The organism is Aeoliella straminimaris, from assembly GCF_024054565.1.
GTDB lineage: Bacteria > Planctomycetota > Planctomycetia > Pirellulales > Lacipirellulaceae > Aeoliella > Aeoliella straminimaris.
On the sequence record NZ_JAMXLR010000087.1, the window covers coordinates 1 to 57,671 of the forward strand.

The 57,671-nt window shown below is 61.7% G+C and carries 39 protein-coding genes (1 of these 39 running past the window's edge); 27 read left to right on the forward strand and 12 right to left on the reverse strand.

The genetic code is table 11. The features are described from left to right. Positions 1-237 precede the first annotated feature (237 nt). On the reverse strand, positions 238-1,701 hold the full coding sequence (gene ffh, locus NG895_RS24160) for a signal recognition particle protein (RefSeq protein ID WP_252855118.1): 1,464 nt from the start codon (positions 1,699-1,701) through the stop codon (positions 238-240). Positions 1,702-1,871: 170 nt separating this feature from the next. Continuing rightward, a complete protein-coding gene (locus NG895_RS24165) occupies positions 1,872-2,324 on the reverse strand; it encodes a hypothetical protein (protein ID WP_252855119.1) in 453 nt (150 codons plus the stop codon). A 220-nt stretch (positions 2,325-2,544) separates the two neighbouring features. On the opposite strand from NG895_RS24165, the gene NG895_RS24170 reads away from it, so the two are divergent. Together NG895_RS24170 and bamJ are read left to right on the forward strand one after the other, a co-directional pair. Next, entirely contained in the window at positions 2,545-3,144 is a 600-nt protein-coding gene (locus NG895_RS24170; protein WP_252855120.1) for a peroxiredoxin, read from the forward strand. Positions 3,145-3,269: 125 nt separating this feature from the next. Next, positions 3,270-4,004, forward strand: a complete 735-nt coding sequence (bamJ, locus tag NG895_RS24175) for a BamJ family beta-barrel-assembly machinery protein (protein WP_252855121.1) — start codon at positions 3,270-3,272, stop codon at positions 4,002-4,004. 44 nt (positions 4,005-4,048) lie between these two features. On the opposite strand, the gene NG895_RS24180 is transcribed toward bamJ, so the two are convergent. Both NG895_RS24180 and NG895_RS24185 read right to left on the reverse strand, forming a co-directional pair. Next, positions 4,049-4,657 carry a hypothetical protein gene (locus NG895_RS24180; RefSeq protein ID WP_252855122.1) on the reverse strand — a complete coding sequence of 203 codons (609 nt, stop codon included), beginning with the start codon at positions 4,655-4,657 and terminating at the stop codon, positions 4,049-4,051. A gap of 198 nt (positions 4,658-4,855) precedes the next feature. Next, positions 4,856-5,251: a GlsB/YeaQ/YmgE family stress response membrane protein gene (locus NG895_RS24185; protein ID WP_252855123.1), complete on the reverse strand. Its 396-nt coding sequence runs from the start codon at positions 5,249-5,251 to the stop codon at positions 4,856-4,858. Between the two features lie 183 nt (positions 5,252-5,434). On the opposite strand from NG895_RS24185, the gene NG895_RS24190 reads away from it, so the two are divergent. After that, positions 5,435-7,852: a DEAD/DEAH box helicase gene (locus NG895_RS24190; protein WP_252855124.1), complete on the forward strand. Its 2,418-nt coding sequence runs from the start codon at positions 5,435-5,437 to the stop codon at positions 7,850-7,852. Positions 7,853-7,869: 17 nt separating this feature from the next. Next, positions 7,870-8,331, forward strand: a complete 462-nt coding sequence (locus tag NG895_RS24195; RefSeq protein ID WP_252855125.1) for a hypothetical protein — start codon at positions 7,870-7,872, stop codon at positions 8,329-8,331. Here NG895_RS24195 and NG895_RS24200 read toward each other — a convergent pair. After that, positions 8,318-8,977 (reverse strand): YcxB family protein, encoded by a 660-nt coding sequence (locus tag NG895_RS24200; RefSeq protein ID WP_252855126.1) that lies wholly within the window; start codon positions 8,975-8,977, stop codon positions 8,318-8,320. The genes NG895_RS24195 and NG895_RS24200 overlap by 14 nt on opposite strands. A 105-nt stretch (positions 8,978-9,082) precedes the next feature. On the opposite strand from NG895_RS24200, the gene NG895_RS24205 reads away from it, so the two are divergent. The 4 genes from NG895_RS24205 (at position 9,083) to uvrA (ending at position 15,449) form a co-directional block, all read left to right on the forward strand. Beyond that, entirely contained in the window at positions 9,083-9,934 is an 852-nt protein-coding gene (locus NG895_RS24205; protein WP_252855127.1) for a ribonuclease H-like domain-containing protein, read from the forward strand. Positions 9,935-10,859: 925 nt separating this feature from the next. Then, complete coding sequence (locus tag NG895_RS24210; protein WP_252855128.1) at positions 10,860-11,615, forward strand: SIR2 family NAD-dependent protein deacylase; 756 nt, start codon at positions 10,860-10,862, stop codon at positions 11,613-11,615. Between the two features lie 65 nt (positions 11,616-11,680). Then, entirely contained in the window at positions 11,681-12,496 is an 816-nt protein-coding gene (modA, locus tag NG895_RS24215) for a molybdate ABC transporter substrate-binding protein (RefSeq protein ID WP_252855129.1), read from the forward strand. A 157-nt stretch (positions 12,497-12,653) separates the two neighbouring features. Beyond that, positions 12,654-15,449, forward strand: coding sequence for an excinuclease ABC subunit UvrA (gene uvrA / locus NG895_RS24220; protein ID WP_252855130.1), 2,796 nt, complete (start codon positions 12,654-12,656; stop codon positions 15,447-15,449). Positions 15,450-15,691: 242 nt separating this feature from the next. On the opposite strand, the gene NG895_RS24225 is transcribed toward uvrA, so the two are convergent. The 3 genes from NG895_RS24225 to pilM form a co-directional block, all read right to left on the reverse strand. After that, the gene (locus NG895_RS24225; RefSeq protein ID WP_252855131.1) at positions 15,692-17,779 is read right to left on the reverse strand and encodes a hypothetical protein; all 2,088 of its coding nucleotides are present in this window, start codon (positions 17,777-17,779) and stop codon (positions 15,692-15,694) included. A 129-nt stretch (positions 17,780-17,908) separates the two neighbouring features. After that, entirely contained in the window at positions 17,909-19,432 is a 1,524-nt protein-coding gene (locus tag NG895_RS24230; protein ID WP_252855132.1) for a hypothetical protein, read from the reverse strand. Positions 19,433-19,513: 81 nt separating this feature from the next. After that, positions 19,514-21,808 (reverse strand): type IV pilus assembly protein PilM, encoded by a 2,295-nt coding sequence (pilM, locus tag NG895_RS24235; protein WP_252855133.1) that lies wholly within the window; start codon positions 21,806-21,808, stop codon positions 19,514-19,516. A 323-nt stretch (positions 21,809-22,131) separates the two neighbouring features. On the opposite strand from pilM, the gene NG895_RS24240 reads away from it, so the two are divergent. From NG895_RS24240 to NG895_RS24300, 13 genes are all read left to right on the forward strand, one after another. Beyond that, positions 22,132-24,672 carry a polysaccharide deacetylase family protein gene (locus tag NG895_RS24240; protein ID WP_252855134.1) on the forward strand — a complete coding sequence of 847 codons (2,541 nt, stop codon included), beginning with the start codon at positions 22,132-22,134 and terminating at the stop codon, positions 24,670-24,672. A gap of 81 nt (positions 24,673-24,753) precedes the next feature. Next, positions 24,754-25,401 carry a (d)CMP kinase gene (gene cmk / locus NG895_RS24245; protein WP_252855135.1) on the forward strand — a complete coding sequence of 216 codons (648 nt, stop codon included), beginning with the start codon at positions 24,754-24,756 and terminating at the stop codon, positions 25,399-25,401. Between the two features lie 63 nt (positions 25,402-25,464). Continuing rightward, a complete protein-coding gene (locus NG895_RS24250) occupies positions 25,465-26,112 on the forward strand; it encodes a lysophospholipid acyltransferase family protein (RefSeq protein ID WP_252855136.1) in 648 nt (215 codons plus the stop codon). A gap of 302 nt (positions 26,113-26,414) precedes the next feature. Further along, complete coding sequence (locus NG895_RS24255; RefSeq protein WP_252855137.1) at positions 26,415-28,112, forward strand: GspE/PulE family protein; 1,698 nt, start codon at positions 26,415-26,417, stop codon at positions 28,110-28,112. Positions 28,113-28,595: 483 nt separating this feature from the next. Next, positions 28,596-29,705, forward strand: a complete 1,110-nt coding sequence (locus NG895_RS24260) for a type IV pilus twitching motility protein PilT (protein WP_261361780.1) — start codon at positions 28,596-28,598, stop codon at positions 29,703-29,705. Positions 29,706-29,799: 94 nt separating this feature from the next. Then, the gene (locus tag NG895_RS24265) at positions 29,800-31,518 is read left to right on the forward strand and encodes a GspE/PulE family protein (protein WP_252855138.1); all 1,719 of its coding nucleotides are present in this window, start codon (positions 29,800-29,802) and stop codon (positions 31,516-31,518) included. A gap of 109 nt (positions 31,519-31,627) precedes the next feature. Continuing rightward, positions 31,628-32,956, forward strand: a complete 1,329-nt coding sequence (locus NG895_RS24270) for a type II secretion system F family protein (protein ID WP_252855139.1) — start codon at positions 31,628-31,630, stop codon at positions 32,954-32,956. 69 nt (positions 32,957-33,025) lie between these two features. Then, a complete protein-coding gene (locus NG895_RS24275; protein ID WP_252855140.1) occupies positions 33,026-34,042 on the forward strand; it encodes a type II secretion system protein in 1,017 nt (338 codons plus the stop codon). Further along, positions 34,039-35,199 (forward strand): prepilin-type N-terminal cleavage/methylation domain-containing protein, encoded by a 1,161-nt coding sequence (locus tag NG895_RS24280; RefSeq protein ID WP_252855141.1) that lies wholly within the window; start codon positions 34,039-34,041, stop codon positions 35,197-35,199. The genes NG895_RS24275 and NG895_RS24280 overlap by 4 nt, the downstream gene beginning before the upstream one ends. Positions 35,200-35,218: 19 nt before the next feature. Next, entirely contained in the window at positions 35,219-36,595 is a 1,377-nt protein-coding gene (locus NG895_RS24285; RefSeq protein ID WP_252855142.1) for a pilus assembly FimT family protein, read from the forward strand. Positions 36,596-36,666: 71 nt separating this feature from the next. Further along, positions 36,667-37,920, forward strand: coding sequence for a type IV pilus modification PilV family protein (locus tag NG895_RS24290; protein WP_252855143.1), 1,254 nt, complete (start codon positions 36,667-36,669; stop codon positions 37,918-37,920). A gap of 134 nt (positions 37,921-38,054) precedes the next feature. Further along, positions 38,055-45,902 carry a hypothetical protein gene (locus NG895_RS24295; protein WP_252855144.1) on the forward strand — a complete coding sequence of 2,616 codons (7,848 nt, stop codon included), beginning with the start codon at positions 38,055-38,057 and terminating at the stop codon, positions 45,900-45,902. Positions 45,903-46,048: 146 nt separating this feature from the next. Continuing rightward, positions 46,049-46,579 carry a TlpA family protein disulfide reductase gene (locus NG895_RS24300; RefSeq protein WP_252855145.1) on the forward strand — a complete coding sequence of 177 codons (531 nt, stop codon included), beginning with the start codon at positions 46,049-46,051 and terminating at the stop codon, positions 46,577-46,579. A 67-nt stretch (positions 46,580-46,646) separates the two neighbouring features. Here NG895_RS24300 and NG895_RS24305 read toward each other — a convergent pair whose 3' ends face one another. Both NG895_RS24305 and NG895_RS24310 read right to left on the reverse strand, forming a co-directional pair. Beyond that, a complete protein-coding gene (locus NG895_RS24305; protein ID WP_252855146.1) occupies positions 46,647-47,639 on the reverse strand; it encodes a transglutaminase-like domain-containing protein in 993 nt (330 codons plus the stop codon). A 264-nt stretch (positions 47,640-47,903) separates the two neighbouring features. Beyond that, positions 47,904-48,422, reverse strand: a complete 519-nt coding sequence (locus NG895_RS24310; protein WP_252855147.1) for a hypothetical protein — start codon at positions 48,420-48,422, stop codon at positions 47,904-47,906. Between the two features lie 447 nt (positions 48,423-48,869). On the opposite strand from NG895_RS24310, the gene NG895_RS24315 reads away from it, so the two are divergent. From NG895_RS24315 to NG895_RS24330, 4 genes are all read left to right on the forward strand, one after another. Next, positions 48,870-49,841 (forward strand): hypothetical protein, encoded by a 972-nt coding sequence (locus tag NG895_RS24315; RefSeq protein ID WP_252855148.1) that lies wholly within the window; start codon positions 48,870-48,872, stop codon positions 49,839-49,841. A gap of 85 nt (positions 49,842-49,926) precedes the next feature. Beyond that, complete coding sequence (locus NG895_RS24320; RefSeq protein WP_252855149.1) at positions 49,927-50,820, forward strand: aminotransferase class IV; 894 nt, start codon at positions 49,927-49,929, stop codon at positions 50,818-50,820. A gap of 38 nt (positions 50,821-50,858) precedes the next feature. After that, positions 50,859-51,755, forward strand: a complete 897-nt coding sequence (locus tag NG895_RS24325) for an ABC transporter ATP-binding protein (protein WP_252855150.1) — start codon at positions 50,859-50,861, stop codon at positions 51,753-51,755. Next, positions 51,755-52,567, forward strand: coding sequence for an ABC transporter permease subunit (locus NG895_RS24330; protein ID WP_252855151.1), 813 nt, complete (start codon positions 51,755-51,757; stop codon positions 52,565-52,567). Before NG895_RS24325 ends, NG895_RS24330 begins: the two co-directional genes overlap by 1 nt. 3 nt (positions 52,568-52,570) lie before the next feature. Here NG895_RS24330 and NG895_RS24335 read toward each other — a convergent pair whose 3' ends face one another. Further along, a complete protein-coding gene (locus NG895_RS24335) occupies positions 52,571-53,908 on the reverse strand; it encodes an ATP-binding protein (RefSeq protein WP_252855152.1) in 1,338 nt (445 codons plus the stop codon). 222 nt (positions 53,909-54,130) lie between these two features. Continuing rightward, positions 54,131-54,997 carry a metallophosphoesterase gene (locus tag NG895_RS24340; RefSeq protein ID WP_252855153.1) on the reverse strand — a complete coding sequence of 289 codons (867 nt, stop codon included), beginning with the start codon at positions 54,995-54,997 and terminating at the stop codon, positions 54,131-54,133. Positions 54,998-55,305: 308 nt separating this feature from the next. Here NG895_RS24340 and NG895_RS24345 point away from each other — a divergent pair, with 308 nt between their 5' ends. Together NG895_RS24345 and lnt are read left to right on the forward strand one after the other, a co-directional pair. After that, positions 55,306-56,820, forward strand: a complete 1,515-nt coding sequence (locus NG895_RS24345) for a hypothetical protein (RefSeq protein ID WP_252855154.1) — start codon at positions 55,306-55,308, stop codon at positions 56,818-56,820. Between the two features lie 53 nt (positions 56,821-56,873). Then, on the forward strand, positions 56,874-57,671 hold the 5' end (the start) of the coding sequence (gene lnt, locus NG895_RS24350; RefSeq protein ID WP_252855155.1) for an apolipoprotein N-acyltransferase. 882 nt of this gene lie beyond the right edge of the window; the window shows 798 of its 1,680 coding nt (coding positions 1-798); its start codon is at positions 56,874-56,876; its stop codon lies beyond the right edge, outside the window.

The window sequence follows — 57,671 nt, forward strand, 5'->3', positions numbered from 1 at the left end:
TGGCAAACTCCTTGGCCTCCGCCTCTGAAATTGGCTCGCCGGCCGCAAAAGCTATCGAATGACAAAGAAGCAAGATCGCCGTTGTGACGGAGAGATAACAAGCGAGACGCATCGGAGTGCTCATGGGGCCAGTGCAAATACGGAAGGGTGAGGTTCCCGCCCATCTTAGACGAAACTCACCCAGCTGGCGATAATTCCGAGGAGCTGGCCCGTGCGATATGAGGTCAGGTGTGCCCCCTACCGTTTCTTCCGCTTCTTCTTCAGCGCCTCTTGCCGCGCTTTGCGCATGTTCTTCTTCTGTGCGTTTGAGAGGCGTTTGCCCGTGTGTTGCTTTTGTTTGCCGAGCGTTCCGCCTTGGGCGAGGCCACCTTGCAGTTCGCCCATCATTTTCATGCGATCCCGCATGCCCTTGCCGGCCATGGCGGTCATTACCTGGGCCATGGCGTCGTATTGCTTGATCAGCTCATTCACCTGATGCGGCTCGCAGCCGGCACCGGCGGCGATGCGGCGGCGGCGGCTTTGGTCGATGAGCTTGGTGTTGGCCTTTTCGGCCGGGGTCATCGAGTCGATGATGCCGAACAGGCCTTTCATCTCCGATTCATCGAAGTCGTTCATCGCCTCACGCATCTGCCCCATGCCCGGCATCATGCCCATCATCTTCTGCATCAGGCCGGGCTTGGCGATCATCGACATCTGCTTACGGAAGTCGTCGAGCGTGAACTCGCCCTTCTTCAGCTTCTCCTCCTGGGCGAGCATCTGCTCCTGGTCGAATTCCTTCTGCGCCGTTTCGAATAGCGTGAGGATGTCGCCCTGACCCAGGATGCGCTGGGCCATGCGGTCGGGGTGGAACGGCTCCAGAGCCTCGAGCTTCTCGCCGGTGCCCATGAACTTGATTGGCACGCCAGTCACATGCTTTACCGATAGCGCCGCACCACCGCGGGCGTCACCGTCCAGCTTGGTCATGATCACGCCATCGATTTCCAGGGCATCGTTAAACGCCTTGGCGCTGTTCACGGCGTCCTGGCCGGTCATGGCGTCGACGGTCAGGTAGATCTGCTCGGGACTGCATTGCTTGTCGATTCGCTCGAGCTGGCCCATCAACTCTTCGTCGATGTGCAGCCGGCCAGCGGTGTCGAGGATCACGACATCCGCACCCAGCTTTTTGGCTTCCTTTATGGCCGCGTTGCAGACCTTCACCGGGTCTTTCTCTTCGCGGTCGCTATAGACGGGCAGACCAAGCTGTTCGCCCAACACGTGCAATTGGTCGATAGCCGCGGGACGCTGCAAGTCGGCCGCCACGAGCAACGGATTCCGCTGGCCTGCCTTGAGCATCTTGCCGAGCTTGCCGACGGTGGTAGTCTTGCCGGCACCCTGCAGGCCGCAGAGCATCAACACGGTGACGTCGTTCTTGCCCTTGAGGTGCAACGAGTGATCGACCGGGCCCATGAGGTCGCACAGTTCCTGGTAGACGATGCCCACCACCTGCTGCTGCGGCTTGAGCGACTTGAGCACCGTCTCGCCGACCGCCTTCTCGGTGACGTTCTTCATGAAGTAGCGAGCTACTTCGAAGCTGACATCGGCTTCGAGCAGGGACCGCTCGACGAGCTTCAGCCCCTCGCGCATATTCGCCTCGGTCAGCTTGCCCTGGCCGCTGAGCGATTTTAGGGCGCTGGAAAGTCCGTCCTGGAGCGATTCGAACATGGATACGATTGAGGGGGTTAGGGGCGTTGGTTCTGGGGCCGGATTTGCCAAAACCCGTATTTTAGCGGACTGGCGACCATCGGGCGAGGCGGCAACACGGCTGAAAACCGCTCCAATCGCCGTGGAGCTGTGCCGTCACGAAAACTCCTGGCGGGTAGACACACCTGCTGCTAGGCGGGCATCGGTGACCACGGATTGTCCGGCGGCGGATCGTCCCCTTCGTCATCGGGTGGGAAGGGTGGCCGCCTCCAATCGTAAGATTCGCGGCGCTCTCGCCGCTCCTTGGGAGCGACGAACTGCTGATCGGCCGATTCTCCTGCCACCTTGGCCATCGCTTGGTACCACCGCACGAGATCGACGACTTCTTGCAATGTGCAGCCGGAGCCTGCTGCAATCCGCTCTCTACGCGAGTTGTCCAGCAAATCACTTTCCGCCCGCTCAGCCGCTGTCATGGCGTCGAGGATGCCAATGGTGGCCTTGAAGTTGACGGCCTGCAACTCGTCGACCGCATTGCACAAAAGCCCCGATCGAGGCACAAACTTTCGTACCTTCTTCCACAGGCTACCATCGGCCAACATGGCCATCTGGCTGCGAAACTTGTCCAATGTGTAGGGTTCGTCCACGGTGTGAAATCGGTGGTGGAATGGAGGGGAAAGCCACAGTCCAATTATGCGGTTTTTCGCCACTGGGGGCCAATATCGTCGGACACCCGCGTGGTAGCTGATGTGGCTGAAGGGTGTTCGTCGAGGAGACCGCTGTCTTGAGGCCCAAAATCCAAAGGCCTAGAATGACGGGTCCTACCGAGACATTCTCACCCAACCTTCCTGATAAGCGAGCAAAACCATGGCCCACCTTGTTCAGACCGAAGCCCCCGATTTCGCCGCCCAGGCCGTGATGGCCGATGGCAGTTTCAAGGAAGTCAAACTGTCGGACTACCGCGGCAAGTACGTCGTGCTGTTCTTCTACCCGCTGGACTTCACGTTCGTCTGCCCGACCGAGATCATTGCCTTCAGTGAAGCGGTGGAGGAGTTCGAGAAGCGGAATGTGCAGTTGTTGGGCTGCAGCATCGACAGCCAATATTCGCACTTCGCCTGGCGGAATACCCCGCGCGAGGCGGGTGGCATCGGTGCCATCAAGTATCCGCTGATCGCCGACCTGGACAAGAAGATTGCCGACTCGTTCGGCGTGCTGCTCGCCGGTGGCGTGGCGCTGCGTGGCCTGTTCCTGATCGACAAGGATGGCGTTGTCCGCCACGAGCTGATTAACGATCTGCCGCTGGGCCGCAACGTGGACGAAGCCATTCGCGTGGTCGACGCCCTGCAGTTCCACGAAGAGCACGGCGAAGTCTGCCCTGCCAACTGGAAGGCCGGCAGCAAGAGCATGAAGGCCGACCCCGAGGGAAGCAAGGAATTCTTCAACTCGACCTACGGCAGTGGCGCCTAAGCTCACCAGCCATTGCTGACGTTGCAAGGATCGACACAACTCTCGCAATGGGCCATGGCGGCGCGAACATTCGCCTGCCATGGCCTGTTGTTTGATTATCCGCCCCCCGCTCCATGGAGTTCTCGATGTTCACCCGCTTGATGTTGTTTGCTGCGCTATTCGCCTCGGCACCCCTGTCCGCTGTGGCGCAAGACACCCTGCCCGCCGGTCAGCCTGCTGCCCAACAGCCCCCACAGATGAGCCCCGAAAAGTTCAACCAGATGGTGAGCTACGCCCTCGGCCGATCGATTGCCGAAGACTGCAAAATGGGCGGGGTAAAGCTCGACTTTCGCGCTCTGCAAACCGGCATGACCGAAGTGCAGGAAGGCCGTGAGTCGCAGTGGAGCGACGAAGAGATGAATCAGGCCATGCAGATGTTCGCCATGAAGATCCAGCAAAGCGTGGCGGCGAACAACAAGAAGCAGGGGGAAGAATTCCTGGCGAAGAACGCCAAGCAACCGGGCGTGCAGGTAACGCCCAGCGGTCTACAGTACAAGGTGCTGAAGCAGGGCAACGGAGCCTCGCCCACCGCCAATAGCATGGTGGTGTGCCATTACCGTGGTACTTTCATCAACGGCCAGGAGTTCGACAGTTCTTACCGTCGGGGCCAGCCTATCCAGTTTCCAATGCAGGGTGGCGTGATCGACGGATGGGTCGAAGCGGTAAAGATGATGAAGGTCGGCGACAAGTGGCAGTTGTTTATCCCTTCGGAACTGGCCTACGGCGAAGAGGGCAAAGGCCCCATCGGCCCGAATGAAGCGCTCGTGTTCGAAGTAGAGCTACTGCAAGTCGGCCAGGCACCACCTCAGCCCCGTCAATAAATGGCGAAAGGGCTCGCCTGCCCGCTGTCGAGAATGCTACAGGCTCACCTGCGGCGACGTTGGGATTTGGCAGGATAGAACCGCGAGTAGTTTTGGAACGTGGCCGAGTGACCAGTGGGCGCAACCTGCTGGTTGCCCGTCACATTGTAGGCGTTGCGAGCAGACAGTGCGGTGAGCTCCTGGTTCACCTGCATTTCTTGCCGCCGAACCTGGCTGTTGAATCGCTCTTGCTGCAATTGCGGTCGGACGATGGTTTGGTAGTTCAAATCGTCTTCGCCGTTGAGAGTCTCTCGAAACAGGTTGAGGTACGGGCTGACCGTTGGCGACGGAGAGAAGCCGGCGAACGGCTTGGCTCCGGAAGCGCCGGCCGTGCCGACGCCGAAGCTTGCCGACTGGGCACGGGGAGGCTGGGCAGGTGAACTGCCGACGTTGACACCCGGATCCGATACTCGCGGTGCGCCAAAGCCACTATTCACCGTGCGATCGCGTTGAATCACTCTCTTGGTATAAGCATCAACACTGCCCTGTGCTTGAAAGCGATTGAGCTGGCGCGTGGCTTCGCTCTGGCCACCGTAATCGAACATCTGCGCGAAGCAGTGGACGGGCAGCAGCATTGTGGCCAACAGGGCGAGTAACGAGAGCTTTGCAGACATGAGTCGCTGACCTGCTTGTACGGGTCTGATTCGGAAGGACTGTCAGTCTTCATTTTAGACAGTCGCCGCTAGTGCGGCAAACTTCGTCACCCGTGCGATTCTCGCAGAATCCCCGATTCGATACCGATTGCGCCAGTTGTGCAGCCACCGCACAGGATATTCCCCCCTGGCGAGGCATCTAAGAACCAGGCCGACAATTCAGTCTTCGTAATCCGCCGAGCCGTATCGGCGGCGATAAGGCTCGTAAGCTCGCTGAGTGGCAGAGGATTGCGCGTGGGGATCGGGCAGCTTCCAGGGCAGCAGGTCGCCGTACAATCGATAGAATCCTAGCAAAGCGAACGCACCCGCCACGGCCACGATCATTCCCATCGGACTGGTGGGGGTAAGCCGCTCGGCATCGTAGAAGAATCCCACGCAGCCGCACCCTAGCACCGAACCGGCCACGCCCAGCACCAGGGTGGTGATCGCCCCGGCGGGATCGCGCCCCGGCATCAAACCTCGGGCCAGTAACCCTACCACGGTGCCGAAACCAATCCACACCAGGATGTCGTTCACCAGTTGGTGCACCTCGGGGGAGAGTTGAAGCGAGCTCATGGATACTAATCCGTGCAGAGATATAGGGCGTACAATCGACGGCGCTCGTCGCTTGTAGCTTTCCGGCGTGGCGGCCGCAATACGGTTCCACGACTGCTGGCCGATCTTGCCAGCACGAGGCAGCTCGTGGTAACGTAAACGTCTGTGCAGTAAATCAACGGAAGTGACCACGGAGATGTCGCCATGGATGTTGCCCAGTTGCTGTCTCGCATCACTTCGCTGCCCGAGTACGCCGGGCAGCTTGAACATCTGGAGGAACTGCCGGAGCGTCCCGCCCAGTACGCCTCGCCCGCGGCGGCGCTACCCACGGACATCGCTCGGCTGCTAGCATCGCACGGCATCGAATCACTTTACTCACACCAGGTCGCAGCACTCTCGGCCGCCCGCGAGGGTCGTGATGCGGTGGTGGTGACCGGTACGGCCAGTGGCAAAACGCTATGCTATAACCTGCCGATCCTGGAAAGCGTCGTCTCCGATTCTGAGTCGCGGGCCCTGTATCTGTTCCCCACCAAGGCGCTGGCCCAGGATCAGCTCAAAGGGCTGCTCGGCTTGGTCGCGGACGATGCCGAGATGGCCAAACGAGTCCGTCCCGGCGTGTACGATGGCGATACGCCCACCGCCCAGCGGCGGCGCATCCGCAACGAAGCCAACTTAGTGCTCACGAACCCCGACATGCTGCATGCGGGCATCTTGCCATATCATCCCAAGTGGTCCACGCTGTTTGCCGACTTGCGCTACATCGTGGTCGACGAAGTGCATACCTATCGTGGTATCCTTGGTGCCCATGTGGCAGCCGTACTGCGGCGGCTCGATCGTGTGTGTCGGCACTATGGTTCGAATCCCGTCTATCTGGCGGCGAGCGCCACGATTGCCAATCCCGGCGAGTTGGTCAGCAGCCTGCTGGGGCGCGACGTTGAAGTGATCGACAACGATGGCTCGCCGCGGGGCCGGAAGTACTTTGCCCTGTGGAATCCCATGCCGCTGGGTTCCGATGCCCTGGCGCGACGCAGCGCCAATGACGACGCGGTCACTTGGCTAACCGAAGCCATGGAAGCGGGTGGGCAGGCCCTGGCGTTCACGCGGACTCGTCAGGCGGCCGAGTTGGTGCATCGCTACAGTCGCCAGCGGCTCACCGAGCGACACTCGCCGCTTGCCGACAATGTGCGGGCGTACCGAGGCGGCTATCTACCGAACGAGCGGCGCGAAATGGAGCAAGACCTGTTCGCCGGCCGCCTGCGTGGCGTTGCAACCACCAACGCCCTGGAACTGGGCATCGATATCGGCTCGCTCGACGTTGCCATCCTGGTGGGCTATCCCGGCACGATCGCCAGTTGCTGGCAGCAGGCAGGCCGCAGCGGCCGTCGCACGGACGACAGCCTGGCCGTGCTGCTGGCGGGCAACGAGCCGGTCGATCAGTACCTGCTGCGACATCCCGAGTACTTCTTTGCCCAGTCTCCCGAGCACGCGGTGGTCGATCCTAACAACCCGTACGTGCTGGCCAAGCACCTGAAGGCCGCGGCGTTCGAGCTTCCGCTTACCGCGGCCGATCTCGAACAGTTTGGCCCGCTGGCTGAGCCGATCGCCGGTGTGCTGGCCGACGAGCGGCAACTGGCCAAGGTCGATCAGCAGTACTTCTGCCCTGGTGGTCAGAATCCCGCGGTGGGCGTGAGCCTCCGGCACATGAGCGACAATACCTTCAGCATCGTGCTGTTGAAGCACACCCGCATCTCCCGCGACCTGTACACTTCGGGTTCGCCGCCGCTGGTGGACGATTCGCACGAGGTGATCGCCAACGTCGATTCGATCAGCGCGCCGGAGCTCGTCTATCCCGAGGCGGTTTACCTGCATGCTGGCGAGACCTACCTGGTTCGCGAGCTCGACCTCAACGGCAAGGTGGCTTACGTCGAGCGGCGCGAGACCGACTACTACACGCAGGCCGTGCTCGAAAGCAATGTGCTCGTGACCAAGCCCCGCGACGAGAGCAGCGCGCTGCCAACCGCGGAAGTTGGCTATGGCGAGCTCGATGTTTCCTGGCAGACCGTGGCGTTCAAGAAGATCAAGTTCGACACCCGCGAGAACATTGGCCTGGGACCCGTCGACATTCCGGCGCAGAACCTGGCCACCACCGGGGCGTGGGTCGCACCGCGGGACGAAATTCGCACCGCCCTGAAGGCCGAGGGACTTCGTACCAGCGAGGGCATCTGCGGTATGCGGAACCTGGCCGTAGTGGCGTTGCCGTTTGTGGCGATGTGCGATAGCCGCGACATCGGCGGAGTGGTCGACGCCAAAAACCTGGGCCGCTCGACTATGATTCTCTACGACCGCTATCCCGGCGGTCTTGGTTATTGCCAAAAGGGCTTCGAACACATCGAGCAACTGCTCGCCATTTGCCTCGAGATGGTGGCCGATTGCCCTTGCGAAGATGGTTGCCCCAGTTGTGTGGGACTGCCCAACCTGCGGCCCGCCATCCATAGCGACCCCGACCTCACGCGGGGCCATCCCATTCCCAACAAGCGGGCGACGCAGCGACTACTCGAGTTGCTGTTGGGTCGTCCCGCTTCCGTAACCGACGCTTCGCAAACCACTTCAGCCGCTACGTAGCTTTGAAGGTTAGATCGATGTCCAACGAACCCGACGACTCCTTGATCGTGCAAGTGCGAACGATGCAGATCATAGTGTTTGCCATGGCTACCGGGTGCGTGATGTTCGCCATCATTGCACTGGTAATCGTCGACCCTCAGCCACCGAACGGACCACCCATGATCTCCTGGATTGCCGCGGCAATGGGACTGGTGGGGCTGATCGCCGGCACCATAGTTCCGCGGTTGCTGGCCGTCTCGCAGCCAGCCACCGGAGCCGGATATCAAACCCTGCTGATCGTTGGCCTCGCGCTCTATGAGGGGGCCGCATTCTTTAACCTGGTTGCGTTCCTTGTCGAAGGGCAAATGTTCTCGCTGGCCGTGGCGGTGGTGCTCATCGCGGCGATCGTCATGGCATTGCCCACCGTAGGCCGCGTGCAAGACTGGATCGATGCTCGCCAGCGCCGCGCGGAGGAAGCCGAGGCGTTCAGCCGGCGTTAGTTGTTTCCATGTCGTCCAAGGCTTCTGGGTGAGCCTCGCGCCACAGTCGCTCGGCAAGATTGCAGTAGCCTTCGAACGCGGGGTCGTCGAAGAACGCCCGACTGGGGATGCAATGCGCCGCCGAAGCAACCACGTAGATGAGCAGCAGTTGTTCGATTCGTTCGACCTTGGCGACCGACGACCATTTGCGAAACGAATGTCCATCCTGATCGGCTAACTCGAAACCTTCGTCGAACAGCGTCGCCCGGTTCTTCCGATCCAGTATTCCCCCTGCTTCATTCTCCAGCATTTCTCTTCCGATCCTGTTGTTCGCTCGCTGCACATTCCTGCGCAAGCGGAACGCACCGATTCCCAGGCCAACCGCCAATGCTAAATTTATCCACACGAATGGACTGTAAATCGAATCGATGACAGCCAAGCCCAAGGCGATGGCTGCTACTACGAACGCGACCATCAGAAGTCCGCGTTGCCGCCGGCGTACAAATCGCTGCAAGACGATATTGGAGTTGTTGATATGATTGGCTGTCGCCAGCAATTCCTCTTCGGTAAGCTGAAAACTCACCGACTGGGGCGGCTCGAGACGCGGCACTTCGCGGCTTGCCGATGCTGGCAGAGCGGGGGATGCGTAGGGATTTTCGGAGTCCATCGATATCTTCTCGGCGGGTGCACAGGATGCTATCACTCTATCAGAACCGCTGCGGCGGCTGATAGCTGTTCCCCTCAAGGGGGCCAATTCGCTAGAATTCAAACCATGCTCGACGAATCCCTCCGCCAGCGACTCGAGGCCTTGAATCGCGAACGCATCCCTGCGCCGGCAGTGCGTACCCGACCGACCGCGCCGCCGCAGGTGCCCAAGCTCCGACGCGTTGATCCGCCGCACACCAAGAAGCAGCAAGCGCTGTTCGAACGTGGCGAGGTTGTCAGCAACGAGCGCGGGACGCACCTGGCGGTCCGTGTGCCGATCGCCGAACTCTGGCCCGAGGGCGATGGACTTCTGCACGCCAGGCACGAACAGCTCGCGCAAGCCGTCGACTTCGAATCGGCCGACGTGCGGCAAAGCTTTGTGCAATCGTTCCCTTCGCGTTTTCTGGGTCTCGACCTCGAAACCTGTGGACTCAGCGGTTCGGCGTTGTTCCTCGTTGGGTTGGTTCGCTCGTGCGACGATCAGTTTGTCGTCGAACTGCTGTTCGCCCGCAACTACGCCGAAGAGGCCGCGGTGCTCTGTTCGCTCGGCGAGCGACTTTCGGCCACCGACACGCTGGTTACGTTCAACGGCAAGAGCTTCGACTGGCCCATGGTTTCCGATCGGTGGCGGCGGTACCTGCTCGATCGGCAGTCGCCACTGCCGGACCTGGTGCACTACGATGTGCTGCACCACGCCCGACGAAAGTGGCGGACCACGCTGCCCGACTGCAAGTTGCAGACCATCGAACGGATGATCTGCCGCCGCAGCCGCACCGGCGACATCGCCGGCCATCTGATCCCGGGCGCGTACGACCACTACGTGCAGACCGGCAAAACCACCGAGATGGAACAGGTGCTCTATCACAACGCCATCGACCTGGTAACGCTGCTCGACGTGGCCATGCGGCTGGCCGGTTGAATTGTCGAAGTTTTGTCGCAGTAATGTCGCAGCGCTGCGGCAAATCGATTCCCTGCGGCAAAACTCCCCGCACGTTGAATCCTTCGATCTGCGTAAGTGCTTTCATGCTCGCCGGTTACAAATTTCACTCAGGTAAAGGCTCGGGGAGTTGTTGCGCGCGTTTTGCCGCAGGTGCGACAAAACCCTTGATTGTGGCCACTTGCTCCGCCAATGAGCGAAACGCTTCTGGTGCTCGTTTGGGGAGCAAACGGCCACAAACACTCTCCATTTACAACACGCCGCACTACTATTGGACCATTTGCAGAGCTGGTTTCAACCTCGATTTCTTTACACCCCCGTAGGCCGCGAATAAGCTGGCGCAGTTACGGCGATGTAGAGTTCTCTCGCAGAGACGCGGAGACGCAAAGGGCCAAAAGAACAAAGTATCGCGGTGGTTGGAGTCCCCTCTTCCCCGTTTCCCTGGCGCGCGGTTCTTGCTGTGCGAGACGGTACCCCGTGTTATTCAAAAGGTACCATCTCATTCTCGGTGTCGTCTGCCAGTGCGGCCTCATACTTGTTGAATATGGACCGCCAAACTGGTGACCAGCGTGTTTGATACCACTCTTCATAGACGCGAAATCCAACGACTACCAGAAACCCGATCACTACCATCGGGATACTGTCGTTTAGCGCGCCGTAACCTGCCACTACGCATGCTACAACAACATACCCGAGACTGTATCCACGCGATCGTCCGGCTGCATCTGCGTACCTCATGTAGTTGATTAAGTACTGCTCCTGGGCAGTGAATTTAGGGCGTTTCATCAGAAGGTCCCATCGTTGCTTACGCAGGCCAGCGGCCCTGGAATGTTGCCGGAGTCGTCGTGCCGTCGCGGTTATTGTAAGCTACAGCTGCAGCGCATTGTAGAATCGGGATCGACCAACCATGAACCGCATCGACTATCAACAGATTGCCCAGTGGCTTCGCGACGCCGAGCGGGCCGTGGTGTTTACCGGGGCCGGCATCAGCACCGAGAGTGGCATTCCCGATTTCCGTTCGCCCGGTGGAATTTGGACCAAGTTCCGCACCGTGTATTACGACGAGTTCATGGCCAGCCCCGATGCGCGGCATGAGTACTGGTTTCAGAAGGCGCAGGGGCATCGCGAGTTTGCCGACGCCCAGCCCAACGCCGGACACAAGGCCATCGCCAAGTGGGAGGGGCAGGGCAGGGTGCGGGGTGTCATTACACAGAACATCGATGGACTGCATCAGCTGGCCGGCAACCAACACGTGCTCGAGCTGCATGGCACGGCGCGTGAAATCGAATGCCAGGATTGCCACGAGCGGTACGATGCCGACTCGCTGGTGGCCGAATTCCTCGAGACGGATCAGGTGCCCAAGTGCCAGAAGTGCCAGCGCGGGCGGCTGAAGCACGCCACGGTGTCGTTTGGCCAGTCGCTGCCGACTGAAGTGCTCGAAAGGGCCGTTGAGTGGAGCCAGCAGGCCGATTTGTTCCTGGCCATCGGCTCGTCGCTGGTCGTCACTCCGGCGGCCGACTTGCCGGTGATCGCCCAACGCTCGGGCAGCCGCCTGGTGATTGTGAATCGCGACCCCACGCCGCTCGACGAGTTGGCCGATGCGCTGGTGCCCGGCTCCATCGGCGAGGCGCTGGGCCAGATCGACGAGCACCTCGCCGACTAGTCTGTCCCCGCTCTCGGACGCCCACCCGAGAGAGGAGACGTGCAGGAAACCATTCACAGCATCGCATGAACCGATTGTCTCTGACCACCAAACTGTTACTCTCCGGCGGCGCCGCTTTGGTGGTGCTTTGTTTGCTGCTGCCTGGATCGCCACTGTTTGGCGAGCGGCAGGCGAGTTCGCAGCTCACGCTGTACAGCGCTGCGTCAACGCGAAAGCCGATGGAGCAGATCGTCGAGATGTACCGCACGGAGTGTGGCGTCAGCGTGCAGACACAGTATGGCGGTTCGAACACGCTGCTCAGCCAGTTGGAGATAGCTCGCCAGGGCGATTTGTACCTGGCGGCCGACGCTTCGTACGTGGCATTCGCTACCGAAAAAGGGCTCGTCGAGCAGGTGGTGCCGCTGGCGCGAATGACCCCGGTGGTAGCCGTGCCCAAAGGCAACCCGCTGGGCATCCGGAGCTTCGACGATTTGCTCGAACATCGGGTGGCGTTGGCCAATCCCGACCAGGCGGCCATCGGTCGCGTGACCCGCGAGGTGCTCGAGGCGGCCGGCAAATGGAAGACGCTCGACGGGCAGATCCGCAATCACGGAGTCTACAAGCCAACGGTCAACGACACCGCGATGGATGCCTCGCTGGGCAGCGTGGATGCGGCCATTGTGTGGGACTCCGTCGCGCGGCAGTACGACAACCTGGAGATTGTCCGCCTGGATGAACTCTCCGCCGGCGAAGGGCTGATCGCCGTGGGGGTGCTAAAGTTCTCCAAAGATCCAGCCGCCGCCCGCCATTTCGCCCGTTATCTGGCAGCCTCTGACCGCGGACTGGCGGTGTTCGCTCGGGAAGGCTACGCGGTCGTCGAGGGGGAAGCCTGGGGGGAATGAGTACCGCTTCGCCTTTCCCAGGCCCTCAACTGGGCGAGGCCCGGGAACGGGGGGGCGACATGCAAGCTGCTAGCTGCTTTACGACCCCCGTGAGCATTGGGTATACTGCGGGATTCGCCCAGCGTGCGCATCGTCAACTAGGGAAATCCTATTCTCCATGCCTCCCATTGCCGACAGTCCGAACGGCCATATTCGCATTCGCGGGGCACGGACGCACAACCTGGCGAACGTCGACGTCGACATCCCCCGGAATCAGTTGGTGGTGATCACCGGCGTGAGCGGTAGCGGCAAGAGCTCGCTGGCGTTCGACACCCTGCTGGCCGAAGGGCAGCGGCAGTACATCGACTCGCTGAGTGTCTACACCCGGCAGTTCTTCGATCAGATGGAACGCCCCGACGTGGAGTCGATCGAGGGTCTGCAGCCGGCCGTGGCGGTGGATCAGAACACTGGCAGCCACAACGCCCGCAGCACGGTAGGCACCGTGACCGAGGTGTACGATCACCTTCGCGTGCTGTTTAGCCGCGCCGGTTCGCTGGCTTGCCCCGACTGCGATACGGTGATCGAACAGCAGAGCCCCGACGAGATCGAACAAGCCATCGCCGCAATGCCCAACGAGTCGCGAGTGATGATCGTCTCGCCACTGGTTCGCGGCCGGAAGGGGAAACACAGCGACGTATTGGACTCGGCCCGCAAGGCGGGCTTCGCCCGGGTGCGAATCGATGGCACGACGTACCCCATCGACGAAGTGCCCGAGCTCGGTGCGCGGAAGACGCACGACATTTCGGCGGTGGTCGATCGCATCGTGATTCGCGAAGGCATCGAAAAACGGCTGACCGAGTCGGTTCGCCTGGCGCTGAAGCATGGCGAAGGCGTGATGGAGATCGTCTATCAGATTCGCGAAGATGGCCAGAAGTCGGACGAGTGGCACGAGCGGGTGTTCAGCACGCAGTTCGCCTGCCCCCGTTGCGGCGCCAGCGTGGCGGAGGTCGAGCCGCGGACTTTCAGCTTCAACAGCCCATACGGCGCGTGTCCCGAGTGCAGCGGCCTGGGCATCAGCGAAGGTTTCGACCCCGAGCTGGTGCTGCCCGATCTATCGAAGTCGATTGCCGGTGGAGCGATTGCTCCCTGGCGAGGCGAAGCGAAGACCCGTGCCGAGAAGCATCGCAAGCTGCTGGCCGGCTTCGATACCGAGACGCCGCTGGAAAGTTGGACCGAGAAGCGACTGCAGGAGCTGTTGACCGGCGACGGCAAGAAGTTCCGCGGCCTGTTGCTCGAGCTGGAAATCGAATACGCCGGTGCCAAACGCGAAAAGCTCCGCGAGCAACTCGCCACGTTCCGCGGCGAGGTCACGTGCGCCGATTGCCGTGGGTCGCGACTCGGCCGCGCGTCGCGGACCAGTCGCGTGGGGGGGAAGACGATCGACCAGGTGACAGCCCTGACGATCTCGGCGGCACGAGAATTCTTTTCCACCGTCGAGTTCGACGCCGAGCGGGCCCCCATCGCGCAGCCGCTGGTGCGCGAGATTCAACATCGGCTGGCCTACCTGGCCAAGGCGGGCGTCGGCTACCTGGCCCTCGACCGGCGGGCCGACACCCTTAGCGGCGGCGAATTGCAGCGGGTCCGCCTGGCCACCGCCATTGGCTCGGGACTAGTCGGCGTGATGTACCTGCTCGACGAACCCTCTATTGGGCTGCATCCCAGAGACAACGGCCGGCTGATCGAAACCTTGCGCGAACTGCAGCAGCAGGGCAATTCGGTGATTGTGGTCGAGCACGAAGAAGCGTTCATGCGGGCGGCCGACTACCTGATCGACTGCGGCCCCGGGGCGGGGCGGAATGGTGGGCACGTCGTGGCCACTGGCACCCCCGACGAAGTGGCCGCCAGCGAGCAGTCGCTCACCGGGCGGTATTTGTCGAACCATGCTGGCAACGGATACCGCGAGCCCCGCAAACCACGCAAGACCAAGCGATTGGTGCTGGAAGGCGCCACGCTGCACAACCTGCAGGACGTGACACTCGACATTCCGCTCGGATTGATGACCTGCGTCACCGGTGTGAGCGGCAGTGGCAAGAGTTCGCTGGTCATCGAAACACTGGCCCGGCAGCTTGCCCGCCAGTTGCATAACGCGATCGCCAAACCTGGCCCATTTCGCTCGCTGCGAGGCACCGCGGCGCTGGACCGCGCGGTGCTGGTCGATCAATCGCCCATCGGCCGCACGCCACGCAGCAACGCGGCTACTTACACGGGCATCTTCGATGACATTCGTAAGATCTTCGCTGGCACGAAGCTCGCCCGGCAGCGAGGGTGGAAGATCGGCCGCTTCAGCTTCAACGTCAGTGGTGGTCGCTGCGAGGAGTGCCAGGGCCAAGGTCTCAAGAAGATCGAGATGAACTTCCTGCCCGACCTGTTCATCGAGTGCCCCACCTGCCACGGCGCGCGGTTCAATCGCGAGACGCTCCGCGTGACCTATCGCGGCAAGTCGATAGCCGACGTGCTCGATCTGTCGATCGCCGATGCGGTGGAGTTCTTCGAGAACTTCGCCAACGTGAGACGATTGCTCCAGGCGCTGGTGGACGTGGGGCTGGGCTATTTGCCGCTGGGGCAGCCATCGACCACGCTCTCTGGTGGCGAAGCGCAGCGGATCAAGCTCGCTACGGAACTCGGCCGGCCCGCCAGTGGGCACACACTTTACATTCTGGACGAACCGACCACTGGACTGCATCCGCACAATGTCGAGCAGTTGCTCTCGGTGCTGCACCAGTTGGTCGACGCTGGCAACACGGTCGTAGTGATCGAACACCAGACATCGGTCATGCGATCGGCCGACTGGCTGGTGGACCTGGGGCCCGAAGGGGGCGCGGATGGCGGTCGGCTGGTATTCGCCGGCCCGCCGGCCGACATCGCCGAGTGCCAGGAAAGCCACACGGGCAGCTGGCTGCGCGAGCACCTCTAAAGCGCAGGGCGCACAATGATCTAAGGCCGGCTCGCCCGGTGTCGAGCTTCGTTGCGACAAGACCCTTGTCCGGTGAGCAGCCGGAGCTAGAGCGCTTTCATCTTTGGTGTTCCGGTTTGGCTTGTTGTGTCGGCCCGCTGCTTTGTCGGCCTGCATCGACGGATAGCAATTCGCCTGCTTCGGCCTTCGCGCATCGGACCAACACCACGGCGCCAAACCAGCACACCAATTCTGAAATCGCTCTAGAAGCCGAACTCGCCGCCGAATTCGCCACGACCACCACCGCGACCACCGGCAGGGCCAAAGCCACCGCGGCCGCCGGCTTCGGTCTCTTCGAAGACCGCTCGATGGATGGCGACTTCCATTTCGTCGTCCAGCTCGTCGCGCAGGTACATGCGACCCGACGAGTCCATCATCAAGGCGTGCGTCGGTTCGGGCATGTCCCGCGAGAAGCCTTCGTTGATTTTGCCACCTTCCAGGTCGAGAACCATCACGCCGGTATCCAGCGTAAAGTCCTCGACGGTCTCGATGAACCGGCCCTGATCCACCAGCATTTCCACTTCGCCCTGGTAGTTCATGACGGACCCTCGAACAACGCCTTCGAGTTCCTTGTAGATCTGCATGGCGTTGTTCTTTTCATCCAGACCGAACGACTCGACCAGCATCGTGGCGGCCGGTTCGCTGTAGGAACCGCCGCGAGGCGATTGCGACTCGGCCACGCGGATGATGCCGGCTCGGGGAATCACCACGGTGGGGCTCGGCTCGCTCCAGTCGCCGCGGATATCGGGGCGACTGCGATCGCGATTGGACACCTCGGTTTCCAGCATGGTCGTCGGCATTTTGTGGTTAGGATCTCGCAAGATGAGTTGCACGCGATACTTGTATTGCTTGCCGGGTTGGACCGTCATATCGAAGAAGCGGAGCATCAGGAACGGCACTTCGACGATCATCTCGCCGTTTTCGTCGAATTGGGCTTCGCCGCCACCGCGGTAGCCGCCACCCATTCCGCCGCCGCGGCCACCACCACCATCGAATTCACCTCGGCCACCCATGCCCGGACGCCGACCGCCCATGCCGCCCATGCCGGGACGTCGGCCGCCGCCGCGACCAAATTCGCCGCCCATGGCACCGCCGCGACCGCCACCACGACCGCCCAAGGCGTCGGTAAAGTCCAGTGGGTCGTTGCCTTCGCCTTCGCCGGTGGCTGCCGGGGTGTCTTCAAAGGATTCTTCCATGTCCGCTTCTACTTCCGAGGCCAAGGGCACCTCGGACATGTAGGCCATCTCACCCCAGTTGCGGCCGACCAGCGGCGCAGGTGGAACCGTGAGCGAGGGGTGGTAGTAACGAGGATCGTACACATCTTCCAGTCCCCGGGCCCAGTTGTAGGTCATCTTGTCGATGAACTCGAGGCCGGGGGCGTTGGTGATTGCCGACAGATAGCGTTGTTTGTCGCCTTCGACTCCAACGTGGCCATTCGGGAAGCGGAGCAGCTTCCAGTCGAGCTCGGCATCGTCGTCGGTGACGACTGTTCGCTGGACGATGTAGCCCAGGTACTGGGGGAAATCGCGATCGGATCGGTACCCCTTGGCGTCGGCCAGGGCGTTCTTGTACTCCTTGAGCTGCTCGGGCAGCGGCACCTTGGCCATGACCACAGCGCACGACAGTTGGCGAATCAACTCGGTGCCGTCCAGTTCCACGCCGGCTCTGGGCAACTGCATTGCCACGGGGCGACGGTTCTCGTCCATGCCCTCCATACCGCCAGGACCGAAACCGCCTTCGAAGCCGCCGTCACGTCCGCGACCAGGGCCTCCACGCTCCGCTTCTCTGGCGGCGCGTTCGCGTTCCAGCTCGCGTTCCCGTTCCAACTCCGCGGCATTACGTTGCTCTTCCAGGGCCCTGCGCCGCATCTCTGCTTCGTCGATGAAACCAAACACACCCGTCACGGCATGCACTTCGTAGTCGGCCACGGGCAGCAGCTTGGGATCCTTGCGCAGTTCGGTTGCAGGGACCACTTGGGGGTCGATACTGCTGAGGGCGTAGGGATCGGCTTCGACCTCGATCGAGGCGGATTTCACCGGCTCGAAAATGCGGATCTCTTCAGGTGCCTGTTCGACGGCCTCGTCCCACTTATAGGTCTCTTGCGAGTTCCTCACCTGCTGCGCCTGCGTCTCCAGGTTGTCAGGCCGGTGTTTGTCTGGGAGCGGTTCGTGGCTCAATGTGGCGTACACCAACCAGCCACCCATCAGCACCACCAGCAGCATGACTACCTTTTCGCCGTGCTTGAGGGCCAGGTCCTTGATGGCCGCCAGTCCGTTGCCTTTGCCTTTCATCGTCGCTCTCCTGGAGGGGGTGCTCGCCTAGCGCACCCATAGGTTTATGAAAGTTTTCGTTTCGGGAAAGTCCGCTTTTATTTGGTATTCAGCGAGGTCAGCCAAGTCGCCGATTGCGACCCAGCGGACCTACCTGATGTTTGCAGTAATGGTCTCGGGGGCAATGTCCGATCCGTCGCCTTTGTTCAGGATGTCCTGGTTGGGACGGTTGAAGATCAGCACCACGCCCTGGATGACGACGGGCTTCATGAACGGCTTGCGGTCGAACACCTGCACTTCCGTGTTGCCGAATCCGCCGCCAAAGCCGCCGCCAAACTCACCGCGTCCTCCGCCGCCGCCGAAGCTGCGACCTCTTCCGCCGCCACCGCCGAACTCGCCGCCGCCGCCACCGCCGGAGGATTCGGGGTCGACTCCTACGCGGACCTCCGTGACCTTGATCTGCAAATCGGCGTTGGCTAACTCCGATATCAGCTTGGGCAACCAGCGGGCGTCCATCTGCAGGACCATGCGCACCGGCAGCCGCTTGATCTCCTGGCCGAACGTGGTTGGGTCGAGTGGCATTTCGTCCGGCGAAACGGAGATGGGCAGTCCCTGGTCGTCGATGTAGCGTCGCGACAACCAGCGGGCCTTTTCCTGCGCGGGATCGAGTTGATCGCCTTCGCCGCCGCCGCCAAACTCGCCCTCACGACCTCCTCCTCCGAATTGCGCTGACTCGTCGAACTCGCCCGGACCGCCGGCCCCACGATCCATGGGGTCGCCCATCATTTCATCACCACCGGTCAGCGAGTTGGCTCCCTGCAGACGCTTGATGCGCCCCGAAGTACGGCTTTCCTGGGCGGCATCACGGCCGACTTGCAGGTAGTTGATCACGGTAATCGCGGCATTGCTCTGCCGAGTGGCGCCCTTGGCCTCGTTCGTGGCGGCAATCGCCCGCAGCATGGTCTCGTACACCCAAAGGTCTTCCTGGGTGACCCAGATCCGCCAGTGCGACTGCCGGGTGGGCCAGTCGAGATCCGACTTGATTCGCAGTTGATCTTCATCCGACCAGTACACGGTGTAGTCGGGTTCGATCAGGTTGCCCTGTTCGTCTTCCATACCACCAGCAGCGTTGTCACCAAATGCGCCATAGCCACCGAACTCGCCTCCTGCACGGCCGCCGCCGCGACCGCCGAATCCGCCCCCGGTCGCGTCCTCATCGACCTCGTTGGCGTTGATCAGCTTCGGCAGGTCGGCGAAGCGCCCGCGGATGTAGTCGCCGTACTGGTCCCGGCGAGTGATGCTGATGTCGTCGCCGAACTGCTTGCTCTCGATTTCGTTCAGGAACCCCTTGGGCAACTGTTGCGGCCACTTCAGCACGTCCTGCCGCTGACGATCGTACAGTTCCTGCCAGATCCTCTCGGTCTCCGCCGCAATGGCTTTGATCTGATCGCTTTGCTGGTTGAGCACTTCGTCGCTGGGCTTGGGTTGCTTGGCCGCCAACTGTTGCTGCTTGTCAAACGCCTGCTTGATGGTTTGCAGGTTGGCTTTCTTCCGCTCTGCCAGGTCGCTGGCTGCGAGATACCACACCACAAAGGCCAGCAGCACAGCAACCCCCGACAGGAGCCAGAAGTGATGCTTTCCCATCCACGCCAGTACCATTCGTACTTGTTCCATAACGCTTATTCTCTTGCTCTGGTTTTACCGCTCGTAAGGCGAGTTTCGGTGTCCGCAGTAGATTATTACAGGTTCGACTTCCTAGAACGCACCGGCTCCCGTGTCGTCGAAGCCATCGGTTGCTGAAGGGGGATTGTCACGCAGCGTACGAGGTTGGGGCTGCCAGATGAATTGCACCTGGAACTCGTAACGCTTCAACTTCCAATGTTCAGGTTTGGGTGCGGTCGGTCCGTCCGGCTTGCGTTGGGCGGGGCCGCCCCAACCACCACCCATCTCGTCCTGAGAGGCTCGGTAGTCACTCATGGACTTCGAGGCTTCCTCGGGGGTCGCCGCGTTGGGATCGAACGTCACCGTTACGGGCCGGAAGTAGCTGACCATCACCGGCTTGGAGATGCCCAGTTCCTTCATCGTGTACTCCTTCATTTCGCCTTTGGAGCTGGGGAGCTGCACGGTTCCGTTCTTCAGGTTTTCGATCAGCGTGCGGTAGACGAACTTGCCCGCTTCGTCTTCGCGATCGAACTCGCCGGGATTCTCCGGATCGCTGTTGTGGTAGTGGTAGCCGGTCAGTTGGATGATCCAACCTTCGCCGCTGGGCGGAACCGGTTCGGCCTCGCCGCCCATGCCGTCGTCCGAGAACTCATCGGCCATGTCGCCGGCGAGTTCGCCAACGGCCTCGGCATCCTCGGCAGCCGTCTCGGGATCGACTTCTGCGGTCGCTTCGCCAGCTGCTTCGCCTTCGGCATCCTCAGCGGGAGCTTCGGCCGGTGTTTCCTGGGCCACCACCACACCGGCGGCTTCTTTGATGGCTTGCTCTACTTCGGTGTACCAAATGGAAACGTCGGGGAAGAACTCGCAGTCCATCGATTCGATGTGCAGTTCCTCGCGATTGCGGACGTCGTCGGCTGTCAGCTCGCGTTCGCCAATCGGTCGGGGGTCTTTTGGCAACGCGGTGTCGATGGCCTTCAGCAGTTCGAGCCATAGCAGCCGGCCATCATCGTTGCTCCGCAGGTTGGTGCGGATGGTTGCCAGTTCGTCGAACTCGGTTACCTTCTGCTGCAGCTCTCCTTCACCACTCTGGAATCCGCTGGCGACGCCGCTGGCGGTACTCAGCGCTTTGGACATGGTGTCGCTTTCGACATCCGCGCTGCTGTATGTGCTGGAGTGACTGATGTAGTTGACGGTCAGACCCAGCATCAGCACGGCGGCGGCGGCCACGGTCCACGGCTTCTTGCCCTGCACCAGGCGCTCGGTGACGATTTCATGCGGCAGCAGGTTGGTCTCCAGCTTGCCCATCCCCAGCCCCTGCACGCACAGGCCATACGCCTCGGCGAAGCTCAGGTGGTTGGCCTGGAATTGCGGGGCGGCCGTGACACTGCCGCCGACCAAGCCGGGGAACTCTTCCAGCAACAACACCTTTTGATCCAGGTTCTGCGACAGGTATCGCTGCAGACCAGGCAGTCGCATCGGATTGCCCAGGGCGACGATGTCGCCGATCTCGGCCTTCTTGTTGTTGTTCATGAAGAAGCCGATGGACCGCTGGATCTCGGCCACCAGGTCGCTGAACACCGGCCGCATCGCCTGGAACAGAGCCTTGGGGTCTTCGGCTTTCGTGGCGTTCCGCTTCAGGTGCTCGGCCTTGGTAAAGGTGAGCTGCATGTCCTTGGTGAGCGCCCGCGTGAAGTGGCTGCCACCGATGGGGATGTTGCGCTGCCACACGCGGTAGCCGTTGGTGATCACCAGGTCGGTGGTCTCGGTGCCGAACGACAGGACCAGCAGGCTCTTCGGCGGATTGTCCGGATCGAACGGCGGGGCGTCCTCCAGGTTGTTCATCCGGTCGAAGCAGGCGTAGTTGTAGATGGCCAGCGGCGCGAGCTGGATGTAGTCGACCTCGATGCCGGCGTCGGTCAGCGGGCGAATGGCCCGGTGCACCTGATCGCGCTTCATGGCGAACAGGCCCACTTCGGGATCGATGGCATAGCCATCTTCCTGATTGCCGCCAGACAGTTGCTGGTAGTCCCATACCACGTCTTCCAGCGCGAAGGGAATCTGCTGCTTCGCTTCGTACTTGACGATGTCGGGAATCTTCTTCGCTTCGACCGGCGGCAGCTTGATGAATCGCGACAAGCCGCTCTGTCCGGGGACGGAGACCGCCACGCGATCGCCCTTCAGCTCGTTGCGCGATACGAACGTGGCCACCGCTTCGGCGATCAGCGCTTCGCGATCCGCTTCGGGCTGGGTGAGAATCTTGGAGTACTCGACGAAGTCGAATGCCTCGACCACGATGCGGTTGGTGTCTTTCTCATGACGCCGACACTGCAACGCTTTGAGCGCACAGTTGCCAATGTCGATACCCCAAACAGCGCCACTCTTGGCCATGTGATTAGTTCCTCTGTTCCGTATTCCGATCCCTGCAAAACCCTCCAGCGACGAACCCGTTCCCGGAATCGGGTGGGCCCCACAACCGGGTCGACGCTAAGTGGTCTGCGTGTGTACAACTGGGGAGGAGAGCCAGGGCGCACAAATATTGTGCGACCAGCCGCCCGACCTACGGTCCGGCAGCTGCCCCTCGGCTGTAACTTCCATTGTAATCGATCCTTACAAACTGTGTACCAAGTTTTCGGGGGCTAAGCCGCGAGTGGCTCCCGGGGCGACTGGCCTACGGTGCGGGATATACCGAGTTTTCTGCCTCAATTGCCGTTTTGCCTGCTATGCACCCCAGTCAGACCACGCTGGCCCTGCCGGGCGACACGCTGGGCGATCTCTCGCCCAATTGGGACACCGCCGCCAGCGGGAACTTCCTGGCCCTGTGGACCTCGCTCTGGCATCCCCGCCTGCTGGCGGCCACTGGTCGTCTGCCGGACACCGTGCCGGTGGACACTCTGGTCCACGAGCCGTTGGCCCCGGGCCACCTGATGTTGGTGCCCGATATTTCCCAAACGCACCTGGGCGAGCCGGTGTTGGCCGACGAGGCCATGGCGCCCCGCGTCCAACAATTCGCTTCCCGCGGGCAGGTTATTTCGCACCTGGCCGAGCTGCTGGAGCTGCCGCTGGAGCAGGATAGCCAGCTGACGGCCGATTTTTACGCCCTTGGTTTCGCTTACCTGCAGATCGAGCTGCTTACCCGCTCGATGCGGTATGATCGCGAGGTCACCCAGGAGTCGCTCCGCACCGCGGTGGTGGGGGCAGCCGCAGCCGCGCTGGCGGGCGATCAGACCGCGCTCGACACTCACCTGAGCGACGCGTACGACCAATTGATGCAGAGTCGCAACCACTACTACCCAATCGACTTCTACCTGATCGACCTGTCGCTGACCGCTGCGACGACCGTGGGCGAGGCCTTTCGCCAGGAGTGCCAACAGGCCAGCCAATTGAACGTGCTGGTCACCAGCGAGGTGCTCGATCACATGGCCGCGCAGGAGCCCGAGTCGCTGGTCGCTCTCCGCACAGCGATCGACGAGAAGCGGGTGACCGTGTGTGGCAGCACCCGCAGCGGCGCCCCGCTCGCCGAACTGGCCCCTGAAACGCTGTTGGCGGAACTCAAGGCGGCCCGCTCCGCCACCGAGCAACACCTGGGCCACCCACCGCGCGTGTTTGCCAACCACGCTGGGCCGATGGCGCCGCTGGTGCCGGGCGTGTTGAACCGATTGGGGTACCACGCGGCCGTGATGAGCAACTTCGCAGGCTATCCGCTCCCGGCTGGGGTCTCGAGCCGCACCACTTGGACCGGGCTCGACAACATGTCGATCGAAGCGCTGGCCGCCGAACCCATCGACGTGGGCAGCGCCACGGCCATGCTGGGCCTGTCGCAGCAGATGCAGCACACGATGAACTACGACCTGGCCGCCTCGCTGCTGTTGGTCGGTTGGCCCGGGCACCGCACCGAGTGGCACGCCGATCTGATGCAGGTGACCCGGCGCTCGACGTTGCTGGGACGCCCCATCACGCTGGGCGATTACTTCGATCAAACCAGCTCGCACGACTACTCCGGCATTACTCCGGCGAGCGACTATCCCAGCACCTCGCGGGTGATCGACAGCGTCAGTTCCGCCAGCCAACAGGTGGCGGCCCTGGCTCAACTGGCCGGTGCAACCGGCGAGCCCCCCGCCGCGTTTCGCAATCTGCTTGGTGCAAGTGAGTCGGCCGAGACACCTGGCACGCTATGGATCAACGCCTCGTCGCTCGATTGCCCCATGGCCGGTGGATCGCTGCCTGGCTGTGGTTGGCGATGGTTACCGGCCATCGACACGAAAGCGCAGCCGCCGCGGTGCGAGCCGGGCGTGTTGCGAAACGAGCACCTGGAAGTGGTATTCGATCCCACTTCGGGCGGCATCTCAGCCACTCGGTTCCACGACCGTCGGGGCAACCACCTTTCGCAGCAACTGGCCGTGGCACCGCTCGGACCACCAGGCATCGCCGCCGGTTTGCAGCTCGCGCCCGATGGCTGGGAGGTCGCCGAGTCGAGCGACACACGTGGCACGCTGGTGAGCCGCTATCGTGTGGTTGACCGCGATGGCAAGTCGCTAGCCGCCATTCGCCAGCGCACCACGCTGCAGGCTCACTCGCGCAACATCGATATCGAGGTCTCGTTCGAGCCGCTGGCCGATCGCGCCAAGCACTGCGCGGTTGCCAGTCGGATCGCGGTTCGCGACGAAGACTTCGTCCTTTCCCGGGGCCTGCAGGGCATTGATCTGCCGACCGGCGCCTCCCGGGTGCGCTCGGCCTGCGTGGGCTTGGCCAGCGAGATTTCGCCCATGGCCGTGCTGTGCGACCAGGTGCGACTCCATTACCGTCATTCGGGCCGCATGCTCGACACCACGCTGTTCGAGGCGGCTGGCGAAAACACCACTGCTGCGCTAAGCTACGTGCTCGATGGTCGCTATCCGGCGCAGGCCTATAGCGTCTGGCGGCAGGCCGAGTCGGTGGTGGCCCTGCCTGCCGCAACGCCTCGGCAGCCAAGTGGCTGGTGGTTCCGCGTGGGGGCCGCCAACGTGATGGTCACCCATCTGGAGGTGGAAGACCATGGCGCCGAGGGCCGGCTGTTGCGAGTGCGGCTGCTGGAAACGGCAGGCCGCGCGGTGCATACCACGCTCGCCACCTGGCAAACCATCGAAGAGGCCCAGCAAGTGAACTTTCTGGGCGAACCAGATCAACTGCTGCGCGTGGAGGAGGGCCGGGTGCCAGTGAGCCTGGCGGCGTACGAATTTGTCGAAGTGCTGCTCGCGATCGGCGATGGGCAGTAGAGTGAAAAGCTGCGTGATATTATGGTTCAGGCCCGCACCGGCAACTCCCCGTTTCCAGGCCCCAGTCCCCATCCCCCTGTCATGATCGTCACCATCGATGGACCTGCCGGAGCCGGCAAGAGCAGCGCGGCCAAGGCGCTGGCCAAGCGACTGGGCTTCCATTTTCTCGACACGGGGGCCATGTACCGGGCGGTGGTCCATGCGGCGCTCGAGCGGGGCGTCGACCTTGACGATGCCGAGGCCCTCGAACAAGTGGCGGCCAGCCTCGACATCCAGCTAACCGACGACGCCGTGCTGGTCGACGGTCAGGACGTCACCCGCGTCATTCGTACCCAGGACATCACCACCGCCACGCGATACGCCGCGGATCACCCAGGAATTCGGGCCCGGCTGGTCGAATTGCAGCGTGCCGCCGCCGAAGGACAGAACTTCGTCACCGAAGGACGCGATCAGGGGTCTATCGTTTTCCCCCACGCTGAGTGCAAGATATTCCTCACAGCCAGCGAGCGGGTGCGTGCCGAACGGCGCTACCACGACCTGACCGCGCGAGGCGAGCAACTGACGTTCGAGGAGGTGCTCGAAAAGCAGCAGCAGCGCGACCAGCGCGATGCCTCGCGGCCCGTCGGAGCGCTCATCAAGGCCCGCGACGCCGTGGTGCTCGACACCGATGGCATGTCGGCCGAAGAAGTGGTGGACCGCCTGCATGAGATCGTCATGCAGCACCAGTGACGCGTTCAGCGCAACTATTTGATTCTTGTTCACTCTTCATTCGTCACTGGTCATTCGCCCCGCATGTATCGTCGCTCGTTCCCCAAGCTCCTCTGGTATCGCCTCACACAGTGGGTCGTGGGCGGCGTGGCGCGGGTCTATTTCCGCTTGCGACGGCGGGGTATGCGGAATATGCCGGCCGAGGGACCAGTTGTGCTGCTGGCCAATCATCAGAGCCACCTCGATCCGCTGCTCATCGGCTGCTTCATGCCGCGGCCGCTGGGCTATCTGGCTCGCGATACCCTGTTCAAAGGCATCCTGGGACCGATGATCCGCGCCTACGACGCCATTCCCATCGATCGCGATGGAGGCGGGCTGGCGGGCATTCGGGCGACCCTCAAACGCATCAAGCAGGGCGATGCCGTGCTGATGTTTCCCGAAGGAACCCGCTCGCAGGATGGCAAGCTCCAGCCGCTCAAGCCGGGCTTCATTGCCCTGGTGCGGCGGGGCAAAGCGAGCATCGTCCCGCTGGGAATCGCTGGCAGTTTCGAAGCCTATCCCCGGGGAAAGACCTTTCCGTCGCCGCGGCCGGTTGCGTTGGTCTGCGGCAAAGCGATTCCTCCCGAAGATCTCGCCAATCTGGACGACGAGGCCCTGCTGGATCTGGTGGCCGAGCGAATGGCCGATTGCTACGCCCAGGCACGTCATGTGGCGGGCTACGGACTCACCTGATTGGGTGGCTATTTGACTGGCTTTTCGTCCCGCGATGGGGGGCTCTCCGCCCTCGGGCCGCTCCAGCGGTTTGGTTGACACCCCCTGCAAGCGACATTAGTCTAGGTGACATAGGGAGTTAGCGTCGAAGTCCGGGCCTTCTGCGTGAACATCTTATACTCCCCTTCAGGCGGCCACTCGATCGGGAGCAATACGCTTTCTCCCGGCTGACGAATGTCAGAAGGCGAGTGAGATGTACACTCAGCTCGCGACGCGTTGTCCCTTCACCTAATCGCACCCTCCGATCCCCATAAGTAATTTCCATGGACCTGGGCCAATACCTCGTTAAGCAGGGCCTCATCAGCCAAGAGCAGTGGGCGGAGGCCAAGCAACTGGCCACCTCACAGCATATGAAACCTCAGGATGCCTTGGTGCAACTGGGGTACTCGTCGAGCGAACAGATTATGCAGGCCCTGGCGGCCCGCGACGGTTTCGAATACTACGACCTCCGCGACGTCGCCATCCCGCCCGCCGTGGTGGAGTTGGTGCCCGAGTCGGTGGCCCGAGAAAACGCGGTGATTCCGCTATCCGAGGAGGATGGCGTGCTTCGCGTGCTGGTGAGCGATCCGCAGGACTTCGACACCATCGATAAGCTGCAGTTCATCCTGAACCGCAAAATCGAAATTGCCCTGGCTACCCGCGAGAGCATCCTCGAAGCCATCAACCGCAACTATGGCCAGATTGGCGACGAGTCGGCCGACTCAATGCTGCAGGAATTCACCGACACGGCCATCGACTTCACCGAGACCGAAGAGGGCGACGGTGCCGACGAGGATGATTTGGTCGACGAGGCCAGTGCCCCCATCGTCCGCCTGGTGCAGTTGATGATCGGCGAGGCCGTGCAACTGCGGGCCAGCGATATCCACGTCGAGCCGTTCGAAGATCGGGTCCGCATCCGCTACCGCATCGACGGCGTGCTGGTCGAACGCGACAGCCCGCCCCGTCGTCTGCTAGGTGCACTGCTCTCGCGTATCAAGATTCTCGCCCGCATGGATATTGCGGAACGCCGCAGGACGCAGGACGGCCGCATCAAGATCACGGCCGGCGGCAAGGAACTGGACCTCCGCGTCAGCATGCTGCCTACCAACCATGGCCAGTCGTGCGTGATGCGACTTTTGGACAAGGACAACATCAAGGTTGGCGTCCGCCAGCTTGGTCTCTCGGATCGCGACTTCAAGGTTTTCCGCAACCTGATCCGTCGGCCGAATGGAATCCTTTTGGTGACAGGTCCGACGGGTTCCGGAAAGACCACCACCCTGTACGCGGCCATGAACGAGCTGAACCGGCCGGACCGCAAAATCATCACCGCCGAGGACCCGGTGGAATACTACCTGCCGGGCATCAATCAGGTGGAAGTGCGGCACTCGATCGGGCTCGACTTCGCGTTGATCATTCGGGCGATGCTGCGTCAGGCCCCGAACGTGATCCTGGTGGGCGAGATGCGGGATTACGAGACTGCCAGCATGGGAATCCAGGCTAGTTTAACGGGACACTTGGTATTTAGTACGCTACACACGAACGATGCGCCCGGTGCCGTTACACGTATGGTCGATATGGGTGTCCCCTCTTATCTGGTGGCGGGAAGTGTCATTGGAATTCTCGCCCAACGTTTGGTCCGCGTGATTTGCAGTAAGTGTAAACAACCGTACACGCCTCGCGATACCGAATTGGAGGCCGCTGGCATCCCGCCCGAGATGGCGGCCGAGGCCAATTTCATGAAGGGCCGCGGCTGCAGCCACTGCGGCAACAGCGGCTATCGTGGCCGCTTGGGTGTATTCGAATTGATGACAATGAATTCCCGCATTCGTGAGCTCACTTTCCAGGGGGCTTCGACCCAGGAGATTCGAAAGGAGGCCGTAAGCCTTGGCATGACAACGCTTTACGACGACGCCATCCTCAAAGTGTGCAAAGGCATTACCACGCTGGACGAGGTGTTCCGAGTCGCCAAGAAGGTCACCTAACCCGCTGGACGCTCGGGCTGCCGGTTCGACATGCGAGACCATGCGGTGCATGACGAGTGACCACTGCGTTGCGGCCAGCCGCTTGCCGAGAAGCCCATCATCGCCAACTGCCAACGGCGACCAACAAGCCACTACAACCGCCTTGATGGCGCTAACTAGATGTAAAATCGAGACTTGAGTCGTCCTGTGCGAGGGCGAATAATCCTGTACCGGCCGCTCGTCACCTTACGCGATTGGCGGCTGCCAACGTGTTGAAGATTCGCTACCGGGCCAGGAAGCGGATGAGGCAACCCAACACGCCGGGCAGACGCGGTTCGCCAGGTCGGAAACATCACTACCAGGCAAGTCCGCTTCAGGGGCGCGACCGGCGATGAGTGGTGAGCGAGATCGGAACAGGGAAATCTTCCTCGCGCAGAAGAGAATGCCCGGCTGCCACTGGCGGTCGCGGCACCGCTTAAACCCGCGCGCCAGGAAGTAATCGTCATGGGCACTATTCTTATCGACAAACTGCTGTCCGCTGCCATCAAGCAGGGTGCTAGCGACTTACACATCACATGCGGTCAACCGCCGGTGCTGCGTTTGCACGGCCGGATGCAGAAGCTGAAGACCAAGGTGCTCGAGCCCGAGGACACCATGGGCTTGATGAAGAGCATCACGCCCGACCGCTGTCAGCAGGAGTTCCAGGAGACAGGTAGTACCGACTTTGGTTTCGCCTTCGGCGAGCAAGCCCGTTTCCGTGTGTCGGTGTTCCGGCAACGGGGCAAGGTGGCCATGGTGCTGCGGCAGATTCCGGTCGAGCTGTGGACCATGGACGAGCTGAAGCTGCCGCAGGTGTTTAAGAAAATGATCCTGCGACCGCGTGGCCTGGTGTTAGTTACCGGGCCAACGGGTTCAGGTAAGAGTACCTCGCTGGCGGCGATGGTCGACTACATCAACGAGAACGTCGACCACCACATTATCACGATCGAAGACCCGATCGAGTTCCAGCACAACCACAAGAAGTCGACCATCAACCAGCGTGAAGTCGGCGTGGACGTCACCAGCTTCGCCGAGGCCATTCGCCGGGCGTTACGTCAGGACCCCGACGTCATCCTGGTGGGCGAACTTCGCGACCTGGAAACTATCGAAGCGGCCATCACCGCGGCCGAAACGGGCCACGTGGTGTTCGGCACGCTGCATACCTCGAGCGCCGCCGGCACGATCAACCGTATCATCGACGTGTTCCCCACCAACCAGCAGGATCAGATTCGTACGCAGCTCGCCAGCTCCATCATCGGCATCCTTTCGCAGCAGTTGCTCAAGAAGGTGGGTGGCGGTCGTGTAGCGGCGTTCGAAGTGTTGGTGGTGAACTCCGGTATCGCCAACCTGATTCGCGAGAACAAGATTTTCCGTATCACTTCGCAGATTCAAACCGGCTCGAAGTACGGCATGCAGCTGCTGGACGACCACGTCTTCAAACTGTGGCAGGAAGGCCTGGTTTCGAAGGAGGATGCCTTGGCCAAGTGCAACACGCCGGACGACTTGGCTGCTCGCTTCGCGGCCGCCGAACGTGGCATGTTCGACGACGAACCAGGCGAGGACGATGCGGCATAGCACCGTGGAACGGAATTCGTTCCGTTGCAGAGAACACCAACGACCTAACTAGAAATCAGACCGAAACCAACGGAATAAACTCCGTTTCACTACCATGGCAATGCGTCGCATAGGACAGATTCTGGTCGACATGGGCTACTTGTCCGATGAGCAGCTCGAGCTGCTCATCGACGAGCAAAAACAGCAGCCCGGTCAGTTATTCGGCCGCGTTGCCATGGACATGGGCCTGGTATCCGAGGAGCAGGTGGCCCAGGCCTTGGGCGAACAGATGGGTTTGAAGGTCGTGACCGTGTCGGACCTGACGATCGACAAGGACGTGCTGGCCATGGTCACCGAGCCAATGGCCCAGATGTATCGCATCGTGCCAACCGAATTCGAAGGCGACACGCTGACCGTGGCGATGTGCGATCCGCAGAACTTGGCGGTGCAGGACGAACTGCGAACGTTCCTGGGATACAACATTCGCGTGGCGGTCACTACGGCCAGCAGCATGAATGCGGCCCTCGAGCGTTACTACGGCGAGAATACCGAGAGCGTCGAGAGTCTGGTGGGCGATCTGGAGAACGACGCCGAACTGGCCAGAGCCGCCGCCGAAGTGTCGAGCGACGGCCCCATCGACCTGACCAGCGTCGAAGCATTGGCCGATAGCGCGCCGGTGCGAAAGCTGCTAAACATGGTGCTGCTGCTGGCGATTAAGGACCATGCCAGCGACTTGCACTTCGAACCGTTCGAGGACGAGTTCCGCATTCGCATCAAGGCCGACGGCGTACTGTACGAAATGGTGCCGCCGCCACGCCACCTGGCGTTCGCCATTACCACCCGTATCAAGGTGATGGCCGAACTCGACATCGCCGAGCGGCGGATGCCGCAGGACGGACGTATCGAACTGACCGTCGGTGGCCACCCGGTCGACCTCCGCGTGAGCGTGCTGCCCACCATGTTCGGCGAGAGCGTGGTGATGCGAGTGCTCGACCGATCGGTGGTGTCGCTCGACCTGAACAAAGTCGGCATGAACGAGGAGACAATGATCGGCTTCCGCAATGCCATTAAGCGACCCAACGGCATTGTGTTGGTGACCGGTCCGACGGGATCGGGCAAGACGACCACACTGTACTCGGCGCTGAACGAGCTGAACTCCGTCGAGGACAAACTGATTACCACCGAGGAGCCGGTGGAGTACGACATGGACGGCATTGTCCAAGTACCGATCGACGCCTCGATTGGCAATACGTTCGCCCAGTGCCTGCGAGCCATCCTGCGGCAAGACCCAGACAAGATCCTGGTGGGCGAGATTCGCGACCTCGAGACGGCTGAAATCGCGGTGCAGGCATCGCTCACCGGTCACTTGGTGTTCAGCACACTTCATACAAATGACGCGCCCAGCACCATTACGCGACTCAAGGACATGGGCGTGCCGACATTCCTGATCACCGCCACAATCGAAGCGATCCTCGCCCAGCGGTTGGTGCGCCGGGTGTGCAAGAACTGCCGCGAGGAATACCACCCCACGCAGGAAGTGCTGGACGACCTGGAGATCACCGCCGAGGAGATGAAGGGGCACAAGTTCTACCGTGGTAGCGGCTGCGAGGTCTGCAACAACACGGGCTACAAAGGCCGCGTCGGGTTGTTCGAGTTGATGATCATGAACAACGACCTGCGCGACATGATTATGGAGAACTGCCAAACGGAAGAGCTTCGTAAGGCGGCCGAAAAGCATGGAATGGTCACCCTTCGCACGGCCGGCATGCAAGCCGCTTTGGAAGGGACAACCACCCCCGAAGAAGTCATCCGCGAGACGATTATGGAAGCGTAAATGGCTACTGGCTTTCGGCTGTCGGCCAATGCAACCCATCACCGGACCAGTTTGAAAGAGCTGATAGCCAATAGCTGACAGCGAATAGCCGTTTCCGAAGGAAACCGAAATGCCTACTTTTCAATTTGAAGCGATGGACGCCACGGGTGCTGAGATCAAAGACGTGATCGAAGCGACCACCGAGGAAGAAGCGCAAGCGACAATACGCCAGATGGGCTACTTCGTGACGAAGATTTCCGTCAAGAAGAGCCGTAAGAAGGAAGAGACTGGCACCGCGGCCAAGAAGAAGCGGGGCTTGGTGATCGGGGGCGTGAAGAGCAAGGACCTCACCACCTTCACGCGTCAGCTCTCCATCTTGCAGGACGCGGGCTTGCCGATTCTGCGCTCGCTCCGAATTCTCGCCACGCAGGCCAAGCCGGGGCGGCTCAAGTACTCGCTCGAGGATACCTGCGACGAGATCGAAGCTGGCGCCACCCTCAGCGAAGCGATGGCCAAGAGCCCCAAGTGCTTCAACCGCCTGTACGTCAACATGATCAAGGCGGGCGAAGCCGGTGGTGCCCTCGAACTGATTCTGCAGCGTCTGGCCGACTTCCAGGAACGGGCCGAATCGCTGAAGCGAAAAGTCAAAGGTGCGATGATCTACCCCGTCTTCGTGGTGGGTATCGCCGTGATCATTTTGACATTGATCATGATCTTCATCGTGCCGCAGTTCCGTCAAATCTTCACCGAGTTCGACCTCGAACTGCCTCCCATGACCGAGGCCCTGGTGTCCCTTTCGGACTGGACCGTGAGCTACTGGTACCTGATTCCGCTGATTCCCACCAGCGTCTGGTTGTTCATCAAGCTGGTGCGGAAGTTCAAGGAAGGACGCATGGGCTGGGATCAGTACATCATCAAGGTGCCGATTTTTGGCCAGTTGTTCGAGAAGAACACCATGGCCCGCACCGCCCGAACGCTCGGTACGCTGGTGGCCAGCGGTGTGCCGATTCTCGAAGCCCTGAACATTACCCGCGACACGTCGGGCAACGCCGTGTTCGAGCGGATGTATAGCCGTATCTCCGAAGCCATTCGCGAGGGCGAATCGATCGCCAAGCCGATGAAGGAGCACAGCATGCCCGGTTTCCACCCGGTGGCGCTGTTCTTCTGGATCACTTCGATCCCCGTCATCGGTGGCTTGCTGTACCTGTTGAAGTACAACCAACGAATCGTCGACGACATCGTGGTCAACATGGTGGACGTCGGTGAGGAGACAGGTGAGCTCGACACGATGCTTTATAAAGTGGCCGACGTGTACGACGAAGAAGTGGCCGTGCTGACCGACAGTCTGACGAAGCTGATGGAGCCAATCCTGATTATCGTCCTGGGCGGTATGGTCGGCTTTATCGTCGTCGCGCTGTTCATCCCGCTCGTGAAGCTGATCGAAGGCCTCAGCGGCTAGTGCCGAGTAACGCGTAACCAATTCCGTATGACCAACCAGCCGAATCACTGCTCATTGAGGAGCGCTCGAATGACTCCCCGTCACAAATCAGAAACTGGAAAACTGAATTCAGGTTTTACCCTGGTGGAACTGCTGGTGGTGATCGGCATCATCGCGGCGCTGGCGTCGCTGTTGTTGGTGGCCGGCGGTGCTGCAATTAATGCCGCTCGCGAAGCGGCGATCAAGACCGAGGCCACGCAGCTCTCGGATGGATTTCAGTCGTACACCAACGACATCTCGGGTGGGGCGTATCCTCCGAATTTTTGCCTGCCCAACGCAACGCCAGAAGCGAAGCTCAGCCTGTTCAAACGCCACTTCAATAAGGCGTTCCCCAAGCAACGCGAGCCGGATGCATTGCTGGCCGTGCTTGCCACTGGAGTGAGCAGCGGTAACTACCAGATGAACGTCGACCCCACCTATGGAATGTCTCCCTACGAAAGCATCGTGTTCTGGCTGGGTGGCTTTAGCGACGACTCTAAGTATCCGATCAGCGGGCCGAAAGGGCCATCGTTTGTTACCAACTCGGCGGGAACCGATCAAACCCAGGAAGATGTTGGGGCTCGTGGCGGGTTTGCCTTTGACGAAGCGCGTTTGGGCCCGCGGAGCGACGACAACTTCTTCAGCGGGCGGTACATCACCTATCCCGACCCGCGCGACGCCAACACCACTCGCCGTATCAACTTGTGGTGGTACACACCGAATAACGTTACGGTGCCATACGCCTACTTCGATGCGTCGACCAAGCCAAAGACGTTGATCAGGCACGATGGGATGGGACCTATCGTGACGCTGAAAACGGGAAGTGGCAACAACTACACGCTGAACAATCTTCGCTTGGCAAACGACGGTAAGTGCCAGATCTTGTCTGCTGGTCTGGACGATGCTTGGGGCGACTTCGCCAACGAACAACTGCTGGTCGATTGGTCGCTGGACCCCACGACCCAGTTCAATGGTCTGGTGTATCCCGATGGTCCCTGGACCGGAGAGATTGCCGACACGATCTCCAACTTCTCGACGGATCGAACGCTCGAGGACTCGCAACCATGATCTTGAATTCGGAATGCACAACCCGGTGTGCGGAATCACGCGGCAGCGTTATCGACGCAGTGCGCGCGGCGAGGTCGCTTTCTGCACCCCGCACTCCGAACTCCGATCTTAGCCTGACGCGACGGGCGGGGCGGCAAGGCGGTTTCACCTTGGTGGAACTGCTGGTGGCCATTGCCATCATCGCCATTCTGGCCGGATTGCTGTTGGGCGTGGCGGCCAGGGCCGCCGAACACGGACGCGAAGCCCGCACCAAGGCGATGATCGCCCGCATCCACACCCTGGTGATGCAGCACTACGATACTTACAAAGACCGCCGGGCGCCGGTGAACGACAACAATCCAGCACTCAGGGCACTCAAAGGACAGGATCGGGCACTGGCTCGCCTGTTCGCGCTCCGCGAGCTGATGCTGGCGGAGATGCCCGATCGTTGGAGCGACGTCCTCTTCAAGGTGCCAGCCGATGTAAGCAGCGTGAGTGACCTGACCAACACTGGTCCCGTGTACCTCAAACCGCCAACCGCCTTGACCTCCTCCACGTACGGTGGCGTCACGCCCCTGAACGAGGCCTACCGGCGGCAGTACTTTTCGATGCTGGATGCCGGCGTACCGAAGAGCGATATCCTGAGCAATCAGGGCGCCGAGTGCTTGTACATGTTCGTGATGACCGCCACGGCCGACGGCGAGGCCCGCTCGTTGTTCAACGAGAGCAGCATCGGCGACACCGATCGCGATGGCGCGTACGAGTTCCTTGATGGTTGGGGACGTCCGATCAGTTGGATTCGCTGGCCGGTGGGGTACGAATCGGACCTGCAGATGAACGCTCGCGAGCTGGGTGGCGATCCAACCGTCCAGGCCTGGGTGAGTGCAGCGGCTACCGATCACGATCCGTTTGACCCGTTCCTTGTCGATCCACCCGCCTTCCGTACGGTACCGCTGATTTTCTCGCCCGGTGCCGATGGGGTCTATCAACTGTACACGGCCCGGGATTCCATCGTTTGGCGTTTGCCTGGTTCTAATCCCCGATTGCTACCCTACGCATTGATCAATTCCGCAGACGGCGATTTCTACTTGGGGTCGCCCATGAACGACAACCTGGACGCCGTTGACGTCAACGGCGGCGCCGACAACATCACCAACCACAACATTACGGCCGAGTAACATGCAAGTGGATATGCGAATGCCGAATAGGGAAAGGACGATGGTTCCCGTGGCGCCGCTGCGCCCGCAGGTTCTGCGTCGTTCGCCATTCGTTGTTCGTCGCTGTCGCTCGGCGATGACACTCATCGAGCTGTTGATCGTCATCGTCATTCTGGCCACGCTCACCGCGGCGGCGCTGCCAATCCTGACGCCTACCACTTCCGGGCGGCGACTGCGGGAGACATCGCGGAGCTTGAACACGTACCTGACCCAGCAGCAATCACAGGCTATCTCCACCCGCCGACCGGTGGGCGTGGCGCTCAAACGCCTGTCCAGCGAGACCGGCCGAGCAGCCGACCGCGGGGTGTGCCTGGAGGTGGTGCCTGTGGAAGTGCCCGTGCCGTACGCAGGGTTCGACGAGAACTCGCGGATGCGTGTGGCGCTGAATCCGAATGTTCCAGGGCAGGTGGTGTTGGACTTCATTACACGTGGTAACACCCACCAGCCGAACAGCGACAATCTACCGCTGGGGTGGGACGCCGATCTGGTGGCGCCCATTCTGTTGCGGCTCGGCGATGTGGTGGAAGTGCTTGGCAATCAGTACCGCATTGTGGACTCCGGGACGATGGCTATCAGTAACAGCTACCTGGAAGGTCATTTGGGGGCCTCGTCGTCTGCCACTCCGGCGCAGATCGGCGCTGTGCCGATCAACAACACGGGGCAGCTGATCGAGCCAGTGTACGATGCAGCGGGACAGCGGTTGTCGACGGCGAGTATCCGGACCGGCAATAGTGCCTCGCCGTTCTGGTCGGAACCGTGCCCCTACAAGATTCACCGCCAGCCGGTAACCACTTCGTCCGACCCGTTCCAGTTGCCCGAGGGTACGGCCATCGACCTCGAGGCATCGGGCATCGTGGGCGAAGTGCCGTTCCACTACGAGGACGGCGACAACACGGCTGAATTAATGGAGAACGTGTCGGATGGCCCCGTGTTCATCATGTTCAGCCCCGAAGGCAATGTCGAACGGGTGCAGTATCGGCGAGTGCAGTACAACCAAGATGGCAATCTGGTTTCCAGCACGTTGCTGGGCATCCCTGCGACCAACATCTCGCTGCTGGTTGGCAGCCGCGAATTGATCCCAGCCGATACCACGCTCGACCTGGTAGGTGGCACCGAGACCGAGCGGGAAACAGAAAAAGCAAAACTCAACTGGCTGAACCTCGAAAGCCGGTGGGTCACCATTGGTTCGCAAAACGGCAACATCGTGACCACCGAAAACGCGTTCGTGAACGTCGCGACGCTGCCCCCGGTCGACTTCGACCAGGATGGAAGCATGAGCCCGCTGGACATTCGTCGCACACAAATCCAAGCCGCCCAAGAGTTCGCCCGCGAGATGCGGCGCACCACCGGCGGATAGTAGTTCCCCACGATGTGTGGAACGGTACAGGACATTTTTCTCAGGGGCAAACTGAGAAACGAGTAAGAACCATGTTACGAAAACAACCCTACAGTTGCTTACGGCCTCGCTCGCTACGCGTCGGTGTGACCCTCACCGAAGTGCTGATTTCCATCGGCATCCTGGCGGTAGGCTTGTTGGGCGCGGCGGCCATGTTTCCCGTGGGTGGCTACTTCATGCAAAAAGGCGAAGTGGCCGACCGCGGGGCAGCCATTGCCCAAGCGGCCTTCGCCGATCTGGTCGCCCGCGGTGCGCTCGACCCCCAGAATTGGAGAGTCTGGCATGGCGGTGCGTATGCAACGATGGATCAATTCATGCAGACCGGAATGGCTGACAATCGCGATCAATTCGGAATCCTGGATCAGATCGGTATGAACAGTGACACAGGGTTCATTTATATCATCGATCCGTTGGGCACTGCAGGAGCTTTACGGGGGGGAGCAGGTGCGCTCCAACTCAGCCGAGCGCCGGCCGTGATTCCAGTCAACTGGGCGGCTTCCACCGGCAATCGTTGGGACCAGTTCAATGGTGCCTGGCCAATCCGCCGGCTCTGCACCGATTCGATGATGTTGGGTAGTTCACTCCCCAGTGAATCGCTGGCTCAGAGTCTCTACTCCAGCAGCGACGACCTGGCCATTCAGACGGACGACGATGAGTCGCTTCCCCGCCGCCAGCGGATGGTGGGGGCCGACACCAATGGCGACCAGACCGTCGACGTGGCCTATCGCCGCGAATCGCGGGGCGACTACTCCTGGATGGCGATGGTCGCGCCTACCCAGAGCGAGGCCCGCCTGGCATTGGCGCTCGACCCGTCGGCCTATTACTTCGACGTGTCGGTCGTTGTGTTTTACAAACGCCCGATCAGCAGCATTGGTACCAGCGAAGTGTTAGTTGAGGGGGCCATTGTTTCCACGGGCACTGGGGGAGGTGAGATCTTACTGGACGCCAGCGACCTGCCCGGTACCGGTAGTGAAACGGCGTACGATGAGTTCCGCCAGGGTCAATGGGTCATGGTTTGCGGCCCTCACCCTTCCAGCACACCCGCCCAACCGCTGTTCTTTTCGCAGTGGTACCGGGTGCTGACCATTGATGACGAGCCAGATGGCTTGAATGTGGGCAACGCAACTTTCGACAACGATAAGACGCAGCGGCGCGTTGGTTTGCGAGGTCCCGATTGGCCGTGGAAGAAGTCCGGCAGCCGCGTCTGCGTTGGATTGTTTCCTGGTGCGGTAGCCGTGCACACCAAAACGATGCGGCTGGAATCGTCGGGCGCGTACGAACTGTAAACAACGATATTGAGAGAGTCAGCGTCTGTGGCCGCTTTAGGGCACGCAGGCTGCCGACTCGGCTGAGTTCAATACCCTCTTCATCGCTTGGTCGCTGGCAAGTCGACCGCGGCGAAAACCTACGGAACTGAGAGATGAGTCAAGCCCAACAACGCCAGTTGAAAGTTCGCCGCGCGAAGAGGCTTCTCCGCACGCGCCGCCGCGACCGTCGCGGTGTGCTGCTGATGGTGGTGCTGAGCATGCTGGCCCTGTTCCTGCTGCTTGGAACGGCCTTCCTGGTGAGTAGCCAGTTCTATGCCAAGAGTGCACGGTCCGCCGCCAAGGAGAATCGCACCGAGAACAACCCGTACGACCTGATGGAACGGGCGATGATGCAGGTGCTGCGCGACACGAACAATCCGTCGAGCGCGATCCGCTTCCACAGCCTGCTGCGCGACATGTACGGCACCGATGGGTTCGTGGCCGAAGTGTACCCTGACAGCACCATCTATCCGTGCGAGTACTCTGGCACCGCCCAGTTCGCTTCGTCTCCTAACGCGACCAAATTCGGCCCCACGAACGGGCAGTTCATCGACCTGTACGTTCGCGACTTGCCCGTCACCAGCATGCTTCCGCTGCCGGAGAACGTGATCAAGCTGGATCGCCATCCCAATGGCACGACCATCGACCACAGTTTGTCCGCCGCCACGGGGTACTACAACGGTTGCCTGCTGACGATGCTCGACGGCGCGGCCGCCGGGCAGACAACGCGGATTCTCGACTACCGCTACATGGGACTCGATGGCGCCGGTGCGCCGGTGTTTCGCCTTCGCGTGATGGCCTTCGGTCGGGCCGATGGTGGTGAGCTCACGCCCGACGATCTGGCCGGCATGCAGCGGGCCCGCTTCATGGTGAACGGCCGGCCCCACAATGGAACCGGCGCCGGTTACAACCGCTTTGCCAAGCGAGGCCAGCCGCGACTGAGCACCGTGGAGGTCCTGCTCGATCAAGGCGGTTCCGGTACGCCGATCGACGCGTTGGAACTGGCCCTGACACCCAACGGTCGGTACATGGACCCGTTCTGGTATGCCGATAGCAATATCGGCGACACGGTCTCGAGCCTGGGCTCGATTCTCAACGGTACTTATCAGCCGTTTGGCTATCGTGCCGCAGGCGACCAGGTGCTGTACACCAGCTTCGATGGCCCCGGTGGCAGCGATGAATCTTACGACGCCGTGGACTACCAGAACATGTTTCTGGCGCACATGCCGCTGTCGCCTTTGTCGCAGGCGGGAGTACTCGTCAACAGCACGACCGGTGGCGGCCCGATGCGTGTGGATCTGGCCGCATTCGACAGCCAGAACAACTCCAATCCTCCCTCCGGCGGCATGCGGCTGGACATGGAAAACACGATCATTCCGTCGTTCCATCGTCCCGCGCTGCTGAACTATTGGAACCATCGTCTGTTGAACGCTTCGTGGATGCAAAGCATCGACGTCGGCCGGCGTGCTGAATTGATTTCGATGCCGTATGGTGTAGACGCTGCGACACGACCATCGGACGCTGCAGAAGCTGCTGCAGCGGATATGATTGTCGGAGTCAAACGCAGGGTGTCGCTTCGTCCGTTGCGCGAAGATCATCCCAACTTCGACGGTACCAATCCGTCAACGTCTTTCGTCGGTACGATACCGGGCACAGACAACTTCTTTGGTTGGGACGTGGTGGGTCCGTGGGACGTCGATAACGACAACGATGGCATCAACGACAGCATCTGGGTCGACCTTGGCGATCCGGTGCAGGAGACCGAAAACGGCACGCTGTTCAAGGCGATGTACGCCTTCCTGGTTGTCGATCTCGACAACCGCCTGAACGTCAACGCCCACGGCTCGCCCGATCACCTCGCGGCGACGAATTGCGATCCGCTCATGAACGTGACCGGCAACCTGGGCAACATGGCGGGAGGGGATCAATCGCGACTGGGCAACACGCCGATCGTGTGGACCTCGAACATCATGCCCGTCGGCATGGGCTGGGGCCCTGGCGATGTTTCGCTGCGGTCGATCCTGTCGCCACTGACGCAGGCGTACACCGGTGGTTATCCATTCGCGAGTATTGGAAATCCAGCCATGGACGATTACGCCCGGCTATTGTTCGGTCGTTTGCCTGCCGATCCGAATTCGGATGCCATCTGGGGACGATTGGGAACCACCGTCGGTTTGGGGGTGAACTCGCGGCCTGGCATGGTGCTCGATTCCACGAACCTCAGCACCGTGGCAGCTACGCGTGAGCCGATGGTGCCCTACGATTTCTTCCAGTACCCCATGGCCGATCGCATGCGATCGGAGCGGTTGGGCGTAACGCTGTTCTCGCAGCCCTCGTCGTTCGCCACTTCGCCCGACCTGCGTGGACGCTACTCCACGGGCCTCGACTATCTGGGGCAGCCGGTCTACGAACCCGCTTGGGATCTCGTGAATCCGGCCAGCATGACCAGCGGACAGGCCCTGGTTCCGCTGCTGGACGATTCCCCGTACGAAATCGACCTGGCAAGTAACGCTCGTCGCGGGCTGCCTGGGGCGGTTACTCCGCAGGACGATGCCCTGTTTGCCACGAGCGAGCTGGAACGGATCTTGCGCGCGTACGATCCGGAAATCGGCACCGCGCCGAGTCGCCTGTACGAAATCGTCGACGCGTTCGACCCGAACAAGTACGCCCTGACGGTGGCCTCGAACTCAGCGAACATCACGCCCGAAGAGTTGGCGCTCGCCCAGCTGGCGACGGCCGAGAACCGTCGTCAGGTGACCACCGACAGCTACGAGGTGCCGGTGCCGGCCGAAGTGGTGCCGAGCTACATCACCGAGCTGGGTCCCGACGGCGCACCTGGTATTGCCGGTGTGGACGACGATGGCAACGGCGCCACGGACGATCCAACGCCGTTTAACGTCAGGACTAATGTTGGTGAGATTGGCTGGTACCAGGTGCAAGATCCGGCTCAGCCGAGCGTGGGCCTGTACTTTACCGCCTGGTCGGACGACTTTGCGTCGTATACCGGCAAGAGTGTTGCCGATGCGCGGTTGGTGGACGTGCTGTGGTATCGCATTCAGCGCGACCGCGAGCGTCGTGGACTGCCGATCTACAACTGGAACAATGTGCAGGCAGTCTCCATTCTCGACAACATCGCCAAACAACTGTTGCCACCCGAAGTACTGGCGGGCTACAAGATGGACGTCAATCGTCCGTTTGGCGACGGCGTCGACAACAACGGCAACGGCATCGTCGACGAGCCGCTCGAAGCTGGCGAACCCTTCAACGACTCGAATCAAAATGGTGTGTGGGACAATGGCGAGCAGTTCGTCGACCTCGATGGCAATGGTCTCTATAGTCCGCCGGTCGACAACCTGTGGGCCGCACAGCTGGGTGTCGGCGTTCGCCTCGACAGCACCATGAGCCAGGACGTGGCACAGGCTCCCTTTACCGATGTCAATGGCAACGGTCGCCGGGATCTCGTGGCCGCTGAACTGCAAGTCGATGTCGATGGCGATGGCAGCCCAGACGTGAATGTGCCCCCCACCGTGCGCAACGACGCGCACCTCGCGCGGCAGCTATACGCCCGCCATCTTTACATGCTGATGCTGATTTTGATGGACGAGGACTACGTGATGCCGTACGACCCGTCCGATCCTTCGGTCCGCGCCTATCTGCGGGTAAAGGCCATCCAGCTCAAGTCTTCGTCCATCAACGGCATGACGGATGCCCAGGCGAAGCTTGAAGCCCAGCGCCGCTACACCTATCGCCAGATCGCCCAATGGGCGGTGAACTGCGTCGACTTTCGCGACTCGGACGCCATCAATACCCCGTTCGAGTTCGACGAGAATCCCTGGGACGGCTGGGGCACCATCAACGACAACGGCACGCCAGACGATCCGACGGATGATACTTACTTCCCGCTCGACGGCGATGCGACCACCAACGAGAACTTCCAGCAGGTCATCGATTGGGAAAACATGTCCAACGACGGCATCAAGATCGTCACCAACCCGATCCCCACCTACGGCCCTGGCAGCAATCAACAACGCGACGAACTGGCCACCCACAACATCGTGTGGGGCGCGGAACGACCGGAGCTGTTGATCAGCGAAACGGCCGCCTTCCACGACCTGCGTTTGGAAGACCTGGCGACCAGCGAGTCCAAGGGCGACAACACGACCACCGACAACGACCAGAATCGGCCCCAAGATGACGATCTGGATCAACGTCTGGAACCACGCGGCTCGCTGTACGTCGAACTCTACAATCCTAACTCTCCCGATTCTCCCAAGCCAGTAGAGCTCTATCGACACGGGGATTACCGTAGACATCCTGTCGATCGCAATGGTGATGGTGACATCAATGATTTAGACGAGTACCACTGGGTCGACCTGAATGAAAACAATAGATTCGATCCGGGTGAGCAGATCGAAGGCGTTCTGCTGAACCGTCTTTCGGACGTGGGGCGTCTGGAGCGGGCCAATGGCAAGCTGCAACGCTCGCCGGTCTGGCGGTTGATCGTCGTGGAGGAGCACCCCGGCTATCACGACTTCACGGGCCAGGATAAGGCCTACGTCACCCGGGACGACAATAAGTCGAGTGTTGGCAACCTGCAAACCGGTTCGCCGAACCGCCCCGAATCGGTGGCCGACTACTGGCAAGCCATGCGAGCCGCCGGCACCGAGCGCGACCAGATTCCATACCTCGCGCCGATGAATATGGACTGGGAAGAGATGTTCTTCATCCCGCCATTGCTCAAGGGAGGTTTCACGCCAGGGCAGGCCACGGTTCGCTGGCCGATGTCGTGCTGGCAGCAGGAACGCACCAGCGAAGAGAATGTGAACGCCAACAACCCCGAAAATCAACAGGCCAGTTTCGACCGCCAGTTGTTTGCGAAGCCCTACCCGTACATTGAAAGAGAGTTCTACTTCACCTCGAACAACACTCCTTACTTTGGCCAGAACCGCAAGCCGGGTGGTGGCAACCCGACCAAGATGGTGGGTACCGCCCGTACGTACCACGACATCGACAAGGGACAATTGAAGGACTTCTACCTGGATATGGGTGTCCGCATCCCGTTCAATTCGATAGAGCTCGGTAACCAGTTGGTATCGCTACCGTTCCGCTTTGTGTCGACGGAACTGAAGACGGGGCGGCCCGACATGCCGATTGCCCCCGTGATGCCGGGCCGCTACGCGGTGATCGGCTCGGCTGGCACCGCTTACACTGGTTTGCGACAAGTCGATCCCGACAACGGCGACGATCGCTGGCGGTTTGTTACCACGTTGGGTCGCAACGTGATGGGGGGCGCCGGTACTCCCAAGGCGCGTACCGAAGACCTGCAGCACAAAAACGCCCTGCCTGGGACTCGACGCTTCGAGATGCACCCCTCGTCGAACCCCTACCTGCAGCAGTGGGTGGTTGGCGCCAATGGTGGTGTCTTCCCCAACGGTACCGCAATCACCCGGCGATCGAACGAGTTGATGTACGTTGCCGCCAACAACGATCCCACCAATCCGGCTCCTCCCGAGAACATGACCGGCGAACCGAGTGGTAAGCTGCTGGCCAGTACTTCCAACATCGCGGCCCCCGCCGTGGTGGTGCCGGTGGACGACATGAACATCAGCGAACCGGCTTACGGTTATGGGGTAAGGACGCGAGAGCTGTTCGAGTTGGAGGTAAACTCGGGCGATGAAGGCCAGCAGTGGAGTCCCCAAGCGGCCGAAGGCGAAGGCGCCTTCGTCAACGCAGCCGGGGAGGAAGCCCACTTCGACACTCCCTTCGACGTCGACCCCGAATTTACCGCGGCTGTCGACTCGCCCAAGACCTACAAGAAGTACCGCGTGGTCCACCTGCAGCGGCTGGCCGATCCCACGATGCCGTGGAATCCTCCGCCAGGCTACAACGAAATCGATCAACAACGAGCTGAGTATGGCCGCCATGATGCTTCGCTGCCAGTGAATCCCTACCTGACGGTCGATTCGGCCTCGGTCGATCTGACCATCTTCAACGGTACTTGCAGCGTGAATATTCAGACCTCGGCGAACCGGATGTTCGGTTCGAGTGAGCGGATGCACGAATCGCAACGCTCGGCACAGGAGGCCGGTGGCAGCTTCGCCGTCCAGCAACGGGCCATCTTCGATCAGGACTTTTTCATGGCCCCTGAACAGTTGCTGCCGAATGAATCGACCACGGCCCTCTCGACGCAGCGTCGTAACATGCCGGAGAGTGTCGAGAAGGAGCATCGCATTCGCGAGAACCACAACGATTACTTCTTCAAGCACTCGCTCGGCCTGCCGAACGAGGCGATGGGAGAATTCTATATCCGGCCAGAGGCCAATCTGGCAGCCGCTGTTACCGATCCGACCGATTTGGCGGGCAACGATGGCAATCAACAAACCATGGGCACCGCCTTGGGCGCCCCGCGTCCCGACACCACCACGGGTGTGGCTTCGACCTATCCCTGGCTGAATTGGACCAACCGGCCGTTCGTGAGCGAAAGCGAATTGCTGCAGGTGCCGGCCTGGGGGACGATGGAACTGCTGCGAAAGTTCTCGGTAATGAATCCCATCGCGCAAAGCGATCCCTACACCAATGAGGGCGCGCGAAATGCGTCGAACACCCGGGTCCGCGCGGCCGATATTGAAGCCGACTTTGCCGACGACGGCATGCAGAGTCTCACGGTGGATGCCGAGAAGACGAACGCCGCGCGGTACAAATCGCACGTGGCCGGCTTTGGCGCATTGCTGAACATGATGCAAACGTCGAGGTATCCCGCACGAATCCTGCAGGATACCAACGGGAATCCCGTTCCCGTCGGCGCGCCGAACTTCCACCGCATCCTGGACTACGTCCACACGCCGAGCCGCTTCGTAGCGACCGACACGCTGCTGACTCCCACCACGTTCAACCTGGCCAACGTCAACAGCGAAGACGATCCGCGCGTGGGCTACCTGGCCCCGTTCAACCGGGTGCCCAACTATCGTGAGCCGGGCAAGGTGAACCTGAACACGGTTGTCAGCCAGCGATTGGCCGCCAGCACTTCCTCGAGCGGTCCCGCTCGCTTCGTGGATGGCACGACGAACCTGTCCGTGTGGTCCAGCGTGTTCGATGGTTTGATGCATCGCGTGCAGGATCTCGATCCTGTGCAATACACCAACGGCAACGCCCCGTCGTATGGTCACTTTGGACCCGCCTGGCGCGACGTGGTGCTGAGCCGCCGCGGCTACGCCGACTCGGTTTACCCCAATGGCATCTCTCCGGGCGGTGTCGACCGCGTGGATCTGGTGCTGCACAGCAACAGCCCCACCTTCTTTGGCAATCCATTCCGCAGTGGTGAAGCAGGCGACCTGGTACCGCTGTCGGCAATGATTCAAGGCGGTTCCGAGGCCTCGATGTACCGCTCGCACCCCTACCAGCCGGGAGCCGGTCTAGCGTGGGGCGGTGGAGACAGTAACGGCAACGGTCTGGTGGGGGATGCTCGCGAAGCGGGCAACAACGATGGCAACCCCTTTGTCAAAGTGACCGCTGGAGGAAGAACTTCGGATCAGGCCTCCGTGCCGCTGTTCAGCGAGTTGTGCTCGACGACGGCCATCGATGCCACCCGCAATAGCGCGATGCATTACGGTCCGCTCACGCGAATCGATAACATGACCACCAACCGCAGTGGCGTGTTCGCCATCTGGGTAACGGTAGGGTACTTCGAAGTCACAGCCGCACCCAACTGGGAAGACGATGAGAATTCGGTGCGGACCAAGTTCATGAACCAGGCCGGGCGAGACGCAGATCGTGCTCGCGCCCTGTACAACAAGGTCTACCCACAGGGTTACCAGTTGGGCAAGGAACTGGGCAGCGAGATCGGCAACGTCGATCGGCATCGGGCGTTCTACATCGTCGACCGCACCCGTCCGGTGGCCTTCAAGCCGGGCGACGACGTCAATGTCGAGGACGCCATCCTGTTGAGGCGGAGAATCGAATAGCGAGCTTCCCAGGTGCGTGGCGCGAGGTCCGAGTAGCGAGCACGCTGCGGCGCTGCTAGGCTGAATGGCATCGTGGCTGGTTTTCGCCGTGTGTACGTTGCGGAAACCACCAACTCCGACCGAACGCCTAACCACTCGCTAACTCCATGTCCAAACCACCTGTCACATCCGGCACCTTGTTTGTTGTCGCGTTGGTCGCCATAGCGGCCCTGGCGCTCGTCGTCCAGTGGCGAGGGCGGCCGCAAGAACCATTGCCGGCGCCGTTGCCGACGGTGCTGGTGGGAGGGTGGCTGAATACCGACCAACCGCCCACGACCAAAGATCTCAATGGCAAGTGGGTCGTAGTAGACTGCTGGGCCACGTGGTGTGGGCCCTGCATTGCCTCGATGCCGGAGCTGGCTGAGTTCCGCCGACAATGGCCCGAGGACGAAGTGGCGATGATCGGCCTGGCCGACGACGACGCCACGGCCATGGAGGATTTGGAAGGAGTCATCGAATCGGTGCCCGGTTTCACCTGGCCCGTGGCCTACGGTGGCAGTCACGCCTTGACGCAGATGGCCGTCCGGGCCTTTCCGACGCTGATTCTGTACGGCCCCGATGGCAAAGAAGTCACCCGTGTGGCCGGGATGGGGGCCATCGAGGAAATCGAAGCACTGATCGTGGCCGGCAGCCAGTAGCGAGCGGCGGGCCAGGGGTAGAGTCAACGCGACGCCCGCTCCCAAGCCGCGCCACCTACTCACCTACTCATTCCACTACTTCCCGAATGTACTTCACCTTCGGCTTGCCACTTTTGCCTACAGGCAGGGCCATCAGGTAGTCGGAGGCGTAGAACAGTCGCTCGCCACGGCGTTCGGGCACGCGGAAGTTGTCGCCCTTCTGCAGGATGGTGCGGGCGATGGGCATGCCACCGAACGAGCGGGTGCCGGCCGACTCGATGGGGAACCATTGCCCCTCGCCCTCGGCGTCCTCCATGTAAAACTCGGCATAACAGTGCTGGTCGACCCACACCACGCGAGCCGGCACCTTGTTGGCCCGGCAGAGCGCTATAAACAACGCGCTGCGGCCGAAGCAGTCGGCCTTGCCATCGCGCAAGGTGTTCAGGGCGCTTTTATCGGTGCCCTCGGAGTACTGGATGTGGTCGAGCATGTAGTCGTACAGGAACTCGATCTTCTGCCAGTCGGTGGGGTCGCCGTCTTCGCTGGCTTCGGTCTCGGCGTCGCGCCACAAATCGCGGGCGAGCGAGACGATACTGCCGTTGCGACTTTCGATCATCGGGCTCTCGGACAGGTACTTTCGCACCTGGCGTTCGGGTCGGCTGGGAACCACCAGGTCGACGGTGTCCTCTTCTTCGGGAGGATTAATCACGTCGGTGGTCACTTCGAAGGTGGCCACCGCGCGGGCGGTTTGGCCCGAAGTGAGCATGGGCACCGTGATGAGCATCTGCGTGGCCCCGCCATCCAGATCGCGATAGCGTACCTTGTCGACGTGGCGGCTGAACTCCTCGTCGATCCGGCGGACCTTCTGTTCGTCGCACGCAAAGGGGATAGCGACCATCGCGCGGATGTCGCGGCACGAGCCACGCGCGGCGGTGATCTCGGCCCCGACGCGAAACGTGAACACCTCTTGCTTGGCGACGCGGGATGGATCGGTCTTGCCGGCAGACTCGTCCAGCAATTGCGCCATCGCGGCGGTGGTCATCGAGCAGGCGAACAGCAAGGTGGCGGCGCGAACAAACATGGGTCTCCCAGGTGGTGCGAGGCGCGAGGTAGAGCGGGGGCGGACGGGTGCCGATGGAGGCAGCCGGCCCGTTTTCCATTGTACCTTGCAGCCTGTCGCGGGGCGCGTAAAAGCAGCCACCCCGCTCGACTTCAGACGTTCAGGATTGCGTCTGAAGGGCGGGGTGGCCTGATCGGCGGAATGTCGTACGGGGGGACGAAGCATTCCGCGTGAGCCACCTGGAGTGGGAGAGAGGTGGTGGCCCGGACTGTGCGAGGGAGGTTGTTATTCTGCAGGGCCAGGGTCAGGTCCAGCGTCGGTGGGGGCTCGAGAGCCTTGCCATTCGCCACCAGCGTCCTGGACACCACCGAAGTACTCGCCCGGACCCACCTGGATGCCAAACGGGGCGTTGCAACCGCAATCGTTGTCGCAGACGTTACAACCCGAATCGCAGCACGTACTGCCGTAGCCGGTGCAGCATTCGTTGGCAGGGGGACAGCAGGGGTCGCACACCGTGGGGCAGGGGCAAGGGCAGCAAGGCACGCACTGCGGGGCAACCATCTGAGGACGGATTACCCGCGGTTGGACATATTGCGGCGCTTGCACCACGGGCGGCGCCGTCACCACCTGTGGAGGCATCACAATGGGCGCCGGTGCCGGGGCCCGAACGGAACCCATCACGGGCGCACGCGATCCGCAAAAGGCTCCCGGACAAATGGCTCCCCGGATGCGACGGCAACAGCCGCAGCCAGTAAAGCTGGTGACAATCAGTCCGACGGCCAGCAACAGGGCGATACGTTTCATAGTATTGGTAGCTCCTTGCCTCGACCAAGGGTTCCGTGTGGTGCAGGGGAACTTGCCGGTGGTCGGCTTGGTAAGGCGAGAGGTGGGAGTCCGCCAAGGCGAACTATAGGGAGGGGCTTAGGGCGGGCGGCGACTCCCGCAGCGGCCGTGGTGAGTTCCATGGCGGGCGAGATGTCGCGTCAGGGAAACGTACCTCATGGCTTGTGAGGTGCAAATGCAACCGGTGATTTTTTTCAACACGCGGCGCCCGGTGTTGCCTTGCTTGGCCCCCAAGATTGGGCTAACCGTTACAAGTCCTACCAACGGTTCCAAAATGGCGCTGCTAGCACATTGCGCACAGGCGGAAGTTCCTATTCCATCAGACCTTGCGGCACTTGGGGTGGCGAGCAGCGTGCGGTAAATCCGATGGATAATCCGTCTGCCCCTGCCACACCTGCCCCGCCCACCATGCGTGTTCTCCCCGCCCATCGCCTGGCCGCACTGGCCACTGCCACGTGCTTGTCGTTGGTGTTCTGCGCGCCAGTGGTTGCTGGATGCTATGGCGTCCGCCCCACCGACGAAGTCATCGAGGTCAACGTCCGCCCCGCCTGCTGCAGCACCGACGCGGCGACGCTTGCCGCGAAGATGATCGTTCGCGAGTACGTGGTAAGCGACGAAGAAGGCAATCGCCAGTGGGTCGACTCGGACCTGTCTCGCCTCACCACGGCGCCGGGCGAGGACATGGTTACCGTGTTCCATGTGCACGGTAACAAGGTCGACCCAGGCATGGCCCGCGATCGGGCGCTGCGAGTGTATCGCCAGCTGATTCATCGCGCGACGGACGATCGCCCCATGCGGTTCGTGATCTTCTCCTGGCCGGCAACGGAGATTGACGGACTGCTGTACGACTTCCGCGTGAAGGCAGCCCGAACTCAGCCTGTCGGTTGGCAGTTGGCCTGGATTCTGAATCAGATGCCGCCCGAAGTTCCCATCAGCCTGATCGGCTACAGCTACGGCGCTCGCATCGTGGGCGGGGCCCTGCATGTGCGGGCAGGCGGCGATCTGAGTGGGAGGTCGCTGCCCGATGCCGCGCCTGACAAGCATCGTCCGCTGCGGGTGTTGTTTATCGCTGCGGCCACGCACTCCTGCTGGTTTGGGCCGCACGGCTATCACCGCCTGGCGATGAGCCAGATCGAGCACCTGGTGATGCTGAACAACCACCTCGATCCGGCCATGCGGTTCTACGCTCTGGTGCCGAAAAACTGCAATCCTCAGGCGATGGGACTCCGTGGCCCCACATCGCTAGCACGCGGGGATCGCAAGAAAATCGAGTGCTACGACTGTGCCAACTGCGTGGGGCGCTCGCACGACCTCTTCAAGTACACGGCCACAGGGCGTACGATGAGCAGGGCGTGGCAACACTTGATGTACGCGGATTGATCGCTGCGACCGGCGAGCGGCCCACGACGTTGCCTTGCTGTAATGCTGTAGCCCCTGCACGCCTCGTAGCCGGATTGCCGCCTCGATGTCTCAGCGCACTGCGTACTTCTGTGGAAAGTGGATCGACGAAGGGGAGATGAAAATCCCCATTGGCGATCTGGGGTTCAGCATGGGGGTCACCGTTACCGAGCGACTGCGAACCTTCGGCGGCCGCTTGTTTCGCAAGTCCGAACATCTCTCGCGGATGCGACACTCGCTCGAGATCGTGGGAATGGATGCCGATGGGATCGTCGACGAAATCGACCACGCTCTCGATGAGTACATGGAGCGCCATCAGGAGATGTTCGCGCCCGGCGACGACTGGGCTGTGATCACGTTCGCCACGCCTGGCAGCGGCAATGGCCCCACCGTGGCGGTGCACGGAGCGCCATTGGCGTTTGCGGAATGGGCGGCCCAATTTCGTACGGGTGTCGTCACCTACGTCAGCCGGCATCGGCAGGTACCGCCCGACTGCTGGCCGCCGCAACTGAAGTGCCGCAGCCGGATGCATTACTACCTGGCGGACGCCGAAGCCCGCGGGCAGAACCCAGCCGCCCGCGCCGTGTTGCTCGATCAGGAAGGCTTCGTGGGCGAAGGCTCGACCGCCAACCTGGTGGTGTACGATCGGGCGACGGGACTGGCGACCCCCAAAAGTTCGAAGGTGCTGCCGGGGGTAAGTGTGGCCGTGATTGCCGAGTTGTCCCAAGAATTGGGGGCCCCGCTCGAACAGCGAGATATCACGCTCGACGAGTTGCGCGCCGCCGACGAGGTTTGGCTCACCAGCACCTCGATCTGCATGCTGCCCGTGGTGTCGCTCGACGAGCAACCCGTGGGTGAGGGGAAGCCTGGGCCTATGTACGACAAGTTTCTGGCCGCGTGGAATTCGCACGTGGGGATCGACATCGCCCGGCAAGCCGAACAATTCGCCACCCGAGCTTAACGACACCTGCCGCACGACCAAGCCGAACGATTTGCCCTATGGCGATGCTCCGCACCACCAATTTGACTCGCCGCTACGGCGCACGCCTGGGCGTGGACCGTGTGAACTTGGCGGTGGATGCCGGCGAGGTGTTTGGGTTTCTGGGGCCCAACGGGGCAGGGAAGACCACGACCATTCGCCTGTTGATGGGGTTCTTGAGACCTCACGCTGGTCAGGCGGAAATTGGCGGACTCGATTGCTGGAGGCACAGCGCCCGCCTCAAGCGGGACGTCGGCTACCTGCCCGGCGACTTGCGACTGTATCCATGGCTGACGCTGACAACGGCCACGTCGATTGTCTCGCAAACTCGGGGCATGAACATTTCGGCTCGCGCCAGTGAATTGGCCGAGCGGTTCGAACTGGAGCCGACGTTGCCGGTTCGCAAGATGTCGCGTGGTACCCGGCAGAAGTTGGGGCTGGTGCTGGCCATGGCGCACCGGCCGCGGCTGCTGATCCTGGACGAACCGACTTCGGGGCTCGACCCGTTGATGCAATCGCGGCTGGCCGATCTGGTCCGCGAAGCGGCCGCAGCAGGGGCGGCCGTGTTCTTTTCGAGTCATACGCTTAGCGAAGTCGAAAGTTTGTGCGACCGCGTGGCGATTGTTCGCCGTGGCAAGGTGATTGTCGATGAGTCGCTCGACGCGCTTCGCCACCGGGCGCCACGAGTGGTAGAGTTGCAGTACGGCGACGAGCACGCGGCGAGCGCCGCTGTGCTGCCCGACTTCTTGCAGGTGGTCGAACGCCGGGGCGCGGTTTGCCGCTGCGAGTTGGAGGGAACCACTCCTCCCTTGGTTACCTGGGCCTATCAGCAGCCGCTGGTCGACATTCGCATCGGGCGTCCCGATCTCGAGTCGGTGTTCCATCGACTGTACCACGTGGGGGAAGAGGGCACCTGATGCGTGGATTGCTGCAAAAGACGCTCCGCGAACTGTGGGTCAGTACGCTGCTGATCGGCCTGGGCCTGGCCGGGGCCAACATGCTGCTTACCTTTCTCATTCCCAAGGTGCAGATGCAGCTTGGCGACGTGTTCGAGCGTTTGCCCTTTGCCCAAACGATGATGAGCGCGCTACTCGGCACCGAGGTGGGAAAGGAACTGACGGCCCGCGCCATGGCGTCGGTGCTGTGGGTTCATCCAATCGTGCTGGCGCTGGTGTGGACGCAGGCCATCAACCTGTCCACGCGTGTGCCGGCCGGCGAGGTCGACCGGGGGACGATCGATTTCCTGCTGGGGCTGCCGGTCTCGCGACGACTCGTCTATGCCTGCGAAGTCGTGATGCTGCTGGCCACCGGAGTATTGGTCATTGCCATGGGATTTGCCGGGCACCGCGCGATGGCGCCAGTCATGCCAGCGGACATGCGGCCCGACCTGCAATCGTCGCTCATCATCATGGCGAACTTCTACTGCCTGTACCTGGCAGTGGGGGGAGTCGGTTTTCTGGTTTCGGCGTTGTGCAGCCATCGCGGCCGTGCGGTGGCCATCGTGTTGGCCCTGGTGCTGGGGTCGTTTCTGCTCAACTTCGCCGCACAGCTTTGGCCGCCCGCGCAACGCGTGGCGTTTCTCGGCGTCCTGGAATACTACCGTCCCGCCTTGGTGCTACAATCGGGCGAAGTGCCGTGGAGCGACATGTTGGTGCTGCTGGCCATCGCGGCCTTCGCGCTGATCGCTGGCGGCGAAGTAATGGCCCGCCGTAGCTTGTGCACGACTTGAAGGCTACAGCGTGGCGAAGTAGTTCTCCACCGCCACGTCGATGCAGTCGGTGTCGATCTCCAGCGGCAGCTCATGCACTTCGCAGTAGTTCTTGATCTGGCGCAGCAGATCCCGCGGCTGGCAGAATCGCAGCGGACGTTGCGGCCGTTGGTAGTGCTGTTCGATCAGGTAATCGATGGCCCCGGCGGGGCAGAGGAATCCGCCTTTCTGCGCGAGCACGGCAATCAGCGAGCGGAACTCTTCTTCGGTGGGATCGTCCACTTCGATCTTGTAGGGAATCCGCCGCAGGAACGCTTCGTCCACCAGTTCGCGTGGTTCGAGGTTCGTGGAGAGTGCAAACAGCATGTCGAACGGAATCTGAAGCTGGCGGCCACTGGCCAGGTTCAGAAAGTCGAACTGCTTTTCCAGCGGGACGATCAAGCGATTGAGTATGTCGGTGCTGCTGACACGTTGGCGGCCAAAGTCGTCGATCACCAGCGCGCCGCCATTGGCCTTCATCTGCACGGGGGCCTCGCTGATGCCCGAGGCCGCGTTGTAGCTGGCGTCGAGCTGCTCGAGGGTTAGTTCGCCACCCACTACAACCGTGGGGCGGCGGATCAGCACCCACCGGCGGTCGTACGCAACGCCCTCCAGGTGCGAAAGGTCCACGGGGTGATGGCAGTTGGGGTCGAACAAGCGAATCAGGTCGCCCCCCTCGTACACCATCCGCGGAATCCACAGATATTCGCCAAAGGCGTCGCAGATTCGCTCGGCAATGGTGGTCTTGCCATTGCCTGGATTGCCGAACAGAAACATGCCGCGGCCGTCGTTGATCGCCTGGGCGATGCGGCTGAGGATCTTGGGCGACAGTCGCAGGTCGGCAAACGCGGCCGTGAGTTGGTCGAGGCTCAGCTTTGTGTTCTGAATCGACTGGTGCCGAATCGCGGCTTCATACGAAGCCAACGGCACCGGCGCCGTGCCCACATAGGTGGAGCGTGCCAGGTGTTGATTGGCGCGGGCGAAGCCGGCTTCGCTCAGCTGGTACAGGTAGTCGCCCATCCCGGCTGCATTCTTGATGCCTACCAGCAACTCGTCGCGCAGCCGCTCGAGCGCTTGGTCCACCAACAATCGCGTGAGTCCCAGGTTGGTAGCCGTTTGAGTGCCGGTGGAGTTGCCGTGGTGCAGCAGGTGCTTGAGCACCAGGGCCTCGAGCTGCGATTCGCCCAATCCCGCCTCGGCCAGCGTGCGTGGTTCGCGCGGCGCAGGTGGTAGCTTCGGCACCGGCGTGGCCGTGGAAGCCGCCACGGTGGCAGCCATTTCGGGATCGGCCGCTGTCGACAGCGACGATGGCAAGGCACTCATAAGTTCTCTTCCGCCAGACTCGATTCGTTGCAGTGGAGGCGCGCAGTTCTCCCCCCACTGAAATACATGTCTTGCGGCACCCCTGGTGTCCAACCGCGGCGTCGAGCCAGTTGCGAAAAGAAGGCGATCCACCAGTTGCCGCTGCGGATCAGCTCACGGTACGACGGTTGTTACCGTAAATCGTAAGACTCGGATGGAAGCGGTTGTAGCGGCCCGCCTCGACTAGACCGCAGCCGTCAGGTCGAACTGCGTGATTTCGGGCGAGCACATGAATCGCACGCGATGGGTGTAGCCCAGCCCGCGATTAACGTACAGCCGCCGCACGGAGTCGACTTCCACCTCGCCCGCTTCGTAGCGTCGATTCTGGATGGGTAGGATGGGGGCCCCAAAGTAGGGCAGTCGACACTGTCCTCCGTGGGTGTGGCCCGCCAGAACCCAACCCTCAAATCCATCCCAACCCGGCATGTCGAGCGTATCGGGATTGTGTGTCAGGGCGATGCCGGGGCGAGACACATCGAACTGAGCGAATGCCTTCTGTGGGTGGAATCGCCGCGCCATCCACTCGTCGCAACCCACGATCTGCAGGCCCTGGTAGTCGATTTGCTCATTTCGCAAGCCATGAATGCCAACCTTGCGAAGCTCGTCGAACAGCATCGTGACAACCTGATCTTGCGCCACGTGAAGGCCATAGTCGTGGTTGCCCGGCGTGACGAAAATGGCGCAGTTATCTGGATTCAAGCGTTTGAGCAAACGTACGGCCGGTTCGATGCACTCGGTGTGGTGGGCCGTCATCAAGTCGCCGGTAACCATCACCAGGTCAGGCTGCAGTTCGGCCGTTTGATCGATGGCCCGCTGCAGATAGTCGTATTCCACCACGTGGCCGACGTGCAAATCGGTGATATGCACCAGCCGCTTCCCCACCAGCGAATCGGGCAGGTTAGCCAGCGGCATCTGCCGCTGCACCACATCCACCCAGTGCGGTTCCACCCTCCAGGTGTAAAAACCGGCAACTCCGGCTGCCCCCAGGCTACAGAGACTGGCCGATCGGATAAACTGTCTGCGGTTGACTTTCATACCAAGGAGCGGCATTTTGGAGATAGCGGCAGCGTGGTTGGCAGCGAAGTGAGCGCGATTATGGGCCGAATGGAGTGCAGGGGCAAAAACTTAGTGCTTTGAAACGGAGTGACGTCTGGATGCGATTCGACGCATCCCGAAATGTGCGAACAGGTTACGTTTCCTCGCACGCAAACAATTCAATCTGGCAAAGCACTCGTGCTGCGAATATGCAAGAACCCCAATTTCACAGAGCACCGGCGAAAACACTCTCCGTCCTACGTAGTGTAGGCCGATCGGTTCGCCCGCCGGCCAAATTAAAGCTGGTTTTGGCCCTGATTGTGATGATGCTTGTTTCGCCCGGGTGCTGGTCGGATATTCGATACGACCCCGCCGCCGAGGGGCAATCTGCCGCGACCAGCGAGCAGCCATCTCCGCCAGCCGACAGCGACCCGCCGGAAGCGGCGCCGGAGTTTTCCCTGTTTGACGAGTCCACCACCCCAGAGCCGGAGCCGGACCCCGCCATCGATTCGACCGATGACGCTGCGGTGTCGGCCGACTCGGAGCCGCCCGACCTGTTTGCGGATGTGAACGATGGCCCCCAGGAGCCCGTTGCCGAGGAGACGGACCCGCAGCCCTTCGGCACCACCGTGACAGATACAACGGTAGTCGAGGAAGCCGACACTCCGCCCAACGACACTTTAGCGGATGCGGAGGAGCCGGACGCCGAGGACGATTTATTCGAGTCCATCATCATGGGCTCCGACACCCCGGCTGCAGAGCCCGAGGAACCGGCAGAACCGGAAACCACCGAGCCGGCGCCCGAGCCCGAGACGTTGGCCGATACACCGCCGGCGAACCTGGACCCGATGGTGGGTTCGCGGCGCTTGACGGACGTAGTGCCGAGCGCGGAGGAAACGCCCCGCGTTGAAGCGGTTACGCCTGCCCCGCTGGCCGACATGACGCCGCCCAGGCAAACGCCCATCTCCGATCTGCTGCCTTGGCAGACCGCAAGCGAGGAAACACCGGATCCCCCCGTCGCTACCGAACTGGCGCCCCGCTACCCAGTGCGGGAAGAACCGAAGCCCGAAGAACCAGCGCGAGAGGACCCTGCGCCGATCGTTTCGACGGAGTCGCCAGACTTGGCGTGGGCCGCGCCAACCACTGAGCCAGAGACTCCCGCACCCGCCGCCGAACTGCCGGCACCCGAGATCGCCGAGCCCGTGGTCGAATTGCCCGAGCCAGAGCCAACGCGTGAAGCGGAGCCCCAGCCCCAACCTCCCGCCGTGGCATCGGCCGACACGCCCGAGTGGCAGGCCCCGCAACCGATGGAGCTGGAGCCGTTGGATCCTCGTCAGCAAGTGTGGCACCTGGCGTCGCGGTTGAGTTACTTGTTGGTGGCTCCCAACGTCGAAGGGGCGGACATCGAAACCGAATTGGGCGCTGCCGCCGAGGCGCTTGAACTCGAATTGCCCAAACTGAAGACAACCGAGCCCGGGTCGGCCGAACAGCTCAGGCAATTGCTCACCGTGGGTCGGCAATTGGGCCATGATGCCGGGGACAAGTACGGCATGGAAGACGCCGCGCTGGTGGAAGTCGCCTTCAAGAGCAACCTGCTGTTGGCCGTGGCCGAAAGCCGGCCGCAGTTGAAGCACTCGATCAGCGGTTCGGTGTCGGCCGCCGCTGTCAGGGCCGGCCTGCCCGAGAGCGTGTGGCAGCCCTTCCAAAACAACCTGGCCGATAGCGACCAGCCCGCTGAATTGACCGACGCGGTGGTCGAGTTGCACAGTGGGGTTGGCCAGTGGCTGAAGCAGTCCACCGAACCCTCGCCCGACGACGAGCCGCCCGTGCTTCGTTAGTCGTGCTCCCCCCCGCATCTGGAAGAAAACCAGCACCACTCGCAGGCGACAGGATGTCCACCTCCCCCGAGCAACCCGACGACGCGTCGAGATTTCTCTCGCGCCTGTTGCCTTTGATTCTTGCCGCGCTGGGGTCCCTCTTATTGGTGTTGGCGCAACCGCCGCTGCACTGGAGCATCCTAGCCTGGGTGGCGCCGCTGCCGTGGTTGTACCTGATCCGGCTCCCGCAACTGCCGGGCCGGCGACCGTATTTGCAGATTTGGCTGGCCGGAATCCTGTACTGGCTGCTGGCCATCCATTGGATCCGCCTGGCGCATCCAGCCACCGGCATCGGCCTGTTATTCCTGGCCGGGTACTTGGGCGTGTACCTGCCACTGTTCGTGGCCGCGGTTCGCGTGAGCGTGCATCGACTGCGAGTGCCAGTTTGGGTCGCCGCGCCGGTTGTGTGGACTGCCGTCGAATGGCTGCAGGCGCACCTGCTGGGTGGATTCCTGATGGCTGCGCTGGGGCACACTCAGATCGAGGAGTCCCGGCTCATTCAGATCGCCGACCTGGCTGGCGCTTACTTGGTGTCGACCCTGATCATGCTAGTGGCCGCGTGCGCCAGCGAGGTGATCTTTGCCGACCGCCAGTCGCGCAAGCCTGGCTGGTCGCCAATCGCAGCAACGCTGATCGCCGCCGCCGCGGTGGGGGGCGCATGGTGGTACGGCGGAGCAAAGCTGGCGGAGTTCACCACCGCCGACGATGCCCCCACCAAACGCATCGCCCTGGTGCAAGGCAACGAGCGGGCGGTGTGGACGCCCGACCCCGATCGCGAAAAACGTGTGATGGATCACTACACCCGGCTATCG

Bases quoted from the DNA above. Each gene is read 5' to 3' on its own strand.
- NG895_RS24255 (WP_252855137.1), top strand. From the start codon at position 26,415: ATGGACCTGGGCCAATACCTCGTTAAGCAGGGCCTCATCAGCCAAGAG.
- NG895_RS24280 (WP_252855141.1), top strand. From the start codon at position 34,039: ATGATCTTGAATTCGGAATGCACAACCCGGTGTGCGGAATCACGCGGC.
- modA (WP_252855129.1), top strand. From the start codon at position 11,681: ATGAACCGATTGTCTCTGACCACCAAACTGTTACTCTCCGGCGGCGCC.
- pilM (WP_252855133.1), bottom strand. From the start codon at position 21,808: ATGGCCAAGAGTGGCGCTGTTTGGGGTATCGACATTGGCAACTGTGCG.
- ffh (WP_252855118.1), bottom strand. From the start codon at position 1,701: ATGTTCGAATCGCTCCAGGACGGACTTTCCAGCGCCCTAAAATCGCTC.
- NG895_RS24225 (WP_252855131.1), bottom strand. From the start codon at position 17,779: ATGAAAGGCAAAGGCAACGGACTGGCGGCCATCAAGGACCTGGCCCTC.
- NG895_RS24195 (WP_252855125.1), top strand. From the start codon at position 7,870: ATGTCCAACGAACCCGACGACTCCTTGATCGTGCAAGTGCGAACGATG.
- NG895_RS24205 (WP_252855127.1), top strand. From the start codon at position 9,083: ATGCTCGACGAATCCCTCCGCCAGCGACTCGAGGCCTTGAATCGCGAA.
- NG895_RS24265 (WP_252855138.1), top strand. From the start codon at position 29,800: ATGGCAATGCGTCGCATAGGACAGATTCTGGTCGACATGGGCTACTTG.
- NG895_RS24320 (WP_252855149.1), top strand. From the start codon at position 49,927: ATGTCTCAGCGCACTGCGTACTTCTGTGGAAAGTGGATCGACGAAGGG.
- NG895_RS24305 (WP_252855146.1), bottom strand. From the start codon at position 47,639: ATGTTTGTTCGCGCCGCCACCTTGCTGTTCGCCTGCTCGATGACCACC.
- bamJ (WP_252855121.1), top strand. From the start codon at position 3,270: ATGTTCACCCGCTTGATGTTGTTTGCTGCGCTATTCGCCTCGGCACCC.
- NG895_RS24275 (WP_252855140.1), top strand. From the start codon at position 33,026: ATGACTCCCCGTCACAAATCAGAAACTGGAAAACTGAATTCAGGTTTT.
- NG895_RS24335 (WP_252855152.1), bottom strand. From the start codon at position 53,908: ATGAGTGCCTTGCCATCGTCGCTGTCGACAGCGGCCGATCCCGAAATG.
- NG895_RS24190 (WP_252855124.1), top strand. From the start codon at position 5,435: ATGGATGTTGCCCAGTTGCTGTCTCGCATCACTTCGCTGCCCGAGTAC.
- NG895_RS24210 (WP_252855128.1), top strand. From the start codon at position 10,860: ATGAACCGCATCGACTATCAACAGATTGCCCAGTGGCTTCGCGACGCC.
- NG895_RS24200 (WP_252855126.1), bottom strand. From the start codon at position 8,977: ATGGACTCCGAAAATCCCTACGCATCCCCCGCTCTGCCAGCATCGGCA.
- NG895_RS24300 (WP_252855145.1), top strand. From the start codon at position 46,049: ATGTCCAAACCACCTGTCACATCCGGCACCTTGTTTGTTGTCGCGTTG.
- cmk (WP_252855135.1), top strand. From the start codon at position 24,754: ATGATCGTCACCATCGATGGACCTGCCGGAGCCGGCAAGAGCAGCGCG.
- NG895_RS24310 (WP_252855147.1), bottom strand. From the start codon at position 48,422: ATGAAACGTATCGCCCTGTTGCTGGCCGTCGGACTGATTGTCACCAGC.
- NG895_RS24315 (WP_252855148.1), top strand. From the start codon at position 48,870: ATGCGTGTTCTCCCCGCCCATCGCCTGGCCGCACTGGCCACTGCCACG.
- NG895_RS24185 (WP_252855123.1), bottom strand. From the start codon at position 5,251: ATGAGCTCGCTTCAACTCTCCCCCGAGGTGCACCAACTGGTGAACGAC.
- NG895_RS24340 (WP_252855153.1), bottom strand. From the start codon at position 54,997: ATGCCGCTCCTTGGTATGAAAGTCAACCGCAGACAGTTTATCCGATCG.
- NG895_RS24180 (WP_252855122.1), bottom strand. From the start codon at position 4,657: ATGTCTGCAAAGCTCTCGTTACTCGCCCTGTTGGCCACAATGCTGCTG.
- NG895_RS24260 (WP_261361780.1), top strand. From the start codon at position 28,596: ATGGGCACTATTCTTATCGACAAACTGCTGTCCGCTGCCATCAAGCAG.
- NG895_RS24170 (WP_252855120.1), top strand. From the start codon at position 2,545: ATGGCCCACCTTGTTCAGACCGAAGCCCCCGATTTCGCCGCCCAGGCC.
- NG895_RS24295 (WP_252855144.1), top strand. From the start codon at position 38,055: ATGAGTCAAGCCCAACAACGCCAGTTGAAAGTTCGCCGCGCGAAGAGG.
- NG895_RS24290 (WP_252855143.1), top strand. From the start codon at position 36,667: ATGTTACGAAAACAACCCTACAGTTGCTTACGGCCTCGCTCGCTACGC.
- NG895_RS24270 (WP_252855139.1), top strand. From the start codon at position 31,628: ATGCCTACTTTTCAATTTGAAGCGATGGACGCCACGGGTGCTGAGATC.
- NG895_RS24285 (WP_252855142.1), top strand. From the start codon at position 35,219: ATGCCGAATAGGGAAAGGACGATGGTTCCCGTGGCGCCGCTGCGCCCG.
- NG895_RS24250 (WP_252855136.1), top strand. From the start codon at position 25,465: ATGTATCGTCGCTCGTTCCCCAAGCTCCTCTGGTATCGCCTCACACAG.
- NG895_RS24325 (WP_252855150.1), top strand. From the start codon at position 50,859: ATGGCGATGCTCCGCACCACCAATTTGACTCGCCGCTACGGCGCACGC.
- uvrA (WP_252855130.1), top strand. From the start codon at position 12,654: ATGCCTCCCATTGCCGACAGTCCGAACGGCCATATTCGCATTCGCGGG.
- NG895_RS24330 (WP_252855151.1), top strand. From the start codon at position 51,755: ATGCGTGGATTGCTGCAAAAGACGCTCCGCGAACTGTGGGTCAGTACG.
- NG895_RS24345 (WP_252855154.1), top strand. From the start codon at position 55,306: ATGATGCTTGTTTCGCCCGGGTGCTGGTCGGATATTCGATACGACCCC.
- NG895_RS24230 (WP_252855132.1), bottom strand. From the start codon at position 19,432: ATGGAACAAGTACGAATGGTACTGGCGTGGATGGGAAAGCATCACTTC.